A 56,278-nucleotide genomic window follows, 5' to 3' on the forward strand; every position below is an offset into this window, starting at 1 on the left:
CGCGCGGCCCGGACCTTGCCGGCCACCCGCGCCTCCGCCGGCGCGGCCTCGGCGGCCCGGCGGCGGCCGCGGCCCGCGACGGCCGCCACGTGCGGCCGGGGGGCGCTCTGCTCCCGCGTCTGCTCCCGCAGGTAGGCGCCGGTGTTGGTGCGCAGATAGCGCTCCGCGGCGTCCGCCGCCTCCCGTGCGCACCGCTTGCCCATCAGCACGCACAGGCTGTAGCCGGCGTCCTCGAACGTGGCTCGCACCCTGCGGTCCTCGGGAGACGCGAGCGTCGCGCGTTCCCACGCCCGGTAGCGCCGCAGATACCGGGCGACTTCGGTCTTGGCGGGTAGCAGCATGGCGCTGTTCACCTTTCGGAAGCGCTCGATGGGCACGTCTCCCCGACGGTCGGGGCGGAGACCGCGCACGCACAGGCACGGGTCCCGTTCACGGCGCTCGAGACTTTCACTCATGGTGCACGTTCAACGACTCACCGTCCTGTTGGGACTTCAACCAGCCTTTCGGCGCGTTCGCCCCGGTCGGCGCCCTTCGTGTTGCACGAATGGCGTAGCGGCCGCACTGTGGTTCTGACTCAGAGGCAACAAACGCTCACGCTTCGTGCTCGGGGATTCGCCCACCGGGGCGAGAACAGGGAGCGCGAGCCCCGCCGGTGAGGAGCCAACGACGATGAAGAGCGCAGTGCCCTGCTACTACCACCTCGACGTGGAAGTCAGCCCGGAGCGGGTCGGACAGGTCAGGCGCATCCTGGCCGCGCACCTTCGGCTCTGGGACCTGGAGGATCTCGTCGAGCCCGTGTGCGGCGGCGCCGAGATGCTGCTGAAGGCCATCGACGCACACGCGAGGGACAAGCACACGTCCATCGAGATGTGGTGGACCGGCCAGCACCTCATCACCGCGGTCGGGGAGAACAACCACGATCTGCGCCCCGACCAGGACCTGCGGGCCTGCCTGGCCCGCATCGCGGCGACGAGCGACGGCTGGGGGTGCTGCGCCGCCGAGACCGGCAGCAAGATCATCTGGTTCTCGCAGCGGGCCCGCGCCGGGGTGCGCGTCCCGCTCGTCCCGAAGGCCCCGGCCCCCACCCTCACCGAGGGCCTCAAGCCACCGCGCGAACTGCCGGTCGTCGCCCTCGCCCAGCCCGCCGGCGGCCCCGTGGCCGTCCTGGAGGGGGCTCGGTGACGAGGCGCCGCACGAGACGCGAAGGGGTGCCCGTGCCCGTGTGGAGCGGGTACCCCTACCCGCTGGGCGCCGCCTACGACGGGGAAGGCACCAACTTCGCGCTGTTCAGCGAGGTCGCCGACCGCGTCGAACTCGTCCTCGTGGACGACGCCGGCGCCCACCGCGCGGTGGCGCTCGCCGAGGCCGACGGCTTCGTGTGGCACGGCTACCTGCCCGGCGTCGGACCGGGCCAGCGCTACGGCTACCGGGTGCACGGCCCCTGGCACCCGGCCGCCGGCCACCGCTGCAACCCGAAGAAGCTGCTCCTGGACCCCTACGCGCGCGCCGTGGACGGACGGATGGACGACCATCCCTCGCTCTACGAGCGCGCCCCGCACGGCCCCGACCCCGCCGACAGCGCCGGGCACACGATGCTCGGCGTGGTCACCGACCCGTCCTTCGACTGGGGCGAGGACCGCCCGCCGCGCCGGGCCTACTCCGACAGCGTGATCTACGAGGCGCACGTGCGCGGCCTGACCCGCACCCACCCCGACGTCCCGCCCGAACTGCGCGGCACCTACGCCGGACTCGCCCACCCCGCGGTGATCGAGCACCTGACCAGGCTGGGGGTCACGGCCGTCGAGCTGATGCCGGTCCACCAGTTCGTGCACGACGGCGTGCTCCAGGGCCGGGGCCTGACCAACTACTGGGGCTACAACACCATCGGCTTCTTCGCCCCGCACAACGACTACGCCGCCCACGGCACCCGGGGCCGGCAGGTCGACGAGTTCAAGTCGATGGTCAAGGCGCTGCACGCGGCCGGCCTGGAAGTCATCCTCGACGTCGTCTACAACCACACCGCCGAGGGCAACGAGAAGGGGCCCACGCTCTCCTTCCGGGGCATCGACAACGCCTCGTACTACCGCCTGGTGGACGGCGACTGGTCGCACTACTACGACACCACCGGCACCGGCAACAGCCTGCTGATGCGCCACCCCTACGTGCTCCAGCTGATCATGGACTCGCTGCGCTACTGGGTCACCGAGATGCACGTCGACGGGTTCCGCTTCGACCTCGCGGCCACCCTGGCCCGGCAGTTCCACGAGGTCGACCGGCTCTCGGCGTTCTTCGACCTGATCCAGCAGGACCCGGTGATCAGCCGCGTCAAGCTGATCGCCGAACCCTGGGACGTGGGCGAGGGCGGCTACCAGGTGGGCAACTTCCCGCCCCTGTGGTCGGAGTGGAACGGCCTGTACCGCGACGCGGTACGGGACTTCTGGCGCGGCGAGGAGCACACCCTCGGCGACTTCGCGTCCCGGCTGACCGGCTCCGCCGACCTGTACGCCCACAACCGGCGACGGCCGCGCGCCAGCGTCAACTTCGTGACCGCGCACGACGGTTTCACGCTGCGCGACCTCGTCTCGTACAACGACAAGCACAACGAGGCCAACGGCGAGGGCAACCGGGACGGCGAGAGCGCCAACCGGTCCTGGAACTGCGGCGCCGAGGGCGACACCGAGGACCCCGCGATCCTCGAACTGCGCGCCCGCCAGCAGCGCAACCTCCTCGCCACACTGCTGCTCTCGCAGGGCATCCCGATGCTCTGCCACGGCGACGAGCTGGGCCGCACCCAGGGCGGCAACAACAACGCCTACTGCCAGGACGACGCCACCTCCTGGATCGACTGGCGGCTGACCGGGGAGCAGCGCCGGCTCGCCGATTTCACCCGGTACGTCATCGGCCTGCGCACCGCCCACCCCGTGCTGCGCCGCCGCCGCTTCTTCCGGGGCGAGACCGCGACCCGCGACGACCAGCCGCTGCCCGACCTGGTGTGGCTGCTGCCGGACGGCCACGAGATGGCCGAGGAGGACTGGCGGCGCTCCGACGCGCACTCCCTGATGGTCTTCCTCAACGGCGACGCGATCGCCGAACCCGATCCGCACGGCCGGCCGGTCGTGGACGACTCGTTCCTGCTGCTGCTCAACGGCTACTGGGAACCGGTCGGCTTCCGGCTGCCCGGCCCCGGCTACGGCGACCGCTGGACCGCCCTCATCGACACCGCCGAACCGCAGGGCCCCCCGGACGAGGCGGAGCACAAGCCGGGCGGCGAACTGCGCGTGGAGCCGCGCAGCCTGGTGCTGCTCACCCGCCCGCCGCGCACCGGGCGCACCGGCGGCGGCTGACCGGCCGCCGTACGTGCGCGAGGGCCGCCCCGCTCGTGGGGGTGGCCCTCACACCCGTACGGCGGGGGAGGAGGCGGTCAGGCCTCGCGGCGGGAGGTGACCGTGAACTGCGCCCCGTCGGCGTCGCGCAGCACGACCTCCTCGGGACCCTCGCGCAGCACGCTGCCGCCGTGGCTCTCGGCCGCCCGCGCGCAGGCGGCCACGTCGGCGACCCGGAAGTGGATCTGCCAGTGCGGCCGGATCGTCGGATCGGGGGCCGCCCCCAGCGCCCCCGACTCGATGCGCGCGACGATCTCGCCGTGGCTGCGCAGCACCACCTCGTCGCCCTCGTAGCGGACCTCGACACAGCCCGGCCGCTCCGAGGCCCAGTCCAGGACCTCGCCGTAGAAGATCGCGGCGTCGAAGGCGTCGCGGGTGTGCAGCCGGATGAAGGCCGGCGCCGCCTTGCGCCAGGTCTCCCAGTCGGTGAACAGGTCGCCCTCCCAGATGCCGAAGGTCGCGCCGTCGCGGTCGGCCAGCAGGGCGGCCCGCCCGGGCGGCAGCGAGATCGGGCCGACCGCCGCCGTGCCGCCGCGCTCCTGCGCCCGGGAGACCGCCGCGTCGGCGCTCGGCACGGCGAAGTACGGCGTCCAGGCCACCGCCATCTGCCACATGGAGGCCACCGCCGCGATCCCCGCCACCGGCGCGCCGTCCACCAGCGCGATGCGGAAGCGGTCGCCGAGCTTGGCCGAGCGCCACTCCCAGCCCAGCACCGCCCGGTAGAACTCCTCCGTGGCCTCCAGGTCGCGGCTGGTCAGACTGACCCAGCACGGCGCCCCGCACACCGTCTGGGTGGAGACGACGCCGGTCGAAGGGGTGGCGGAGGGTGTCGCGTCGTGGTTCATGGCACGTCCTGGTCTCGTCGGCCGGTGGCCACCGGTCTCACACCAGTGTCGGACCGGCGTCCCGGGGGCGCCTGCCGAGTACCCTGCGCGGGTCCCCGAAACGGCGCCCGACCTGGCCCGCGACCCGTCAGCCCGTCTCGGCGAGCAGCTCCTCGCGCAACTGGGCGAAGCAGCCGCTGAGCAGACGCGACACGTGCATCTGCGAGATGCCGAGCTGCTGCGCGATCCGGCTCTGCGTCATCCCCCGGAAGAACCGCAGGTAGAGGATCATGCGCTCCCGCTCGGGCAGTGCCTCGAGACAGGGCCGCACCGCCACCCGGTCCACCACGAGGTCGTAGCGCGGATCGGCCTCGCCGAGGCCGTCGCCGAGCGCGTAGCCGTCGGTTCCCGGGACCTCCGCCTCCAGCGACAGCGCGGCGAAGCAGTCCAGCGCCTCCATGCCGGTGCGCACGTCGTCCACGCTGAGCTGGGTGTACTCGGCGATCTCCGCGACGGTCGGCGGCCGGCCCGGCGTCGTCTGGGCCAGCTCCTTGGCCGCCCGCCGCACCCGGTTGCGCAGGTCCTGCACCCGGCGCGGCACGTGCAGGGTCCACATGTGGTCGCGGAAGTGCCGCTTGATCTCGCCGGTCACCGTCGGCACGGCGTACGCCTCGAACGCGTAGCCGCGGGCCGGATCGTAGTGGTCGACGGCCTTCACCAGGCCGAGCGCCGCCACCTGGTACAGATCCTCCAGGGCCTCGCCGCGCCCGCGGAACCTGACCGCGATCCGCTCGGCCATGGGCAGCCACACCTGGACCAGCTCGTCGCGCAGCGCCTTGCGCTCGGGTCCGTCGGGCAGCGCGGCGAGCCGTTCGAAGGCCGCGGCGGTGTCGGGCGCGTCGTCGTGCGGATGGGCCTTGGTTCTGCCGGTGGTACGCATACGCTGCGCCTCCCTCAGCAGGTGCTGGATGGGCGGACACCGCGGGGAGACGCGGGCAGGGGGCTCCCGGAGAGACACCGGGGTCCCGGCGCGCGCCGGCTCCCACGGACGTGCCTCCGGTCCGAAGCACTCGAATGCGGATTCACGGGTACGGCGATTTCAGAGCCATTCCGAAATGCGCCGGCCGTGCACGGCCGCATGAATCTCAATTGTCGACCCGCGCTCGGCGAATTGCCACCGCAGGGAACGCTGTGCATTTCAACGACGGAACAACGACGGAACAACGACGGAAAACGAGCGCGCACCGGCGCCCGCGGCGAGCGCGCGGTCTTGACCCTCCCATGGGAACATTACCTCTGCTACAGAGGTAATCTGGCGGCGTGGAACCAGAGAACCCGCGGGGCGAGGACGCCTACGCCGACGACCTGGCCGACGCGCTCGTCGGCGTCCAGCGGATGATCCGGCGCCGGCTGCGCGCCGGCCTGACCGTGGCGCGGCTGCGCGGCGCCGAGGTCGAGCTGCTGCGCCTGATCGAGGCCCGCCCGGGCATCGGCGTCTCGGACGCCGCCAAGGAACTGCACCTGGCCGGCAACTCCGTCTCCACGCTGGTCAACCAGCTGGTCCGGGACGGCCGGCTGGTCCGGGAAACCGACCCCGCCGACCGGCGGGCCGCCCGCCTGCTGCTCACCGAGGCCGCCCGGACGCGGCTGCGCGACTGGCGCGAGCGCCGCGCGGCCCTCGTCCGCGGCCAGGTGGAGCGGCTGGCGCCGGCCGACCGGGACGCCCTGCGCGCGGCGATCCCCGCCCTGCGCAGGCTGGCCGAGAACCTGCACGAGGAGGCCGACCGCCCATGACCGGGGACCCCGCCGACACCACGACCGCCACCGAAGCGGCCCACGACAGCACCGGCCCCACCGCCGCCCGGGACGGTTCCGCCGCCCAGCCGGGCGGCCCCGACGCCGTCGCCTGCGCGGGGCTCGTCTACGCCTTCGGCGGCACGAACGCCGTCGACGGCCTCGACCTGACCGTACGGCCGGGCGAGGTGTTCGGACTGCTCGGACCCAACGGCGCCGGGAAGACCACCGCCATCCGCTGCGTCACCACCCTGCTGCCGGTCCCGGCCGGCATGGTCCGCGTCTTCGGCCGCGACCCGGCCGACGACCGGATGGCCGTACGCCGCCTGCTCGGCTACGTCCCCCAGCAGCTGTCCGCCGACGCCGCCCTGACCGGCCGGGAGAACGTCACGCTCTTCGCCCGCGTCTTCGACGTCCCGCGCCGCGAACGCGCCGCCCGGGTCGCCCAGGCGCTGGCCGCCGTCGACCTCACCGAGGCCGCCGACCGGCTGGCGAAGACCTACTCCGGCGGCATGGTCCGCCGTCTCGAACTGGCCCAGGCCCTGGTCAGCGCGCCCCGGCTGCTGATCCTGGACGAGCCGACCATCGGCCTCGACCCGATCGCCCGCACCGGAGTGTGGGAGCACATCAACGCCGTACGCACCGCCACCGGCATGACCGTCCTGGTCACCACGCACTACATGGACGAGGCCGACCAGTACTGCGACCGGGTCGGCCTCATGCACCGCGGCCGCGTCCGCGCCCTCGGCACCCCGGCCGAGCTGCGCCACGGACTCGGCGAGCGGCGCCGCGCCGAGGGCGGCCCCGCCGACGGCGCGCCGCCCACGCTGGAGGACGTCTTCCGGGAGGTGGCCGGCAGCGGCCTCGACGACAGTTCAGGAGATTTCCGCGATGTCCGAAGCACCCGTCGCACCGCCCAGCGTGTCGGCTGACCCCGCCGCGGCCGACGGCATCGGCCTCCTGGTGCGGCCGCCGCGGCCGCGCGCCGGCTGGCGGCTGCTGCCCGCCCGGGTCGGCGCCATGTGCGTGGTCGAGCTGCAGAAACTGCGCCACGACCGCACCGAGCTGTACACCCGCGCGGTCCAGCCCGCGCTGTGGCTGCTGATCTTCGGCCAGACCTTCACCCGCATCCGGGCGATCCCGACCGGCGGCACCCCGTACATCGACTTCATGGCGCCCGGCATCATCGCCCAGTCCGCCATGTTCATCGCCATCTTCTACGGCATCCAGATCATCTGGGAGCGGGACGCGGGCGTGCTCAACAAGCTGCTGGTCACGCCGACCCCGCGCTCGGCCCTGGTGACCGGCAAGGCGTTCGCCGCCGGGGTGAAGTCGCTGATCCAGGCGGTGGTCGTCATCGTGATCGCCGCGCTGCTCGGCGTGGCGCTGACCTGGAACCCGCTGCGGCTGCTCGGCGTCGCCGCGGCCGTGATCCTCGGCTCGGCGTTCTTCTCCTGTCTGTCCATGACCATCGCCGGGATCGTGCTCAGCCGCGACCGGCTGATGGGCATCGGACAGGCGATCACCATGCCGCTGTTCTTCGGCTCCAACGCCCTGTACCCGGTCGCCGTGATGCCCGGCTGGCTCCAGGCGGTCAGCAAGGCGAACCCGCTCAGCTACCAGGTGGACGCCCTGCGCGGACTGCTGCTGGGCACTCCGGCGCACCTGGGCGCCGACTTCGCCGTCCTGGTGCTGGCCGCCGCGGCCGGCATCACCGCGGCCTCCGCCCTGCTGGGCCGGCTGGCCCGGTGAACCCCCGCGGCGGGCCCGCCGGTCCGACCGGTCGGACGGCCCGCCGCGCACCGCGCCCCGACGTGATGTACGGCACCCCCGCGGCGGCCGCCCCGGGGCCGCGATCGGGGATATCTCCAGCGCACGGCTTGATCGTTGATCAAAGCGGTGGAATTACCTGGCCACGGCGCATTCCGCGCATTTGACAGTCTCCTTCGCCCACAGATAGGAAGCAGCTCTGAAGTCGAGAGGTTGCATTGTGTACGAGCCGAACGTGGTCGGGGACTGGCACGAGTACGACGAGCACGCCGGTCTGCGTGTCCGCGTGCACGGTCTGGAGCAGGCCGAGCCGCCGCGCGGACGCGACGACGCGGCCGAGGGCCTGACGTACTTCCGCCTCCGGGTCACCGTCGAGAACCGCGGCTCGCGGCCCTTCGGCCTCCATCTGGAGGACGGCCAGCTCGACGTACGGATCGGCCCGGACGGGGAGAGCGCGTTCGTCGACTGGCGCAACTCGCAGTTCATCGAGGGCTACGACGTCCATCCGCTGCGCCGGGCCACGGCGGTGCTGTACGCGGCGGCCCCGGAGGCCGCCCTGAGCCAGGTCGACATCCAGGTCCAGCTGCGCGTCGAGGACGAGTGGACCGGGCGCAGGCTCTGGTCCGGCGGCATCGGCGTGCAGGAGGCGCCCGTCGGCGCGGGCTCGCCGTGCTGCGCCGCCCAGGGCACCCTGGCCCACCAGGTCAGCAACTTCCTGCGGGACCAGGCGGAACCGGGCGCCGCCGGCTGACCCCGCCGGCGCCGCCGGATCACCGCGCTCACGCCGGACGCCCGCCCCGCGGATCTCCGCCGGGCGGGCGTCCGGCGTCCCGCGGCCCGGCGCCGCTGTTCAGCGTGCGGCGACCGGCGCCCGGCGCGCGGTGCTCAGTGCGGGATGCCGTCGATGATGTCACGGGCGCCCTGGCGCAGCAGGGCCACGGCGACCGAGGTGCCGAGGGTGGCGGCGTCCAGACGGCCCGCCCACTCGTGCGCGTTCAGCCGGGTCTTGCCGTCGGGGGTGAACACGCACGCCCGCAGGGACAGCTCCCCGCTCCGGTCGACCCGCGCGTACCCGGCGATCGGGCTGTTGCAGTGCCCCTGGAGCACATGCAGGAACATGCGCTCGGCGGTCGCCGCCCGGTGGGTGTCGGCGTCGCCGAGGTCGCTCACCGTACCGATCAGCTCGCTGTCGCCCTCGCGGCACTGGAGGGCCAGGATGCCCGCGCCGATCGGCGGCATCATCGTCTCCGGGGACAGCACCTCGCTGATCACGTCGGCGCGGTCGATGCGGTCGAGGCCGGAGGCGGCCAGCAGCAGCGCGTCCGCCTCCCCGGCCGCCAGCTTCGCCAGCCGCCGGTTGGCGTTGCCGCGGAACGGCACGCAGGTCAGGTGCGGGTGCGTCGCGGCCAGCTGGGCGATCCGCCGCACCGCCGAGGTGCCGATCCGGGTGCCGGGCGGCAGCTCGTCGAGGGTGAGACCGCCCGGATGGACGAGCGCGTCGCGGATGTCGTCCCGCTTCAGGAACGCGGCGAACGTGGTGCCCGCGGGCAGCGGCCGGTCGGCGGGCACGTCCTTGAGGCAGTGCACCGCGAGGTCCGCCTCGCCGGCCAGCAGCGCGGCGTCCACCTCCTTGGTGAACGCCCCCTTGCCCTCCACCTTCGACAGCGCGCCGAGCCACTTGTCGCCGGTGGTCTTCACCGGCACCACCTCGGTGCGCACCCCGGGGTGCAGGGCGGCCAGCTCGGCGCGGACGCGCTCCACCTGGGCGAGCGCCATCGGTGAGTCGCGGGAGACGATACGGATCAGTTCCGGCACGGACATGCGGGACACGATAGACCGTCGGCCGGCTCCCCGGCGCCGCTCACCGTCCGGCGCCCCGCCCCCCTGACGCGCCCTCACCTCGCGGGGCCGTCCGGCAGATCCGCCGCCGACTCCTCCGGGGTGAGGTCCGGGCGCAGCCGCAGCCACGACGGCTGGCGCAGCAGACCCGCCCGGGTACGGACGCTGTAGCGCACCTCGCCGACCAGCCGGGGCAGCACCCAGTGCGCGCCGCGCACCGCCGGCGCCGGATCGAAGGGGCACACCCGCGTCGCCAGCCCCGCGAGGAGATCGGCCAGCTCGGTCCGCTCGGCCTCGCTCCAGCCGGTGCCCACGCTGCCGACGTAGCGCAGCCGGCCGCCGCCGCGCTGGCCCACCAGCACCGCGCCCGGCAGCCCGGTCAGCCGTCCCTTGCCGGGCAGCCAGCCGCCCACGACGACGTCCTCGCTGAGCATGTTGCGGATCTTGATCCAGGCCCGCGAGCGCACCCCCGGCTCGTACACCGAGTCCAGCCGCTTGCACACCAGCCCCTCCAGGCCGTGCTCGCGGGTGGCGGCCAGCGCCTGGGCGCCGTGCCCGACGACGGCCCGCGGCGTCGACCAGCGCGGTCCGTCGAGCGCCAGCGCCGCCAGCCGCTCGCGCCGCCGGGCGTAGGGCAGCGCGAGCAGCGGCTCGGCGCCGAGGTGCAGTACGTCGAACAGCACGAGGTGGACGGGGACCCGGGCCGCCCGGCGGGCCGCCAGGGCGGGGGAGTGCGCCAACCCCATGCGGTGCTGGAGCAGCTGGAAACTGGCCCGGCCCCGCTCGTCCAGGGCCAGGACCTCGCCGTCCAGCACGGCCGGCGTCGCGCCGAGGGCCGCGCCGAGCGGACCCAGTTCCGGATAGGCCGCGGTGATGTCCTCGCCGGAGCGGGCCCGCAGCACCAGGGAGCCGTCGCCGGGCAGGTAGGCCACCGCCCGCTGGCCGTCCTGCTTGGTCTCGTACGCCCAGCGCGCGTCCTGCGCGGCCGGCGGCAGGACGCCGGGCGTGGCGAGCATGGGAGCGATCATCGGCAGGGTCACGGCTGAGGTCTCGACGCCCGCCCCCGCCGCCAAGCCCGCGCCCGGCCGCTGTGCCCCGATTCGCCGCGAACTTCCCCCCGAATGCCCCCGGAACGGGCCTCCGGGCCGTACTTACCGTCCAGTAGGATCGCGCCGCAGTCCATTCGAGGAGGAACCGTGCCCCGGTCCGAACGCTCATCGCTGCTGCTCGCCGGCCTGCTGGCCACGGCGGGCGTCGCCCACTTCGTCTCCCCGCGCCAGTTCGACGCGATCGTCCCGCGCGTCCTGCCGGGCTCCCCGCGCACCTGGACCCGCGCCAGCGGCGTCGCCGAACTCGCGCTGGCGGCCGGCGTCGCGCTGCCCCGCACCCGCCGGGTGGCGGCCCGCGCCACGGCCGCCTTCTTCGTCGGCGTCCTCCCGGCCAACATCCAGATGGCCGTCGACTGGCGCGACCGCCCCGCACCCCAGAAGGCGGCGGCACTCGGCCGCCTGCCGCTCCAGGTCCCCCTGGTCCTGTGGGCCCGTAGCGTCGCCAAGGGCGCCCGCCGCCCGGCGTGACCCGGACGGGAGGCACCCGGCCGCCCCGGTCCGCCGTGTCGCGCTTGAGGGGCCGTGGTGCGCGCCCCATCCTGGGAACATGCAGCAGGTCTCCGTTGCGGCGATCGTCGACGCCCGCGGCGTCGTCACGGGCTGGAGCGAGGGCGCCCGGCGGCTGACCGGGTACGCGGCCGAGGAGACGGTCGGGCGTGCGGCGCGCGACCTGCTCGCGCAGGAGCCGCCGCCCGGCGCCGTGGCCGCACTCGTGGGGACCGCCGCTCTGCGCCACCGGGACGGGTCCACGGTGACGGCCGTGCTGCGCGCCTGTCCGGTGCTGGACGCAGCGGGCCGCCCGGACCGCTTCGTGGTGACCGCCGAACCCGACGGCCGGCCCGAACCCACCCTCGCCGGACAGGCCTTCCAGCAGGCGTCCATGCCGATGTCCGTCTTCGACACCCGGCAGCGCTACCTGCGCGTCAACGACGCGGCGTGCCGCCGGATGGGGGTGCCGGAGTCCGCCCTGCTCGGCCGCCCCTACCTGGAGACGGTGGCGTGCGCCGAGACCGACCGGAGCTTCGCCGAGCACCTGCGCCGGGTCGCCGAGACCGGCGAGCCGATCCGCCACGAGACCTTCGCCAGCGCTCCCGCCCTGCACCGCGAACACGCCTGGAGCGTGGAGATGTGGCCCGTGCGCGACGCCTCCGGGGAGCCGGCCGGCGTCGCCCTGGCCGCGCAGGACAGCAGCGAGCAGTACTGGTCCCGGCGCCGGCTCGCCCTGCTCAACGAGGCGGCGGCCGGCATCGGCACCACCCTGGACGTGGTGCGCACCGCCGAGGAACTGGTGGAACTGCTGGTGCCGCAGTTCGCCGACTTCGCCACCGTCGACGTCCTCGAATGGGTGCTCGGCGCGGACGAGCCGCCCGCCCGCTCCGTCGACGAGGTCGTGCTGCGCCGGGTCGCCCACGGCTCCCGCACCGAGGGCACCCCGGAGGCGGCGGTGCGCGTGGGCGAACGCGACGTACGGCCCCCGTCCTCGGCCGCCGCCCGGGCGATGCGGGAGGGCGCGGCCGTCCTCAGCCACGCCGGCGAGCCGGAGTTCACCGGCTGGCAGGCCGACCGCGACGCCCGCCGCCCCGCCGGACACGGCTACCGCAACCGCGCCCACTCGATGATCACGGTGCCGCTGCGGGCCCGCGGCACCACGCTCGGCGTCATGGTCGCCGTCCGCATCACCCAGCCCGACGCCTACGCCGCCGACGACGCGGTCTTCGCCGAGGAACTGGCCAGCCGGGCCGCCGTCTGCGTCGACAACGCCCGCCGCTTCGCCCGGGAACGCACCATCGCCCTCGCCCTCCAGCACAGCCTGCTGCCGCGCGGGCTGAGCGGCCAGGCCGCCGTCGAGGTTGTCCACCGCTACCTGCCCTGCGTCTCCCCGGCGGGCATCGGCGGCGACTGGTTCGACGTGATCCCCCTCTCCGGCAGCCGGGTCGCGCTGGTCGTCGGCGACGTCGTGGGCCACGGCATCCAGGCGCAGGCGACGATGGGCCGGCTGCGCACGGCCGTGCGCACCCTGGCCGACGTGGACCTGCCGCCGGACGAACTCCTCACCCACCTGGACGACCTGGTCACCCATCTGGCCGGCGACCACGGCGACGACGTGCCGGAACTCGGCGCCACCTGCCTGTACGCCGTCTACGACCCGGTGGCCCGCCGCCTCGCCCTGGCCGCCGCCGGCCACCCGCCCCCCGTCCTCGCCCTGCCCGGCCGCGCGGCCGAACCGGTGGCGCTGGCCCCGGGACCGCCGCTCGGCGTGGGCGGACTGCCCTTCGAGGCGATGGAACTGGACCTGCCCGAGGGCTCGCTCGTCGCCCTGTTCACCGACGGCCTGCTCGAACGCGACGCCGACCGGGCCGGCGCCGAGCTGCGCCGCACCCTGGCCGCGCCCGCCGACTCGCTGGCGGACCTGGCCGACGGCGCCCTGAAGGCCGTCCTGCCCGAGGAGCCGGACGACGACGTGGTGCTGCTGCTGGCCCGCACCCGCGCCCTGGGCGCCGACCAGGTCGCCACCTGGGACATCGCCCCGGACCCCGTGCACGTGGCCGCCGCCCGGCAGGCCGCAGCCGAGCAACTGGCCGCCTGGGGGCTGGAGGAGACCGCGTTCGTCACCGAACTGGTCGTCAGCGAGCTGGTCACCAACGCCATCCGCTACGGCGGACCCCCCATCCAGCTGCGGCTGATCCGCGACCGCACCCTCATCTGCGAGGTCTCCGACTCCAGTTCCACCTCACCGCACCTGCGCCGCGCCCACGCCTACGACGAGGGCGGCCGCGGACTGCTCCTGGTCGCCCAGCTCACCCAGCGCTGGGGCAGCAGACCGAGCGGCCGCGGCAAGACCATCTGGTGCGAGCAGCCGCTGCCGCCCGGGTGAGCGGCTACTCCTCGCCGCCCTCCGCCGCGACCTGGGCGAGGGTGCGTCCGGTGCGCACCGAGCGGGCCCGGTGCGGATCGGGGGTGCCGTGCGCGTCCGTACGGCCCGTGCCCTTGCGCACCAGCAGCCACGCCTCCTCCTCGCCGTCGCGGCCGTCGCGGAAGCGGGTGAGGGCGTACTCGCCGCGCAGCTTCTCGCCGTACAGGCGGAAGGTGGCGTGCCCGTGCTCCAGGGACTCGGCGAAGCCGACCGGACGCCCCCGGCGGTCGTGGCTCAGCGGCTCGTAGGTGCCCCGGTCCCAGACGATCACCGTGCCGCCGCCGTACTCGCCCTTCGGGATCACGCCCTCGAAGTGCTCGTACTCCAGCGGGTGGTCCTCGGTGGGCACCGCGAGCCGCTTGTCGTGCGGGTCGTCCGAGGGCCCCTTGGGGACCGACCAGGACTTCAGCACGTCGCCCACCTGGAGCCGGAAGTCGAAGTGCGTCCGGCGCGCGTCGTGGATCTGCACCACGAACCGCGGCGCCTCGTCGCCCGGGGCCCGCTGCCCCGACGGCTCCATGGTCCGTCCGAAGTCACGCTTGCCGCGGTACTCCCGCAGCCGGTCGTCCGCAGCCACGCCGGGCCTCCTCGTACTGATCGTGTGCACCGACGCCTCCGAGTACCCCCCGCTCCCCGGCCGACGCGCCCCCGGCCCGGGCGCGCGCCGCGCCGAGCGGCACCAGGCCCTGTCGACCCGGCGCCGAATCGCTGTCACGATCTTCTGGGCAGGACGCGACCGGACGGACGACCAGCGGAGCGCACATGACGACGGGCACGGGAGCACAGGCACACGAGCGGGCGGCCGGCGGCGGGCCGGCCGGCGCCGTCCAGGTCAGCCCGGTCGCCGGGCACATCGGGGCCGAGATCACCGGCGTCGACCTGGCCGGCGACCTGGACGACACGGTGGTCGCCGCGATCCGCGCGGCGGTGCTGCGCTGGAAGGTGGTGTTCTTCCGCGGACAGCGCCTCGACCACGAGGGGCACGTGGCCTTCGCCCGCCGCTTCGGCACGCCGGTGGTCCTGCCGCGGCGCGGCGGCGCCTCCCCGGCCGGCGTCCCGGAGGTGGAGACCACCGCCGACCGGCTGGAACTGGGCGGCCGGTTCGGGATGGACCACGACGAGTGGCTGCACCGCCGCCGGCACACCCTGCTGCGCGGCTGGCACTGCGACCACGGCGCCCGGGTCGACCCGCCGGCCGCGACCGTCCTGCGCGCCGAGCGCGTGCCGCCGTACGGCGGCGACACCACCTGGGCCAACCTGGCCGCCGCCTACGCCGGACTGTCCGCCCCGGTGCGCGCCTTCGTCGACGGGCTGCGCGCCGAGCACCGGCTCGGCGTCGGCTACCAGCCGCGGCCCGGCGACGACGCCTACGTCCGCCGCCTGCTGGAGCACCAGACCGCCACCGTGCACCCGCTGGTGCGCGTCCACCCCGAGACGGGGGAGCGGGTGCTGTTCGTCAACGGCTACTACGTCGAGCAGATCGAGGGCCTGTCCCGCCCGGAGAGCGCGGCCGTCCTGGACATGCTGCTGGAGCAGGCGGTGCGGCCCGAGTACACGGTCCGCTTCCGCTGGGAGCCGGGCAGCGTGGCCTTCTGGGACAACCGCGCCACCATCCACCTGGCCCCGTCCGACAGCGCCCGTCTGGACCACCCGCGGATCATGCACCGCGTGATGCTCGCCGGCGACGTGCCGGCCGGCGTGGACGGCAGGCCCTCCACCCCGGTCACGGGCAGCGCGCCGGGCCGGTGGTGAGCCTGAGCGGGACCGTGCGCCGGGGCGCCGGACCGGGCCGGACCGTGCGCCGGGCCGTCGGTGGGAACGGCCGGACGGGCGGGGCGGGTCAGAGCAGCGGGATGGTCACCTCGTCCTCGACCGGCGGGTCGATCTCCTGCGCCCGGTTGCCCGTCGCCGCGAAGCAGCGCAGCCGCACCGCCTCGGGGGTGACGTCCAGACGCAGGAAGGACTTGAAGAACGGCGGGCTGTAGGTGGCCGAGCCGGGGGAGAACAGCTGGGTGTAGATCTTGCGCACCGGCAGCCGGAAGCGCGCCCGGCGCTCCGGCCGCCGGCCCGCGCCCAGCAGGCTCGCCACCAGCCGCATCCGCCGGGTGACGCGGACCGGCCCGGCCGGGTGCCGCACCGGCGGGACGCCGAGCCGTTCGGCGACCACGGCCATCGCCTCGGCCTCGGTGAGGGCGAAGAACCGGGGCAGCCGCAGCCGGCGGCCGTAGAGCCGGCCGTAGAAGGCGAGGGAGTCGCCGCGCAGCGGGTAGCAACGGAATTCGCGCTCCGTCACGTTCGCCACCGACACCCGCGGGATGGTGTGCGTGGCGTGCATGAACGCGCCGCCGCCGCCGGAGACGACGTACTGGACGACACGCCCGTCCAGGTCCACCGGATAGCGCTGGTAGTTGTGGATGTCGCCGCCGATCGCGGCCACGTAGCGGTGGGCCGGGTCGCGCACGACGTCGTCGACGGTGCCGCCGCCCTCGATGGCGCAGGGATGGTGCTCGCCGTCCACGTACAGCGGCGAACCGGTGATCAGGATCTTCGGGCGGGGCCCGCGCGAGACCTCCCGCAGCCAGGCGCCCTGTTCGGCGTCGAGCGTGCCGAGCAGCCCGGTGTCGATGCCGACGATCCGTACCGGCCCGGCGTCGATCGCCCAGTAGGGGCCCGGCTGGACGGCCTGCTGCCCCGGCGCGGAGCGCAGCTTGCGCGCCTCGGTGAGGGCCTCCTCGTCGGCCGGACGCGGCCGGTGCCACAGCAGCGTCCGCCACCAGGCCCCGCTGAGCGCCCGGGGTGCGGGCTCCGGTTCCAGCGGCGGCGCGTCGTCGCAGAAGACGCGCATGAACCCGCCCAGGTCCTCGTACCAGTCGTGGTTGCCGGGGACGGCGTACACGGGGGCCGGGTAGTCCTGGTACGGGCGGAAGAACTTGGTGCCGTAGTCGTCCGTACGGCCCACCGGATAGATCACGTCGCTGGCTATCACGGCGAACGAGGTGTCCCGGCTCACCTTCAGGAAGCCCGGCACGACGGCGTACTGGGACTCGTCGCCCTCGCCGGTGTCACCGAGCACCATGAAGGAGAAACGATCCCCCTCCGCGCGGCGGACCACCTTGTCCGCCGGGGCGCCGGCCGCCGCACGCTGCGCCACCCAGCGCTCGCGGGTACGCCCGGTGGGGTCGCCGAACCAGGACGCCACGACGCCGTTGCGGGCGGCCCACAGCGTCCTGGGGTTCAGCCACGACAGCTTCTCGACCCGGCCGGGCAGCAGTCGCCGGTACTCGCCGCGTTCGGCGGCGTTCCAGCCGGCGCCTTCGACGGTATCGCGTGAGGAGTCAGACACGCCGTGCACCGTAACAACGGCGCCGCCGCACCCACACGGCGGGTCGACCCAACTACCGGCTCGGCCGCGGGAACTGAGCCGGTGACAGCCCTGCGCGGGACGTCAGCTCACTCGAACCGCGAGGTGTCGCCCGCGCCGTGCCGCACGATCTCGGCCTCCCCGCCGGAGAAGTCGATGACCGTGGTCGGCTCGGTGCCGCAGTCGCCCGAGTCGACCACCGCGTCCAGCTCGTGGTCGAGCCGGTCCTTGATCTCCCAGCCCTGCGTCATCGGCTCGTCCTCGTCGGGCAGCAGCAGCGTGCTGGACAGCAGCGGCTCGCCCAGCTCCGCCACCAGCGCCTGCGCCACGACGTGGTCCGGGATGCGCACCCCGACGGTCTTCTTCCTCGGATGCTGCAACATGCGCGGCACCTCCCGCGTGGCCGGGAGGATGAACGTGTAACTGCCGGGCGTGGACGCCTTGATGGCGCGGAACACGTCGTTGTCGATCCGCACGAACTGCCCCAGCTGCGCGAAGTCCTGGCACACCAGCGTGAAGTGGTGCCGGTCGTCCAGCCGGCGGATCGACCGGATCCGCTCGACCCCGTCCCGGCTGCCCAGCCGGCAGCCCAGGGCGTAGCAGGAGTCCGTCGGATACGCGATCAACGCCCCCTCGCGCAGACTGCCGACGACCTGCTGGAGGGCGCGCGGCTGGGGGTTGTCCGGGTGAACGTCGAAGTACTTCGCCATCCGCCGAGCTTATGCCGTCCTCCGGCGCGCCGCCGTACGGGCCGCGACGGGCGCCGGGGCCGCCCCCGAGGACGCGCGCCGAACCCGTTCCCACTTCGCCGGCTTACTCCGCGCATCCGGGGGAACCAGAGGTGTACAGCGTCCGGGAGCTGTCCCCCCGGCACCGGACGCGCGGCTTCGCCGGCCGCTCACCTCCCCCCGTGACCCGCCGGCGAAGCCGCCGATCCTCTTCCGCCGGTACGCCGCGCGCCGCACCGCCCCGTGCCCGCAGCCGCACCGCCGTGCGCGTCACTGATAACGTCCTCGACCGGAAACACCGAGGTCAGTGCGGTGCACAGGGAGAGAGGAGAGGGCCGACATGGCCGGCCGAGAGGATCGGGACGCCGTGGCACACGGCCCGCACAGCCTACCGGCGACCTGGGCCGAGGAACTTCTGGAGCAATTGCGGCCCGGCGGGCGGGACGTGCGCAAGGTCGTGGCCTGGCTCGCCGACGCCGCGCACGGCACGGCCTGCCTCCTGGACGGCGACGGCGCGCTCCTGGCCGGGGAGCCGGCGCTGCTGGCCGAGGACCCGGTCGCCGACCTCCTCGCCGGACGGCTCGCCTCCGCATCCCTCCAGGACCGCGGCCGGCACGTCCACGCGGTGAGCGTGGGACGCCCGCACGCGCCCCCGGCCGGCGTCCTGGCCGTCGCCCGCGCCACCCCCTTCGACCGGCAGGCCGCCGAACTGCTCGGCCGCACCGCCGCCGTGGTCGAACTGCTGCTGCGCGCCGACGAGAGCGCCGCCGCCGCACGACGGCTCGAACAGGCCGCCTCCGCGCTGCGCCTGGCCGTCCTGCAACTTCTGATGGTCGAGGACACCGTCTCCGCCCGCCGGGTCGCCGCGGGCCTGTGGCCGGGCCTGCTCGACACCGACACCGCCACCGTCTACGTCGTGGAGGTCCGTCCCGACGAACGCGAACGGCTGACCGCCGAGTGCCTGGACGCCGCCGGCCGGCGGGCCCTGGTCGTGCGCTGCCCGGCCGTCGACGGCCACGTCATCGTGGTCGCCCCCGCCGAGACCGTCGGCCGCAGCCTGCGCTCCCTGGTCGGCGGGCGCCCGCACACCTACCTCGGCGGCAGCACCCGGCACACCCTGGCCCGCACCGCCACCGCCTACGGGCAGGCCGTCAGCGCCCTCGCCCTGGCCCGGGTCCGCCCCGACGGCACCGCCGTGTACGCCGAGCGCACCCACCCCGAACGCCTGATGGACCCCGAGGCCCTGCGCGCCTGGTCCGGCCGGCTGCTGCGCCCGCTGGACGCCCTGCCCCACCACACCCGTGCCGAACTGGTCGCCACCACCCGGCTCGGCCTGGAGTTCACCGCGGTGAGCGCCGCCCGGATCCTCGGCGTGAGCCGCAATACCGTACGGGCCCGCATGGAACGGGCGGAACGGCTCCTCGGCGCCGACTTCTCCCAGCTGACCGTCCGGGCCGCCGTCCACCTGGCCCTGAACACCGAGGCGGCCCTCGGCCCCGCCCCGGCCGCCGCACCCGCCCCCGCGCCCCCCGCCCGCGCCGCGCGCCTGCCCGACCTGCTGGCCGGCCCCGCGCTGCGCACCTGGGCGCACGAGCTGCTCGGCCGGCTGGCCGCGGACACCCGGGACGTGCGCACCACGCTGCGCGCCTGGATCGCCGCGGGCGGCAACGCCGAACGCGCCGCCCACCTGCTCGGCGTGCACGCACAGACCGTGCGGGAGCACGTACGGGGCGTGGAACCCGTCCTGGAACGACGGCTCCTCACCGTCGGGAGCGATCTGTACGAGATCGTCCTCGCCCATCTGGCCGCGGGCGACCTCGACCCGCCCGCCCTGACGGACATGAATGAGGGCATTGCGGACCGACCTGTGCACGAGTGAGTCCTCCGGCTGCCCGAAAGGGCACCGGCGCGGTACCGACGGCTCCCCGGGCCACGTAGGTTCGACGGGCCGCGGAGCCACTGCGCGGGCCGCTCGCGGAGGCCGGACCGGAACGGGGGACCGGTCCGGCCTCCACCCGGCGCGCCTCCGCACGCCGCGTCGGCCCAGGGGGCCACCGGCGCCGTCCCTGTGAGGAACACCACCGGGTCCCCGACTCCCCGCCGCAGGCGGCCAGTTGGAGCAGCGGAGGCCGCCGTCGGCGGGCCTGTGCCCTCGCGCACACCGGGACTTCTGTGAGGATGGGCAGCCGCTGTGCCCGGCCATGTCTCACCGTCGAGCCGCCCCTGGCGGCACAGCACGGCACGTCGTCCGGCCCCTCACGCAAAGCGACCTCCCGTGGTTTCCTCCCCCCCTGCCTTCCCCGCCCCGCCCGCGACCGCGGGCCGCCGGGTGTTCCTCCCCTCGCCCCGCCGCCCCGATCGCCGGGCGGCCCGGGACGAGGACCGCGCCCCGTGGCGGGCGCTGCGCCACACCGGCATGCGCTGGTGGTCCGCGGCCAACCTGGTGTCCAACGCGGGCACCTGGATGCAGCTGACCGCCCAGAACCTGCTGGTGCTCCATCTCACCGGCTCCGCCGCGGCGACGGGTCTGTCCCTGTCGGTGCAGGCCGCCCCCGGACTGCTGTTCGGCGTCCTCGGCGGGTCCGTGGTCGACGCCTGGCCGCGCCGCCTGACCGCCACGGTGAGCCAGGCCCTGCTGGCCCTCGTCGGCTTCCTTACCGCGGCGCTGGTCCTCACCGACCAGCTGTCGGTGCCGGTCCTCATGGCGCTCGGCGCCGTCACCGGCCTGGTCGCCACCGTCGACGCGCCGGCCTGCGCCCTGCTCGGCAACGACCTCGTACCGCCCAGGGACCTGCCCTCGTCGATCGCGCTGGGCTCGGTGGTGAGCGGCGCCGGCCGGGTGGGCGGCACCGCCCTGGCCGGCGTGGTGGTCAGCTGGTGGGGGCCCGGAGCGGCGTACGTCGCCAACGGCGTCTCCTTCCTGGCCGTCGCCGCGGTGATCCCGTTCCTGCGCCCGCACCCCGCCGCCGGACCGCAGGGACCGGCCGCCCGCGCGCGGACGGCCCCGCGCGAGCGGCCCGCCCCGCGTACGGCGTCGCGCACGGCCGCCCCGGCGTCCGAACGGCGCGGCACCGGCGCACGGGACGGCCTCGCCTTCTTCCTGAGCCGCCCGCGGCTCGTCGCCCTGGCCGGCATCACCGCGATCAGCAGCGTCTTCGGCCGCAACTACGGCCTCACCCTGGCCGTCCTGGTCACCGGGCCGCTGGGCGGCGCCGCCGGGTCGTTCGGAACGGTCTCCACCGTCCTGGCCGTGGGCGGCGTGGCGGGCGCGGTGCTGGCCGGCCGGCTGCGCAGCCCGTCGGTTCGCCTGGTCGGCGCCCTGGCCGCCACCGGAGCCGTCCTGCAGATCGCCGCCGGTCTCTCCCCGACCCTGTGGGTCCTGCTGCTGCTCGTCGCGCCGATGGCGGTGGTGGAGTCCGTCTCCGACACCGCGGGCACGACCGTGCTCCAGACCGACCCGCCGTCGCACCTGCGCGGCCGCGTCCTCGGCGTGTGGCGCACGGCGAGTACCGGCTGGAGCCTGGTCGGACCGCCGCTGCTGGGACTGCTGATGCAGACCGCGGGCGCCCGGGGCGCCCTCGTGACCGGCGGCGTCCTGATCGCCGGCACCATCGGCGCGGCCGCCGTCCTGCGCACCCGCCGCACCGCCGCCCGGAACCCGGCCACACACCACCCCACCACCGTCGCCTACACCCCCCTTCCCGCCGCCCGCCCGGCTCCCGCCGCCCGTCCGGCTCCCGCCGCCCGTCCGGCCCCGGCCGCCCGCCCGACCCCCGCCGCCCGTCCGGCCTCGGCTGATCGTCCGGCCCCGGCCGCCCGTCCGTCCTCGGCGGGCCGCCCGGTCCCGGTCGCGCTCGCCGCCTGCGCGGCACCTGGTCACGGCGAGCTGTGCGCCGCGGGCTGCGCCTCGGTGGCCTGAGCCCGCACCCGGCGGGCCTCGCCGCCGCACCTGACCGCCCCTGGCGCGCCGCACGCCCGGCCGCCCCCTGTGAGCCCCGCCCGGCCAGTTCCCGGCGGGGCTTGCCCGTTCCGCCCGCGCCAGTCGTCTCCGGCGCGGCCCGCGCGTCCTGTGCCCGCCGTGCCGCGGGTCCGGCTGCCGTCTGGGAGCCCGCTCGGCTTGTCCGTGGCCGGGCTGCGCCCGTTCCGTCCGCGTGGGCCGTCTCCGGTGTGGGCTGCTCGGCCGTTCCCGGTGCGCCGTGTGCCCGACTGTCCGCTGTTCAGCCCGCATAGTGGGTCACCAGCGTGCCGCGCGCTGAGCGGCTCCGCTCAGCCGCTGGGTCCGTCCGGGCGGGCTCCGGTCGGGCCGTCTTCGGAGTGGGGCGGCCGGTCGTCTCCGGCGGGACGTCGCCCGGTCCGCCCCCGGTCAGGCACTGTCGGGCGGGCAGGGGGTCAGGACGAGCATCGTCACGTCGTCGCCGACGTTCCCGCAGTACGCCAGGAGATCGCTCAGGACCCGCTCGGCGAGCGCGGCCGGCGCGCGGTCCGCCAGCCGGGGCAGCCGCTCCAGCAGCGGATAGAACTCCCCGTCCGGACCCCGCGCCTCGGTGACGCCGTCGGAGGCCAGGAACAGCACGTCACCGGGGCGCAGCGGCACCATGTGCCCGTCCTGGTGCGGCACGCCCTCGGAGAGTCCGAGACCCAGCGGAGTCCACGGCGCGACCTCGATCTCCGTGGCCGTCCCGCCCCGCAGCAGGATCGGCGGCGGATGACCGCAGGCCACCACACGCACCGACCGGGCGTCCGCGGCGAACTCCAGCAGCGCGGCGGTCGCGAACAGCTCCGCGTGCCGCACCTCCGCCGAGTCCACCACCAGCCGCCGGTCCAGGGCGCCCGCGACCGCGGTCAGGTCCGGCCGGTCGAGCACCGCCTCCCGGAAGCTGCCCAGCAGCGCGGCGACCGTGGACACCGCGGCCAGCCCGTGCCCCTGCACGTCGCCCATCACCGCCCGCACACCCCACGGACCCTGCCGCACGTCGAAGAAGTCCCCGCCGACCAGCGTCCCGCGCTGCGCCGCCCGGTACAGGCCCGCGCAGCACACCGGCCCGACCCGCTCGGGCAGCGGCGGGACCACGGCCCGCTGCGCGGCTTCGGCGACCGTGCGCTCCAGGTCCAGCTGCGCGTCGCGGCGGCTGCGCACGAAGGACAGGAACACGCTCAGCAGCGCGACGAAGCCGACCGTCTCCAGGTCGGTGTTGCCGGGATGGTCAAGACCGAACAGCGGCACGCTCAGCAGCGCGACCACGGCGCCGCCGAGCAGGGCGGTCGCCAGCGGTCCGTACGACAGCACGGCCAGCGGCGGGATCGCGCCCAGCAGGAAGCCGATGTCGAGCCGGCTGGGGCTGGTCAGCGTGGCGACGCACACGGCGGCGACCAGCACGACCGGCAGGATCCGCACCCAGCGGGGCGGCGGGGCGCCCCGCAGCCAGCCCCGCCGGTGCGGATCGCGGCGCGACACCAGGACAGGCAGCTTCAGCACACCACCACGCTGCTACGACGGCACCCGTCCCGCACGCCGGGCGGGCGGCGACCGCGGAGGCGCGCCGCCCGGCCCCGGACTGCCGTACGCGAGAGGTTTGCCGCCGCTGGATGCGCGCATTCGATAAAGCACATACTTTCCATGGACAGTGGAGGAAAAGTGGGCATCATCGCCTGGATCCTGATCGGTCTGCTCGCCGGCGCCATCGCCAAGCTGCTCCTTCCGGGGAAGGACCCGGGCGGCATCATCGTCACGATGCTGATCGGCATCGCGGGCGGGCTTCTCGGCGGCTGGCTGGGCAAGGTCATATTCGGCGTCGACTCGATCGACGGCTTCTTCGAGCTGTCCACCTGGATCGCCGCGATCGTCGGCTCGCTGATCCTGCTCGTCATCTACCGTCTCATCACGGGCAACCGCAGCTCGCACCGCCACGCCTGAATGTCATGATCGCGTCACGATGACGCTGGTGCAGGACACCCCGTGGAGTGTGGCCGGGCCGAACTCATCGGCCCGGCCACACGCGCGTACGGGGGAGGGGACCGAAGCGGGGAGGGGCGCGTACGGGGGAGGGGAAGGGAGTGACGCCGAAGCCGCCGGACGCCCCCCGAGGGGGGGCGTCCGGCGGCTCAGGCGGCCCGCCGCCGCTCTTCCGGCGAGTTCTCCTGCGTCGCCCGCGGCGCGGCGTCCCGGCGACCGCCCGGGATCAGCCGCAGATGCCTGCGCTGTCCGGCGTGCCGGCCCCGCTCCTGACCGGGTTCGAACACACGCTCCTCGATGCGGTCCATCACCACGAGCAGCACGGAGACGAGCGGCAACAACAGAACAGCGACAAATACCACGACGCCCCCTTGTCCGACTCCTGAGGCGGGTGCTCGCCACCGCGCCGTTGATGGGTTCGGCGAAGTGAAGAATTCGTGACGATCGCCGACGCCGGACGGGAATTAGCCAACTGCCGCTGCTCATGGCCTGGTTCGGGCAAAAGCAGGGTCCATGAGAGGTAATCTCTGTCGGACCCGCCCGTCGTCGGCGCGGTGTTTGTCGGCGAACCTGGGGGACGGATGCCTGCGGAGAATCAGTTGTCCACGCACATCGACCAGAATGTGCCGACCGCGGCACGTATGTACGACCATTATCTGGGCGGCAAGGACAACTACGCCGCCGACCGCGCCGCGTGCGAGGAACTCGACAAGGTCGTCCCGAGCACGCGCCGCCTCGCCCTGAACAACCGCCGTTTCCTCCAGCGGGCCGTCCGTACCCTCACCCAGGAGTACGGCATACGGCAGTTCCTCGACCACGGCTCCGGCCTGCCCACCCAGGACAACGTCCACCAGGTCGCCCAGCGCGTCGACCCGGACACCCGCGTCGTCTACGTGGACAACGACCCCATGGTCCTCGTCCACGGCCGGGCCCTGCTCCAGCAGGACGACCGCACGGCGGTCGTGCACGCCGACATGCGCGACACCGAGGGGATCTTCCGGCACCCGGAGACCGAGCGGCTGATCGACTTCTCAGAGCCGGTGGCCGTGCTGTTCAACTCGGTGTTCCACTGCATTCCGGACGGTGACGCCGACGGACCGCGCGCGGTGGTCGACCGGGTCCGCGCCCGGCTCGTGCCCGGCAGCGTCCTGCTCATGTGCCAACTGGTCAGCGACGACGCCGAGGTGCGTGACTTCGTCACGGACTTCATGGACCGGGCCACCCAGGGCCACTGGGGCCGGGTCCGGGAGGAGAAGGACGTCGCCGAGTGGTTCGAGGGGCTGGAGATCCTCGAACCGGGCCTGGTGGAGGTGTCCACCTGGCGCCCCGACACGGAGGTCGCGCCCCGCCAGCTCACCACGGAGTGGGTGGAGTTCGGCGGCGTCGGAGTGATCCGGTGATCCGGCGGCGGCGGCCCGGGTCCTTCATCCGGCGGGGGCCGGATCAGGGCGCCGGGTAGCGCTCCTTCATCGTCCGGCACAGCAGCTCCAGCGAAGCGGCGGGAGTCAGCGCCTCGTCCGCCAGCCGGTCCAGGGCGATGCGGTACTCCTCCGTCTCGTCCCGGTCCTCCAGGAACTGGGCGCTCCTGATGTGCTCCAGATAGACGACGTCGGGCAGGTCGAAGCCGCCGAAGCGGAGATAGGTGACCGGTATGGCGGGCGCGGAGGCCTTCGTCGCGTCCAGCGGCACGATCTGCACCGTCACGTTGGACAGCCGGGCGGTCTCGATGAGGTGGGCGAGCTGCTCGCGCATGATCTCGCGGCTGCCCAGCACCCGCAGCAGCACCGACTCGTCGGTGACCGCCCACACTTGCGGTGCGTCGGTCCGCGTCAGCAACTCGGCCCGATGGGTGCGCAGTTCGACCCTGCGATCCACCTCGCCGGCGGTGGCCGTCGGCAGACCCCGCTGCACCACCGCCCGCGCGTAATCCGGGGTCTGGAGCAGGCCGGGGACGTACTGGATCTCGAAGGTGCGGATCGCGGCCGCCGCCTCCTGGAGTCCGACCAGCCGGTCGAACCACTCGGGCATCAGCCGCTTGTCGTAGCGCTGCCACCAGCCGGGCTCACCGGCCCGCCGCAGCAGTCTGAGCAGCACCGAGGCCTCGTAGTCCTTGGTGCCGTACAGCCGCAGCAGGGCCTGGACGTCGCCCTCGGCCGGGGGTCGGCGGCCCTTGCCCGCCTCTATGCGGGAGAGCTTGGCGGCGCTGAAACCGAGGGCCCGCGCCGCCTGCTCCTGCGACATCCCGGCATCCTCGCGGAATCCCGCCAGCTGGAGGCCGACCAGCGTCTTCAGCAGTGTCGGCGCCGGTTCGGACCGGTCCAGGTAGGGTTCGAGGCGGGAGACGCGATGCTGCTCGGCGGACATCCTGACTCCCCGGTGGACCGACAGACGTGCGACACAGACTATCGCACCGGTGTTCCGCACGGCAGTTCCGATGGCCGAAGTCGACCGGCTGCCTTGCGTGTTGGAGAGTCCTGGGCGGACGGCCGCCGCCGGCCTCACAGCAGGTGGTCGAACTCCCCGTCCTTGGCGCCCGCCACGAACGCGGCCACCTCCGCCGGGGTGTAGACCAGGGCGGGGCCGTCGGGGTCGCGGGAGTTGCGCATCGCGATGTCCCCGCCGGCCAGGGTCGCGACCTCCACGCAGTTGCCCTCGGCGTTGCTGTGCCTGCTCTTGATCCAGCGGGCGTCCAACGAACTGGCCCGCACTCCGTTGCGCACTGATGGCACCGCAGTCTCCTCGCTGTTCCGTACCGTCGTGTGGTTGCCGGGCTCGGAGGTCGAAGACCGGCCGTGCCCGACCGGAGTCTTCCCCTTCCCGCGCACTTTCACGAGAAATTTCGCGTGCAATTGCACGCGGACGCTGACAGGGTGAATAATAGCGGGGGCGTCAACCCTTGTGTGGGCGCCCCAGGTTGACGATGCATCAGGTCAGCGGCGAGATGCCGTGCTCTCACCGGTGAGCCCGATACGGGCGCCCCCGCACCGGACTCCCGCCGCCCGCCCCGCTGAACCGCCGCCCCCCATATGACCGCCGCGGAAAGGCCCGACACCATGCCCCCCGCACCGATGGAGCAGCCGAGCACGCAGCGCACCGACCGCGCCGACGCCTCGACCGGAGTGGCCGTCGGCGCGCCACTGGCCGCCCTGGGCCAGGTGCCGTGGAGCGACATCCGGGACTCCACCGGCTCGGCCGCCGCCATCCCGAAGCTGCTGCACCGGATGGCCCGCGGCGACGCCGCCACCGCCCGGGTCGCCCTGGACGAATTACGCAAGCGTGTCTGCCAGTACGGCTTCGTCGTCGAACAGGCGACCGCCGACACCGTCCCGTTCCTGTGGGAGCTGGCCCGGCTGCCGCACGTCACCTGCCGGCCGCAGATCATCCAGCTGCTCAAGAGCATCGCCGACGCCCGGCAGTGGGAGTCCGTCGCCGCGGTCTACCCCAAACTCCTCAACCACCACGAGAACCCGGCCGTGTGGGAGTGGCGGGCCCGGCAGGCGGTCCGGGCCCGGCGCGGCGACCTGGACACGCTGCTGACGGAACCGGACGGGGAGATCGCGCGGGCCACCACGGAACTGGCCGACGCGCTCGCCGAGTGACCCCGCCCCGGACGCGGCGGACGCCCTAGGTACGGCCGTGCGACGGACGCGCCCCGACCCGCCCCAGTCGCGACGGAGCCCAGCCGCCCCCACCCGGCGACAGGCCCCCCGCCACCGATCCCCGACGACCGCCCCCGGCCACCGCAGGCCCGGACCGGCCGCCACCCGCCCTGCCACCGCAGAGCCGGCCACCGTCGGCCTGGACCGTCCGCCACTCGGCCGGCCGCCGCCGGGCCGGGCGCCGTCGAACCGAATCGACCGCCACCCGCCCTGCCCCCGCCGAGCCGGCCGCCGTCGGACTGCGTCGACCGCCACCCGGCCGCCCACTGCCGGACCTGGCCCCGGCCCTCACCGGCCCCGGCCACCGCCGGCCCGGATCGACCGCCACCCGGCTGGCCCCCGTCGGACCCGGCCCCCGCAGGACCTGGCTGCCGTCGGAGCGGACCGGTCGCCACCCGGCCGACCACCGCCGAGCCGGGCGCCGCAGGACCGGACCGGGCGCCACCCGGCCGACCACCGCAGAGCTGGGCACCGCAGGACCGGATCGGGCGCCACCCGGCCGACCACCGCAGAGCTGGGCGCCGCAGGACCGGATCGGGCGCCACCCGGCCGACCACCGCAGAGCCGGGCGCCGCAGGACCGGATCGACCAGAGACGAATCGGCCGCCGCCGAACCGGACCGCCGGTCGTCCGCCCGCCGGGAACCGGCCATCGCCGCACCGCCCCGATTTGGCCGCGCGTGCGAAGAATTCACCGCCCGAACGCCCGGGCGGGCGGAAGCCGTCCGTCGCGGACGGCTCCTGACGCTGTGTTCTCCGGTGTCCGTGATGCGTGCCGTTAACCCAATCTTGGCCGAAGGCCCGAAAACCACCTATATTGCGGATACCTCCGCCGGGTCGCGCGGCGCCCTGTCGCCGCGCACGGGCTTGCCCGAGCACGCGCGGCCGAGAGTTCAGCGGAGGTTGCGGTGAGCGTCACCCAGCGAATCCAGTCCGGCGGGCGGCGTCGCCGCACGGCGGTCCGCGGCCCCGAGCCGCGCTCCATATAAGGCAGGGCGTACAGGGCGGGCCGCACCCCGGCGCCGTATCGACGCGGAACCACCGGAAACCGGCCGAATCCGGTCCATCACCTGCCGCGAGGCGGTCGACGTGCATGGCACGGCGTGCCTGGGGCATACGCAGAGAAAATCGAGAGAGGGGCGCTCCGTGCTGGTACCGGACCCGAAGGTCGTCAGGACACTGCTGACTCGGTACGCATCGCTGAAGATCGCGCAGGCCGAGAGGGAGCGGGTCGAGACGGCTCGGGAGCTGGAGGACGTCAGCTACACCCTGTGCGTCATGATGGGCGTCACCAGCGTCCACGACGCCATCGCCCGGGCCGACGCGCTGCTCGTCGCCGCCGGCCGCACGGCCGGGGCCGACGGGGAGAGCGGACTGTCGCTGGCCGTGTGAGACGGCGGCCCGGACGGACGGGGCGGCCCGGCGCCCTGGGTGGCACCGCGTGCCGAGGCGGCGGCCGGTCCCGGGCCGCGCTCGGGCCACGGAGGTCCCGCCCCGCCCGCCGCCCGGGTCACGGCGCCGCCAGGTGCCGGTCGTCCGCGCAGCCGGGCTCCCGCGGCGCGGGACGGGCCAGCCACGCGGCGATGGTGCGGGCCACGGGCAGCCCCGTCTCCACCTCGACGAAGCCGAACTGTCCCGACTGGTTGCACTCGAGGAACCACCAGGTCCCGTCGGCGTCCTCCGCGAAGTCGAAAGCGCCGTAAGCCAGTTCGGCCGTCCGCAGATAGGCGCGTACCCCGGCCGCCACCCGCGGCGGCACCTCGGTGGGCAGCCACGGCGTGGCGGCGGAGGCGAACCGCACGTCCACCTCGTCCGGGTCCGCGTCCGCCGGAGTCTCCTTGCGGGCGGCCAGCAGCGCCTCGCCCACGACGGTCAGCCGGATGTCGGCGCGCTTGGCGACCCGCCGCTGCAACAGCGTGGGGCCGTAGGCGACCGCCGCGAAGTCCGTGTCCGGCGCGACCCGGCTGGTGGGCACCGCGCGCGGCGGTTCCTGCGGATGCGCGCCGGAGACCGGCTTGACCACCAGGTCCGGAAACCGCGCCGCGAACTCCCGGGCCGCCTGCGGGAAGGTGGTGACGATCGTGGCGGGCACCGGCAGTCCGCAGCGCTGGGCCAGCCGCAGCTGCCACGGCTTGTGCCGGGCGCGCCGGGCCGCGTCCGGATGGTTCATCCAGCGCGCCGCCGAGCCGCGCAGCATGCCGTACAGGGCCTGCCCGGCCTCCTCGGTGAGCCAGGCCGAGGGCTGCGCCGCCCGGGCCGCCGGCGCCCCGGGCCGGCGCACCCAGACGGAGCGCAGCCCGCTGACGCTCACCAGCCGTCCCCCGGCGGACAGATGACCGCGGAAGGACCCGTGCACGTACTCGCCCGACAGGGCGACCCCCGCGGTCAGATCGGCCGGGTCGAGCCGGACCACCGGCACCGAGGCGGCGTTCAGGTGGACCACCACCATGTCCGCCGTCACGTCCTCCTCACCGGTGAGGATGAGAACGGTCATCGTCGGCCGTGTTCAGTCGTCGAAGTGAGTCTTGGAGCCCGCCGTGGAGGTCGTGGTGCCCAGCTCCCTGAGCAGAGCGGCGTCGGACGCGGCGATCCGGCCGTCCACGAGCACGTTCAACTGCAGTCCGGAGTCATAGACGTACGGGAGCACGGCCTCGCTGTCCACGGCAGGCCGGGCGTAGTTGAGCGCGAACGGTTGCATCGTCTCTCCCCTGTCGGTGCAGCCGCGATCAAGCGGTGGTCGTCCTTGCGGCGTCGCTTGGCCCGCTGACTTTGTTTCGGGTTCCCGAGACTTATACGAATCGAACGGGTGAATGGTTTCCTTACGGAGCGTAGTCATCGGCGCCCGGCTGCCTTCGGAAGCCGAAACGGCCCGGCCGGCGCTCCGGCGGGGCCGCCTCGCGGCCGACGGCGCCGTGCAGGGTGCGCAGCGCCAGCAGCAGGACACCGATGTCGTCCAGGTACACCGGATCGGGCAACACGTCGAACGGCAGGACCACGTACAGGACCGCCCCCCAGAACACCCAGCGCGGCCCGGTCGGCAGCCCGGCGCGGCGCAGCTCCCGCCGGGTCCGGACCAGCCGCACCAGCAGCACCAGGGCCACGGCGAGCACGACGGCCGCCGCCGCACCGGCCAGGAGGAGCACCTTCGAGGTGGAGTCCACGGGCCCGCTCCCCTTTCCGTCCGTGCGGCGTGCCGTCCCCCTGCTTCTTGCCGCGCTGCGGCCCCTCACTCCCGCGCCGCGTCCGGGTGGCGTAGCGCCGCCGCCGCCCTGGTAATGGTCAGGGTAAGTCGCGTGTCGCGCTTCGGGGGCGCAGGAGCGGCCGCATCCCTGCCCTGGAGCCCAGATGACCACCCGCTCTTCACCACCCCAGTCCGGCCGGTCCGTCGTCGCCCTCACTGAGGAGGCCCCTTGGGCCGGTCCGCCCGGTGAGCCGGCGGGCGACCAGGAGGGCGAGCACGCGGACGGCGATCCGGCCCCCGGCCCGGCGCATGCCGCCGCACCCGGCCGGCCCCCGGAGGACATCCTCCGGCTCGTCACCCTCCTGGAGGAGTCCCCGGCGGTCCGCGCGGCGGTCGGCCCCCGCAGCGCCGACGAACTCGCCGAAGCCGTCGCACGGCTCACCCGCGACCCCTCCCGGGAGCCGCACTCCCGGCAGCGGCCGTTCCCGCCGGGCGAGGAGCCGATGACAGGCCCGGCCGGGTACGCCGCCACGGACGCCCGCGCGGCCGGGGCCGCCGTGCCCGGCCGCGCGGACCGCACCGGCGCCACCGGTCCCGACGACCGCACCGCACCGCCGCACGAAGCGGAGGCGTTGCCCCTCCCGGGCGCCGGCGCGTTCGGCCGGGCGGCCGCGCGCCTCGCCTTCTGGCCCGGCTGGGTCGCCGCCGCCGCGCTCGTGGTGTGCGCCGCCGCTCACTTCCCGCTGCACCGGGAGGGCGCGCCGCCGCTCGTCTACGGGCTCGCCCTCGCGGCGTCCGCGCTGTGCGCGGCGCTGGCCGTCGCGCTGGTGCTGCGGGCCGGGGTGGTGGTGCTGGTCGCCGGCTCGGTCGTACCGGCGGTGCTGGCGGGGCTCGGCTACGTCGAGGGCCGGTTCGCGCCGCGCGAGCTGTCGCACGCTCTGTCGGTCACGGTGGCCCCGCCGGCCGGCGCGGGCCTCACCGCCGTGTGCGCCTCGCTGGCCTCGCTCGCCGCGCTCTCCCTGCTGCTGATGGTGCACATCGCCGAACGGCACCCCACCCCCCAGCCCGGCGACTGAGCCCGGCGCGCGAGGAAGGACCAGCGGTTCCTCCGGCCGGCCGGCGGTGCGACCGTCAGCCGGCCAGTGCGCCGATCACCTTGTCCGGCGTCAGCGGCAGCTCGCGGAAGCGGACCCCGGTGGCGTGGTGGACGGCGTTGCCGACGGCGGCCGCGGCGCCCACGATGCCGATCTCGCCGATCCCCTTGCTCCCCATCGGGTTGAGGTGGCCGTCCTCCTCGTCGATCCAGTGCGCCTCGATCGCCGGCACGTCCGCGTGCGCGGGCACGTGGTACGAGGCGAGGTCCGGCTCGGCGAAGTCGCCGAAGGCGGGGTCCATCGTGCTGCTCTCGGTGAGCGCCATGCCGAGCCCCATGATCATGCCGCCGACGAACTGGGAGCGCGCGGTGCGCGGGTTGAGGATCCGACCCGCGGCGAACACGCCCAGCATCCGGCGCACCCGCACCTCGCCGGTCACCGTGTCCACGCTCACCTCGGCGAAGTGCGCCCCGAACGCGTGGCGCGCGTACGAGCTCTCCGCGTCGGCCTGGCCGGCCGTGTCCGCGCGGGCGCTGAGCCCGGACCCGGGCGGCGGACCCGCGTGGTCGGCCAGGCGCGCCGCCAGCCGCACGCACGCCTCGTGCACGGCCCAGCCCCAGGACGCAGTCCCGGACGAGCCGCCGGCCAGCGACGCCGCAGGCAGGTCGCTGTCGCCCACCTCGGTGCGCACCCGCTCCAGCGGCACGCCGAGCGCGTCCGCCGCCACCTGGGCGAGCACGGTACGCGCCCCGGTGCCGATGTCGGTGGCGTTGATCCGCACCTCGAACGTGCCGTCCGGCAGCGCCCGCGCCTGGGCGGTGGACGGCTGCACCAGCACCGGGTAGGTGGCCGCGGCCACGCCCGTGCCGATGAGCAGCGGCCCCTGCGCGCGCGAGCGCGGCCGCGGGTCGCGCCGCGCCCAGTCGAAGCGCCGCGCGCCCTCACGCAGGCACTCCACGAGGTGGCGGCTGCTGAACGGCTTGCCGCTGTCCGGTTCCCGCTCCGGCTCGTTGGCGACGCGCAGCTCCACCGGGTCCATCCCGAGCGCCTCGGCCAGCTCGTCCATCGCCGACTCCAGCGCGTACATGCCGGGGCACTCGCCCGGCGCCCGCATCCAGGAGGGGGAGGGCACGTCGAGCCGCACCACGCGGTGGGCGGTGAGGCTGTCGGGCACGGCGTACATGACGCGGGCCGGGACCGCGGCCTGCTCCACGAACTCCTTGACGCGCGAGGTGCACGTGGCCACCTCGTGGGTCAGCGAGGCCAGGCGGCCGTCGGACCCGGCGGCCAGCCGGAGCCGGTGCAGGGTGGGCGCGCGGTGCCCGACCACGGCCGGCAGGTAGCGGCGGGGGAGGGCGACGGTGACGGGCCGGCCGGTCTCCCGGGCGGCCATCACGGCCAGCACCACGTCGGGGCGCGCGGTGCCCTTGGAGCCGAAGCCGCCGCCTACGTGCTCGGAGAAGACGGTGATGTGCTCGGCCGGCAGCTCGAACATCGCGGCGAGCGCGTCGCGCACATCGCTGCCGCCCTGGCTGGAGGTGTACACCGTCAGCCGGTCCGCGTTCCACCGCGCCGTACTGCTGTGCGGCTCCATGGGGTGGTTGTGCAGCGGCGGGACGCGGTAGGCGACGTCGACGCGGACGTCGGCGGCGTCGTAGGACTTCTCGGGGTGTCCGTGCTCGCGGCGGCCCGGGTGGCCGCCGTTGGCGGTCTCCGGCTCGTAGGCGTCCGGGTGGTCCGGCGTCAGCGTGACGTCGTACGGCTCCTCGGCGTACGCGACGCGGACGGCCGCGGCGCCGGCCCGCGCCGTCTCCAGGGAATCGGCCACCACCAGGGCGACGAACCAGCCACGGTGCGGCACGTCCGGGTTCTGGAGGACGGCGAGGATCGGGTCGTCGGGCTCGGCGATCCGCGGGGCGTTCTCGTGGGTGAGCACGGCGCACACGCCCGGCATCGCCAGGGCCGCCGTCGCGTCGATCGCCGTCACCCGGCCCCGGGCGATGGCGGCCGGCACTGGCCAGGCCTGCGCCCGGCCGGGCAGCGGGTGCTCGGCGGCGTAGCGGGCGCCGCCGGTGACCTTCAGGCGCCCCTCACGGCGCTCGGCGGGAGCGCCCAGCGCGGTTGCGGTGGCGGCCATGGAGTCCTCCTGTGATGTGACGGACCGGGTCCTGGACCCGGGGGGAGCGGGGGAGGGGCGCGCGGGCGTCAGGCGCCGTCGGCCGCCGCGAGCCGGGTCAGGACGTCCACGGCGAGCGCGCGGGCGAGCGGGACCTTGTAGCCGTTGTCCCGCAGCGGCCGGGCCGCGGCCAGCTCCCGGTCGACGGCCTGTTCGAACGCGGCGGCGGTGGCGGGGCCGCCGAGCAGCGCCTCCTCGGCCCGCGCCGCCCGCCAGGGCCGGTGGGCCAGCGCGCCGAAGGCGATGCCGGCGTGCTCGACCGTGCCGTCCGACACCCGCAGCACCACCGCCACCGAGGCGAGGGCGAAGGCGTACGACGCACGGTCGCGGGCCTTGCGGTAGGCGGAGGGGAGCCCCGCGGCCGCGCCCGGCAGCAGCACGCCGGTGATCAGCTCGCCGGGGCGGATCTCGGTGTCCTGCTGCGGGCGGTCCCCGGGCAGCCGGTGGAACGCGGCCGCCGGGACGCTGCGCGCGCCCTGTTCGCCGTGCAGTTCCACGCGCGCGTCCAGGGCGGCCAGCGCCACCGCCATGTCCGACGGGTGGGTGGCGATGCACTGGTCGGACCAGCCGAGGACCGCGTGGTCGCGGTGCACGCCCTCGCGGGCCCCGCAGCCGGTGCCGGGCTCCCGCTTGTTGCAGGGCTTGGACAGGTCCTGGAAGTACTGGCAGCGGGTGCGCTGGAGCAGGTTGCCGCCGGTCGTCGCCGCGTTGCGCAGCTGGCCGGAGGCGCCCGCGAGCAGCGCCTGCGAGAGCACCGGGTAGCGGTCGCGGACCAGCGGGTGCGCCGCGAGGTCGCTGTTGCGGACCAGGGCGCCCACCCGCAGCGAACCGTCCGGCAGCTCCTCCACCTCATCCAGCGGCAGCCGGTTGACGTCCACCAGGCAGGACGGCTCCTCCACGCCCAGCTTCATCAGGTCCACGAGGTTGGTGCCGCCGCCGAGGTAGCGGGCGCCGGGGTGCGCGGCGAACGCCTCGGCGGCCTCCTCGACGGTGGTGGCGCGGACGTAGCCCAGGGGGTTCACCGGATCACGTCCTCGACGGCCTCGACGATGCGCGGGTAGGCGCCGCACCGGCACAGGTTGCCGCTGAGCCGTTCGCGGATCTCGTCCGCGTCCAGCGGGACGGGCCGGCCGGAGGGCGCGGCGGGGTCGGTGACGTGCGAGGGGTGCCCGGCGGCGGCCTCGGCGAGCGCCGCGACGGCCGAGCAGATCTGGCCGGGTGTGCAGTAGCCGCACTGGAAGGCGTCCCGCTCCAGGAAGGCCTGCTGGAGCGGGTGCAGCTCCTCGCCGTCGCCCGCCAGGCCCTCCACGGTGGTCACCTCGCAGCCGTCCAGGGCGACCGCCAGCTGGAGGCAGCTGTTGACCCGGCGCCCGTCGACCAGGACCGTGCAGGCGCCGCACTGCCCGTGGTCGCAGCCCTTCTTCGCCCCGGTCAGGTCCAGGTCGTCGCGCAGGACGTCCAGCAGGACGCGCCGGTTGTCGAGGACGAGCGTATGGGGCTTGCCGTTGACGCGGAGCGTCGTCCCGGAACGGTGAGTATCGCTGTCCATGGCGTGGATGACCTTCCCCGACGTGCCGTGCCGTGCGTGTGCACACCGCGTATCCAGCCTGCGGCGGCTGACACGTGCCGACGTCACGGCACGCCGGAGTCCCGCCCGGTTCAGTCCTTGGGCGGGCGGGGGGCGGAGCCGTCCGGACCGGGAGCGGACGCCTTGTCCTGAGCGGCGGGCGGCGGGTCCTGCGGCGCGGGCGGCAGCGGCGGCGGGTCGGCCGGCGGAGCCTGCGGCACGGAACCGGGCCGCAGGGACATGGCCGTGCCCCGGAGCCGTCCGAATCCGCGCGCCAGCTGCTGGAACGGCGACCCGGCGCCGGCCCGGGCCGGCTTCCGGGCGGGCGGCGAGCCCTGGGCCCCGGCGGCCTCCCGGTAGCCGGCGAGGGCCTCGTTGGCCCGCTCGGCGGCCTCGCGGTACAGGTCGCGGGACTTGGTCATCGCGTCCAGCGCCTCGGCGTACATGGCGACCAGTTCCCGCGCGCGGGCCAGCTCCTCCTCCATGGTCATCAGGCGCCACTGCTCGCGCAGCGCGGTCAGCGCCGCCTCCGCGCCGTCCGGCAGGGGCAGCGCCAGCGCGGCGAACCGGGTGACCGCGCCGAGGACCTCCGCCGGTTCGGAGCCGTCCAGGAAGACGCTGCGCACGGAGAACTCCTCCGCGTCGTAGCCGGCGCCGGCCGCGGCGCCCGGCAGGACGACCGCGCCGCCGCGGGGCACCCGGGCGCCGAAGTCGTCCAGCACCCAGTTGACGGCCCGCAGGCGGTGCGGCGCCGCGCGGTGCTCCACCACCCGGTGCCGCAGGCCCTCGGGCAGCAGCCGCACCAGCGCCTGCCGGCCGCGCTCGTCGGGCGTCATGGCCTCGTGCACGACGAGGTGGACGCACCAGGTGTCCCGCACCGCGTGCCGCAGCACCCGCCGCAGCTCCTTGTCGTCCTCCGGCAGCGGATCGGCCTGCCCGAGCCGCGCTCCGGTGCCGGCCTCGTGGCCCCAGGCGGAGTCCGGCTCCTGCGGCCAGAACATCGCCGCGGGGGAGGGCCACCGGGGGGCCCAGGGCTGCTCCGCCTCGGCGATCAGCACCCACTCCTGGTCCAGGGCGGCGCCGCGCGGCGGCGACAGGGCCAGCCGGGCGCGTACGGTCACCTCGCCGGGCGCCAGCCAGCGGGCCTCGAACACGTGCTCGCCGCCGGGTCGGGTGCCGTCCGGTTCGAGATGGCTGTGCAGGACGCCCTCGGCCGTCAGCTGCTCCAGCCGACGCCGTACGGCGTCCGCCGCTGCCGGGCCGGTGTGGCGGCCACGGGCCGGCCACACCGTGGGCGGCGCCGCGGGACGGGGAGAGGAGGAGTTCGACATGGGCCAATCTGCGGGCGGGGACGGCGTACGACTGCCAGTATCACGGTAGCGGATCATGATCGGTCGCCCGGGGTCGCGCGCCCCGGTGTCCGCGCCGCGTCGCGTCCCGGGCGGCCCGGCCGCCGGGGGCCCGCCCCCGCCCGCCGGGCCGCGTCCGGGGTCAGCCGGACTGGGCGGTGGAGCCGCCGCTCTTGACCAGCTTGTCGGTCACGTCCGCGGTGTCGGCGGCGGCCGGCGGCGTCACCTCGACGTCTGTGCCGAAGTCGGAGAACTTCAGCACCGTGGTGCTCGTCACCCGGGTGTTCTCCTTGCCCGGCGTCCGCTGCGCCAGGGGCTTCAGGCTCATCCGCACGCTCTCCTGCCGCATCCGGCCCTGGTCGTCCAGCCACAGGTCCACCGGCAGCTTCGTGCTGCCGAGCTGGCGGCTCAGCTCCTGGGCCTGGGCGGTGTCGCCCTTGGCCAGCGCCGACACGGGCACGGTCACCCGGTAGTGGGTGGTGGCCGCGCCGTCCACCGTCTCCTCCCCGATCCGGGTGACGTCGCCGGGCCGCACGCTCTTGACGTAGCCGATCGGCTCGGCCGGGTCGGAGGCGTCGGTGCGGCCGGCGGAGCCGGAGCGGGCCAGGCGCTTCAGGTCGATCCGCATCCAGCTCTTGCCGCCGGGCAGCTCGGCCCGCCGGGAGCCGGACGGCTTCTGGTAGAGGACGCCGTCGACGACCCGCTGCTCGATCCGGTTGCCCTGCGAGGTCACGGTCATCGTGCTGGCGCCGTCCTTGAGGTCCACGACGCCGTTCCCGTGCGCCGTGACCTTCTGCCCCTCGGTGACGGCCTCGCTGGTGACGGTCATCCGCGCGCTGTCGGCGGCGACGGTCTTGCGGTAGGCGTCCTGGACGGCCCGCGCCTTCGGGGTCGCGCTCGACCCCGCGCCGGCGGCGCCGTCCTTGTCCGCCCCGCCGCCGGAGTCGTTGCCGCAGGCGCTCACCCCTAACACCAGGCCGAGCGTGGCGAGGGCGGTGGCGATCCTTGCTCGCGACACGGTGGTTCTCCTCCCGAGTGGGTTCGTCGGTGTCTGTTCGGTTCGTCCCTGCTTCCCCGTCCGGACCCGCTCACGCCCGCCCCGGCGAGAGCGGGTCCGGACACGGAACGAGCCGTGCCCCGGGAGGGGGCACGGCTCGTTCCGTACGGCGGTTGCGCCGGCCGTGCGGCCTCAGCCGCCCTCGTCCATGCGCCGCTGGTCCTGCTCGTCCCAGGCGCGGGTGTCGCGGGGCTCCACGTACGGCTCCTCGTCCGCCGGGTGCCCGCCGTCGATGACGCGCTGGCGCGCCATCTCCGCGTCGAACTCCAGACCCAGCAGGATGGCGAGGTTGGTCACCCACAGCCACACCAGGAAGATGATCACGCCGGCCAGCGCGCCGTACGTCTTGTTGTACGAGCTGAAGTTGGCGACGTAGAAGGCGAAGCCGGCCGAGGCCGCCAGCCAGATCACCAGGGCGACCACACTGCCGGGGGTGATCCAGCGGAAGCCGCGGATCTTGGCGTTCGGGGTGGCCCAGTACAGCAGCGCGATCATCATCGTGACCAGGACGACCAGGACCGGCCACTTCGCGATGGACCACGCGGTCACTCCCGCGTCGCCGAGGCCGAGCGCGGTGCCCGCCTGCCGGGCGAGGCCGCCGGTGAAGACCACGATCAGCGCGCTGGCCACGGCGAGCAGCATCAGGGCGACGGTCAGCGCCACCCGCAGCGGCAGCACCTTCCACACCGGACGGCCCTCGGGGACGTCGTAGACGGCGTTGGCCGAGCGGATGAACGCGGCGACGTAGCCGGACGCCGACCAGACCGCGCCGAGCACACCGACCACCGCCAGCACCGAGCCCAGGCCGGCGCTGCCCTGCAACTGGTGCACCGCGTTCACGATGATGTCCCGCGCCGGGCCCGGCGCGAGCTTCTGGAGGTTGTCCAGGACCCGCTGGGTGGCGGAGTGACCGGCGATGCCGAGCAGCGAGACCAGCACGAGCAGCGCGGGGAACAGGGCCAGCACGCCGTAGTACGTGAGGGCGGCGGCCCGGTCGGTCAGTTCGTCGTCCTTGAACTCCGCGACGACCCGCCGCATCACCGCGAGCCAGGAGCGGCCGCGCAGCTCCGTGGGCGAGTCGGGGGCGTCCCGCTCGGTCGCCGCGTCCGGCCCGAACTCCTCGGGCGACTTCTCCCGCGCGTCCGGCGCCTGGTGCGCGCCGCTCCCGCGCTCCTGCCCGTCGTCCTCGTCGCGCACGGTGTCCTCACCGTGCTTACGGGCGTCCTTGCCGGTGGAGTGGTCCCGGTGACCGGGAAGGTGCAGACGGTTCATGCACTCCGGGTGTCCGCCCAGCGCCCAAACACGCGTGACGGACACCGGCGTCTTCCACCGGAACGGCGCCCCGCGGGACCCGCGGCCCGGGGGCGGCGCGGGCCCCGGGAGGCTACGCGCCGCTGGCGCGCAGCATGCCCTCGCGTTCGACGATCTTCACCCGTTCGCGGCCCTGCGGTTCGCCCAGGGCCTTCTCCGCGGCGTCCAGGCGGTACCAGCCCTCCCAGGTGGTGTAGCGGACCGCGCGCTCGGCGAGGAACGCGTCGACCGCCTCCGGGTCGGGCGAGGACGGCGTGTGCAGGCGGCCGTTCGCGTGGTCGTCCAGCAGGTTGGCGACCGTCTCGTTGGCGTCGCCCTTGGTGTGGCCGATCAGGCCGATGGGGCCGCGCCGGATCCAGCCGGTGACGTACGTCGACGGAACGTGCTCGCCGGTCTCCCCGATGACCCGGCCGCCCTCGTCGGGAACCGTGCCCGACGCCTCGTCCCAGGGCAGCTTCGGCAGCCGGTCGGAGAGGTAGCCGACGGCGCGGTAGACCGCGGTGACGTCCCAGTCCTTGAAGGCGCCGGTGCCCTTGACGTTGCCGGTGCCGTCCAGCTCCGTGCGCTCGGTGCGCAGGCCGGTCACCCTGCCGTCCTCGCCGAGGATCTCGGCCGGGGACTCGAAGAAGTGCAGGAACAGCCTGTGCGGCCGGTCGCCGACGTCGCGGATCGCCCAGTTCTCCAGGGTCTTGGCCACCATGTCGGCCTGCTTGTTGCCGCGCCGGGTGGCGATCGAGCCCTCGTCGTAGTCGATGTCCTCGGGGTCGACGATGACCTCGATGGTGGGGGAGTGGTCCAGCTCCCGCAGCTCCATCGGGCTGAACTTCGCCTGCGCGGGACCGCGCCGGCCGAACACGTGGATCTCCAGGGCCTCGTTGGCCTTCAGGCCGTCGTACACGTTCGGCGGGATCTCGGTGGGCAGCAGTTCGTCGGCGGTCTTCGCCAGGACGCGGGCCACGTCGAGGGCGACGTTGCCGACGCCGAGCACGGCGACCTTGCGGGCCGTCAGCGGCCAGGTGCGCGGCACGTCCGGGTGCCCGTCGTACCAGGAGACGAAGTCGGCCGCGCCGTAGGAGCCGTCGAGGTCGACGCCGGGTATCGGCAGCGCCCGGTCGGCGGTGGCGCCGGTGGAGAAGATCACCGCGTCGTAGAACGCGCGCAGGTCGTCCAGACCGATGTCGCCCGGGTAGTCGACGTTGCCGAACAGCCGGATCTGCGGCTTGTCGAGCACCTGGTGGAGGGCGGTGACGATGCCCTTGATCCGGGGGTGGTCGGGAGCGACGCCGTAGCGGATCAGACCGAACGGCGCCGGCATCCTTTCGAAGAGGTCGATGGACACACCGGGTTCGGCGGCCACGCCGGATTTGAGCAGGGCGTCGGCGGCGTAGATGCCGGCGGGGCCGGCTCCGACGATGGCTACCCGCAGGGGGCGCGGCATGATCAGGTTCCCTTCGAGCGATGGGCGACTCGTCCGCAACCCTAAGCTAAGGCAAGCCTTAGTTGGTACCGGGGTCCCGTCTATGAGGTCATAAGGCGGGGTTATGGGTTCTCAAAGGGGTGGTGATGGCCGTGTGGAACGTCCTCGTCCGGGGCGCCGCGCGCGGCACGGCAGGACGGGACGGCCCGGGTCGGGCATGGTGGACGTGTGATCGGACTGGCCGCGTGCTTCGCCCTCCTCGGAGCCGCCAGCAACGCCGTCGGCACGGCCTGCCAGCGCAAGGCCGCCGCCACCGTACCCGCCGGCGGCGGACTGCGGCTGCTGTTCGCCCTCGCCCGGCACCCGGTCTGGCTGGCCGGCATCGCCGGTGTGGTGTGCTCCGCCATGTTCCAGGCGCTCGCGCTGGTCAACGGACCGATGGCGCTGGTGCAGCCGCTGTTCATCATGGAACTGCCGTTCGCCCTGTTCGTCGCCGGCCTGCTCATGCGCCGGGGGCTGCCGGCCGCCGGCTGGTGGGCCGTGGGCGGCATGGTGGGCGGCCTGGCCATGGTCCTGATCGCCGCCGATCCCTCCGGCTCCCACGACCAGGCGCCCATGGTGCGCTGGATCCCCGCGCTGGCCGTGGGCCTCGGGGTGATGGCCACGGCGGTCGCCCTGGCCCGCGCCTCGGGCTCGTCGCTGTTCCGGGCCGCCGTGCTGGCCGGGGCCGCGGCCACCGGCAACGCCCTGACCGCCGCCATGCTGAAGTCCGCCAGCGCCACCCTGGAGACCGACGGCCTCACCGCCTTCCTCACCACCTGGCAGACGTACGGGTTCGCCGTCCTCGGCATCGCCTCGCTGGTGCTGCTGGAGAACGCCCTCCAGGCCGGCTCGCTCGCCGCCTCCCAGCCGGCGCTGACCATCGGCGACGCGACGGTGAGCCTGCTGCTGGGCGTCCTGCTGTTCGGGGAGCACATCCGCACCGGCGTCTGGCTGCTCCCCGAACTGCTGGGCGCCGGCCTCATCCTGTGGGGCGTCCTGCGCCTGACCCGGGTCGTCCCGCACGCCCAGCAGACCCTCGCCGGCGAGGAGGCGCCCGCCCCCGCATCCGGCGTGTCGCCCCAACTCGCCCGGCCCGAGCGGTCGGACGGTCATACCGACGGCGGTGCGGGGTAACCGCCTGCGCATGACTACTGAGGTGGCTCCTTCCCCGTCGGGCGCGTCGGCAGCGGGCCGGCTGCGCCGCCTGCACGACGTGTACGCGGCCGGCACGGGCCTGTGGACCGTGTCACTGTTCGCCGCGGTCCTCGGCCACGACGCCGACGTACGGCAGGTCCTCGTCCTGCTCGCCCTGCTGGCGTCCTTCGGCGCCATGTGGCTGTGGTCGGCCTGGCGGCTGTGGACGGAGCACCCCGGCGGACGCTCGCCGCGCCGTTCGGCCTAACCCCGGCCGCCGGCCCGGACCGTGGGGTGTGAAGGTGGACGCATCGGCGTGAGACGGGGCAAGCAGGACACCGGGCGCTGCCGGGCCCTCCCGCGCCGCGCCGGACGCGAGCCCCGCGCCTCCCGCCGGCCGCGCCGCGACCGCGGGACGAGTCGAAGTCGAAGGAGTCCACGGCCATGACGGACGTATCCAGCAGGGGGGCCGCCCCGGGCGGCGATCGGAAGGTCCTCACCAACCGGCAGGGCCACCCTGTCCACGACAACCAGAACCAGCGCACCGTCGGCGCCCGCGGCCCGGCCACGCTGGAGAACTACCAGTTCCTGGAGAAGATCAGCCACTTCGACCGCGAACGCATCCCGGAGCGCGTGGTGCACGCCCGGGGCGTGACAGCGTACGGCTACTTCGAGGCGTACGGCACCTGGGGCGACGAGCCCATCGGCCGCTACACCCGGGCCAAGCTGTTCCAGGAGCGCGGCCGGCGCACCGACCTCGCGGTCCGCTTCTCCACCGTGATCGGCGGCCGGGACTCCTCCGAAGCCGCCCGCGACCCGCGCGGCTTCGCGGTGAAGTTCTACACCGAGGACGGCAACTGGGACCTGGTCGGCAACAACCTCGGCGTCTTCTTCATCCGGGACGCCATCAAGTTCCCCGACGTCATCCACGCCCTCAAGCCCGACCCGGTGACCTTCGAGCAGCAGCCCCGCCGGATCTTCGACTTCATGTCGCAGACCCCCGAGTCCATGCACATGCTGGTCAACCTGTTCAGCCCGCGCGGCATCCCCGCCGACTACCGGCACATGCAGGGCTTCGGCGTCAACACCTACAAGTGGGTGGACGAGGAGGGCCGCACCGTCCTGGTCAAGTACCACTGGATGCCCAAGCAGGGCGTGCGCAGCATGACCGAGGAGGACGCCGCCCACGTCCAGGCGGACTCCCTCGGCCACGCCACCAAGGACCTGTACGAGGCCATCGAGCGCGGCGAGTACCCCGAGTGGGAACTGCTCGTGCAGATGATGGACGACCACGACCACCCGGAGCTGGACTTCGACCCGCTGGACGACACCAAGACCTGGCCCGAGCAGGACTTCCCGCTCCGCCCGGTCGGCCGGATGGTGCTCGACCGGATGCCGGAGAACTACTTCGCCGAGAACGAGCAGATCTCCTTCGGCACCGGCGTGCTCGTCGACGGCCTCGACTTCTCCGACGACAAGATGCTCGTCGGCCGGACCTTCTCCTACAGCGACACCCAGCGCTACCGGGTCGGCCCCAACTACCTCCAGCTCCCGGTCAACCAGCCGAAGAGCGCCCCGGTGCGCACCAACCAGCGCGACGGGCAGATGACCTACCACATCGACGGCGGCGGGGCGAACCCGATCGTCAACTACGAGCCGTCGATCACCGGCGGCCTCCAGGAGGCCCCGCTCCCGCGCCACGACGAACAGGGCCCCGAGATCCGCGGCCGGCTGACCCGCAGGCGGATCGCGCGCGCCAACGACTACCTCCAGGCCGGCCAGCGCTACCAGCTGATGGAGGACTGGGAGCGCGACGACCTGGTGAAGAACTTCACCGGCCTGCTCTCCCAGTGCGACCGCCCGGTGCGCGAGCGGATGGTGTGGCACTTCCTGCTGGTCGACAACGACCTCGGGCTGCGGGTCGGCAAGGGGCTGGGCATCTCGCCCGAGGACGTGGCCCGGCTGGAGCCGCTGGCCGGGCAGGACCTCACGGACGAGGACCGCAAGCGCCTCGCCAACCTCGGCAAGAACCCGCCGCGCGACGTCGAGGGCCTCACGATGACCCACTGCGTCCCCGACGAGCGGCACGTCGTGACCCGCTGACCCCGCGCGGGCCGGGAGACGGCACGCGAAAGGGCCGGACGCCGCCCACCTCCCCAGGAACGGCGGCGTCCGGCCCTCGACTCGGGCCCGGGGCTCAGCGCGTGGTCAGCAGACCCTGGCGCAGCCGCGCCAGCAGGCGGTTGAGCAGACGCGAGACGTGCATCTGGGAGATGCCGAGACGCTCGCCGATCTGCGCCTGGGTCATCTCCTCCACGAACCGCATGTGGATGATCTGCCGGTCGCGCTCGTCCAGCTCGGCCAGCAGCGGGGCCAGGCTGTGGACGTCCTCGACCAGCTCCATCGCCATGTCCTCGGCGCCGATGAAGTCGGCCAGCACGCTCTCGCCGTCCTCGCTGCCGCTCACCGCGGCGTCCAGCGAGGCGGAGGTGTAGCCGTTGGAGGCCACCATCGCGTCGACGACCTCGCTCTCCGGGAGGTTCATCAGCTCGGCCAGCTCCTTGGTGCTGGGCTTGCGGCCCAGCCGGCTGCTCAGCTCCTCGGTCGCCTTGGCCAGCTCGACGCGCGCCTCCTGGAGCCGCCGCGGCACGTGCACGGCCCACGAGGTGTCCCGGAAGAAGCGCTTGATCTCGCCCACGATGTACGGCACGGCGAACGAGGTGAACTCCACCTCACGGGCCAGCTCGAACCGGTCGATCGCCTTGATCAGCCCGATCATGCCGACCTGGACGATGTCCTCCATCTCCTGCGGACCCCGGCTGCGGAAGCGGCCGGCCGCGTAGCGGACCAGGGACATGTTCATCTCGATCAGCGTGTTGCGGGCGTACTGGTACTCGTGCGTGCCCTCTTCAAGATTCGCCAGCCGGTCGAAGAACACCCGCGACAGTGCCCGCGCGTCGGTCGGCGCGACCTTGGAGGGGTCGGCCACCTCCGGCAGCTCCGTCCGAGCCCCAGTCGCCTTCACCTCTGTGATCACCGCCATCGTGCGGTCCTCCTCTGCCAGCCTGTACGTCGTGCCTGCCTGGTCCGCCCGTGATCGCGGGGTGGACTCCGCAGCGTCTACCCCCATCGGGAAACCTCACACCCATTATTTCCCGGCGATCCGAGAATCGGTCCGCCAGGTCTGTCCGGCGCGTGCCGGGGTAGGCGCACGACGACACATGAGCACCGTGCCGCGCCCCGGAATCCGGGGCGCGGCGCCGCAGGGACAGGGGGTTGGGATGAGACGTCTGGTCCATCGCCTCGGCGGCCGGTCGCCGCGCGAGCGGGCGGCACGGCAGGCCCGGCACGTACGGGCGCAACTGGGCGTCGCGGCCGACATCGCCATCACGGCCCGGCGCCGCGCCCTCGCCGATCAGCCGCCCGCCGCGGAGCCCGGCCGCGGACGGCGTCCCGCGCGCGGGCGGGTCACCGTCGACGACGTCCTGGAGTACGCCCGCCAGCACTTCGGGCTGGCGGCGGTGCCGCGCGAGAAGGCGGCCGCCGTGCTGCGCGCCCGCTACGAGCTGCGCGGCGGACGGCGCGACCTGGACACCGACGCCTACACGCTCTGACGCCCCCCGAGCGACGCCCCCGCGCGCCGGGCGGCGCCTCGCACCGGGCGGCGCCTACCCCCTCTGACCGGTGCCGTGTCCCGCCTCCGGCAGCCGCAGCCGTGCGCCCTGCCGGGCCAGCTCCTGCTGCACCAGGGCGTGCGGCACCTCGCGCGGAGCGCGCCCGAGCCGCCCGGCCAGCGCGGCGCAGACCCCCGCCGCCTGGCCGGTGGCCATCGCGATGGGCATCACCCGGTACGACGAGTGCGCCACGTGCGAGCCGGAGATGCAGCGCCCGGCGACCAGCAGCCGGTCCGTTCCCGCCGGCAGCAGACAGCGCAGCGGGATGTCGTAGAACCGGCCCCGCGGAACGCGCCGGATCACGGTGCCGGCGCCCTCCGGGTTGTGGATGTCGATGGGGTAGGCGCCGTGCGCGACGACGTCCGGGAAGGACCGGGCGTCCAGGATGTCGTAGCCGGTCAGCCGGTAGTCGCCCATGACCCGGCGGGTCTCGCGCACCCCGATCTGGGTGCCGCTCTGCACGGCGTACGCCGTCTCGAACCCGGGCACCCGCGAGCGCAGGAACCGGTCGATCTCGGCCAGCTGACGGCGCGCCGTCCACTCGGCCCGGCTCAGGTCCCACACGTCGATGCCGAGCGCGCCGGTGACGCGGGTGCTGTTGACGGCCACCTCGTGCGGATGCGGGGTGCCGAAGAACAGGACGTCCTCGCGCGGCAGCCGCAGCTCGCCCGCCTCCGTCGCCTCCCGGACCAGGTCCCACAGCCCGTGCACGCCGCGCCACTGGTCGGGGTGGTCGTGGACGTACCGGCTGAAGTGCTCCTGGGCGAAGTCGGCCATCCGGAACATCAGCGTCATCGGCTGGACCCGCCCGTCCTCCGAGCGCCCCACCTCGAACGGCGCCCCGCAGGCGGCGGCCACGTCGCCGTCGCCGGTGCCGTCCACGACGACGCCCGCGTCGATCACCACCGGGCCCGACTTCGTCTCGAAGACCACCCGCCAGCCGTCCTGAAGCGGCAGCGCGCTCGACGCGAAGGAGTGGAACAGCAGCCGCACCCCGGCCTCGTCCATCAGGTCCAGCAGGACCAGCTTGAACAGCTCCGGGTCGAACGGGACGGTGTAGCCCGTCCCCAGGGACGGCGGCACGCAGCCCCCGCACGCGGCGAGCCGGTCGAGCAGCCGCCACAGGAAGCCCGCCACCACCGGTTCGCCCTCGCCGTGGTCGGTGGGCAGCAACCGGTCCCGGGCGGCGTCGTCGCCGAACACCGCCTGCTTGTGCTCGTTGTGGAACGACATCAGGGGCATTACCAGCGCCACGGTGGCGTTGCCGCCGAGGAACGCGTACCGCTCCACCAGGGTCACCTCGGCGCCGGCCTCGGCCGCCGCCCACGCCGCGGCGGTCCCGGCCGGGCCGCCGCCCACCACCAGCACGTCGGTGCGTCCGGCGTGCTGGGCGGTACGCGGCGGGAGGGTCACGGTGCGGGGCCGCTCGGGCCGGGGCAGGACGGGCATCAGTCCTCCCGCCCGACGCCACCGCCGCGTTCCGCGCCCTCCGGGGCCTGCGCGAACCCGTGGGCGACCGGCACGACGGCGCCCGTGCCGCCCGGACCGCCCGGACCGCCGCCGGGCTCGGCGGGGGCGGCGGGGGCGGTGGCATCGGAGCCTTCGGGATCTTCGGAGCCTTCAGGGCTTGCGGCGAGCCCCGAAGTGCTCCGCGCCGGCCGGGCCGTGCCGTCCGCCGACCGGGCCGTGCCGTCCGCGGGACCGGCGGCAGCGTCGGCGGAGCCTGCCGCGCCCTCGCTGGAGCGCGCCGCGCCCTCGGCGAAGTCCACCGCGCCTTCGGTGGAACCGACCGTGTCTTCGGCGGAGCCTGCCGTGTCTTCGGCGGAGCCTGCCGCCTCCTCGGTGGGACCGGCGGTGTCGTGGACGCGGCCGGGCGCCTTCCCGGCCGGCTCGGCCGCCGCACCGGCAGACCTTGCCGCCTCCCCGGTGAGGCCGCCGGCGTCGCCGGGCGGCACAGGGGCGGCGCCGTCCGCGCGGCGGTCCATGTCGTCCAGCAGCGCCCCGCACCGCGCACAGGTCTCCGCGGCCAGCTCGCGCAGCTCGCGCACCCGCGTGCCGAGGTCCACCCGGCGCTGCGGGAACTCGTCCCACAGCCGGTCGACCTCCGCCAGCAGCAGCCCGACCTGCTCGCGGGCCACGCCGACCAGCGCCGGCGCGCCCAGCCGGCGGGCGAAGTCGAACACCTTCCCGGCGTACGGCAGCGGCAGCACCGGCAGCCCGGAGAGCGCCGCGAAGATCAGGAAGTGCAGCCGCATGCCCACCACCAGGTCCAGGTGGCTCATCAGACCCAGCACCTGCCCGGGCGTATAGGCGCTGTGCAGGATCCGGCCCCGGTCCGGCGCGCTCATCCGGGACAGCACCGCGTGGGCGTGCCGCACATCGTGGCGTTCCATCGGCATGAACACCACATGCGCGTCCAGCCGTCGTACTAGGAAGTCGGCCACGTCGGCGAGGAGCGCGTGGTAGTCGCCCTCGTCCAGCTTCTCCGCCGCCCGCCCCGGCTCGCGCACCGACATCCCCACCAGCCGGGCGTGCGCCGGCACGCCCTCCTGACGCATCATCTCCGCGGTGAACGGCTCGGGCGGCAGCAGCAGCGCCGGGTCCGCGGTGACCACGAGGTCCCGCTCGACGCCCACCTCCTCCAGGACGAGCCGCGACTCCTGGTCGCGCACCACCACCTCGTCCATGTCGGCCAGTACCGTGCGCACCGCCTCCCGGTCGTCGCTCTCGCGCAGCGGGCCCGCGCCGACCGCGTAGGCGAAGGTGCGCACCCCGTGCGTCTGCGCCGTGCGCACCAGCTTCAGATAGCGCCGCGCCTCGCCGTCGTAGAGGATGCCGCCGCCGCCGAGCACCAGCAGGTCGAGCCCGGCCAGCACGTCGGTGACCTGCCGGTACGGCACGCCCTCCCAGGGCACCACCTCGTCGGCCATGGGCTGGTGCGCGCGGGTGTGCTCGGCGTCCCGGCTGAAGACGATCAGCCGGGCCCCGGGCCGGTGGCCGCGCAGACAGCCCAGGACGCACTGGAGGATGGCTTCGTCGCCGATGTTGTAGCCGCCGTAGGAGCCGAGCAGGCCGATGCGCGGGGCCCCCGGGCCGGGCGGCCGGTGCTGTGAGGTGGTCATCCGGAACTCCGGTTGCGTGCGGGCGGAGGTGACTGCGCGGACAGTCCCGGGCGGGTGCGCGGGCCGAGTTGCCTTCACCTGACGAGGAAAACACCTCGGCGGCGGTCCGGCAGCCGCTGCCTGTCCGGTCGGGGGCCGCCCGCCCGGCGACGGGCGACCCCCGACCAGGTCAGCGGAGTGTGGCGCGGTCGGCGTGCGGGAGCAGCCGGGCGTGCTGCCCGCGGGGGCAGTGGACCAGCCGCTCGGCCAGCCCCAGCCGGCGCGCCTCGGTCAGGAAGTCGCCGAGCGGGGAGCGGAAGACGCGGTAGTCGTCGTAGTGCACGGGCAGCACCCGCCCGGGGTCGAGACGGCGGGCGAGTTCGGCGCCCTCGGCCCCGTCCATGGTGACCACGAAGCCGCCCGGCAGCCGGGTGCCGCCCAGGTGCAGCACGGCCACGTCGGCGGCGGGGAAGCGGCGGCCGATCTCGTCCAGGCCGTCGTACAGCAGGGTGTCGCCCGACAGGTACAGCCGCTGGCGCACCGGTCCGCCGGTCGGGCCGAACTCCAGCATGGCGCCCATCACCGGCGGCAGCATCCGCCGCGGCACCGGTCGCAGCGCGTGCCGGCCGGGCAGCGCCGTCACCCGCACCTGCGAGCCGCCGCGCCGGAAGACGCCGCTCTCCCAGGTGCGCAGCCCGCCCGCCCGGCGAAACCCCTGCCGGGCGCTCAGCCGCCGGGCGGCGTGCGGGGTGGTGGCGATCGGCACCGAACGGTCCAGGCCCCGCCGGGCCCGCCGGTCCCAGTGGTCGCCGTGCAGATGGGACAGGACCACCGCGTCCAGGCGGGGCAGTTCGCCCACGTCGAGGGCCGGTTCGGTGACGCGCCGGCTCACCAGCCCGTACCCGAGGTGCGCCGCCTCGCCGCGGTGCAGGAAGTTGGGGTCGGTGAGCAGGGTGAGGTCGCCGTAGCGCAGCAGGACCGTCGCGGTGCCGATGAAGTGCAGGTCGAGGGCGTCGTCGAAGGCGGCCATGGGGCTCCTTGCCCGACGGGCGGGGCCCGTCTCGGGTGTGCGTGCCGCGGGGCCGGAGGCGTACGCCGTCCGGACCCGTGCGGAGTACCCGTCCCGGCCCGCACGCATACGCCGCACGCCGTCCCGGCCCGCGCGCTTACGCCACATGCGGTCCCGGCCCGCGCGCTTACGTCGCACCGCGTCCCGGCCCGTCCGGGCCGGCTCCGGCAGCCGCCGTCACCCGCTGTCACCCGCCGTGGCTACGGCGGGCCGGCCTGCCCCGGCCGCAGGGCCACCTCGGCGATGACCAGTTTGCCGTCGGGCCCGGCGACGGTGTCCAGCGCGCGGCTGCACGCCCGCACCAGGAACAGCCCGTGCCCGCCCACCCGCGTGCCGTCGCGCTCGTTGACCAGCGGCACCGACGGGGAGGTGTCCCAGACGGTGATGCCGAGCCGCGCCCGGTCCGCGGACAGCTCCAGCAGCAGGCCGCACGGCCCCGGCGCGTGCCGCAGCGCGTTGCCGACCAGCTCGCTCACCACCAGTTGGGCGTCCTGTTCGGCCCGGCTGGTGACCGAGGCGTGGGCGGTGCGCGCCGCCAGGGCGAGGAACGCGTGCACGGCCCGCCGCGCGTCGGCGGTACGGGCGGCCCCGGCCACCCACGCGGCGCCGTAGCGCAACGCGGCGGCGGGCCGCATCCGCTCGGCGGCGGGCCGGCTGCGCGTGCGCTCGTCCGGCGCCTTGTTACCCGGAGGGGTGATCATAGGAGTACCGTTTTGTGCCGCTCGTCGTGGTTCGTGCTCTCTGACCTCGCTACGGCTACCCGGTGTTCGCCGTCCGAAGCCGACCGGACGGGCGAGGCGCCGGGCGGCCGCCCGAAGTGGCCGCGGCCGCCGGGAGCGACGATCGTGTGGGGGAGACGTTCGTGTGGTCGAGGCGTTCCGCCCGGCCCCTCGGGGGAACGCGCCACTTCGGCGCACAGCCGAGACGGCCGGTGCGTGCTCGGGCCGCGACCGGGAGGAGCGTGCGTGAACAGCGAAGCGCGGCCGGACGGCCCCGGCGGCCGGCCGGAGGCCGCCCCCGACCCCAGGCGCTGGAAGGCCCTGTGGGTCACCCTGGCGACGGGGTTCATGAGCCTGCTCGACGTGACGATCGTGGCCGTGGCCCTGCCGTCGATGCAGCGCGACCTCGGCGCCTCGGCGGCCGCCGTGCAGTGGGTGGTGTCCGGATACGCCCTGGCGTTCGCCCTGGTCCTGGTCCCGGCCGGGCGGCTGGGCGACGCGATGGGCCGGCGCCGGATCTTCCTGTGCGCGCTGGCCGGCTTCGTGATCTGCAGCGCCGCGGCCGGCGCCGCGCCCACGATCGGGTGGCTGGTGGCCGCCCGGCTCGCGCAGGGCGCCTGCGCCGGGTGCCTGGCGCCGCAGAACTCCGCGCTGATCCAGCAGATGTTCCGCGGCGCGGAACGCGGCCGGGCCTTCGGCCTCTTCGGCGGCACGGTGGGCGTCTCCAGCGCCGTGGGACCCGTCACCGGCGGACTCATCCTGGCCCTCGCCCACGGCACCCAGGGCTGGCGCTGGATCTTCTACGTCAACGTGCCCGTCGGGGCGCTGGCGCTGCTGCTCGGGCTGCGGCTGCTGCCCCGGGTGGCCCCCGGCCGCCGCGAACGGCTCGACCTGCCGGGCGTGACCCTGCTGGGCGTGGGGGTGCTCGCCCTGATGCTGCCGCTGGTGTTCGCCGAGAGCGGCGGACTGAGCCGGCTGTGGTGGCTGTTCCCGGTGGGCGTGGCGCTGCTGGCCGCCTTCGCATGCTGGGAGGCGCGGGTCGCCGCCCGCGACGGCCAGCCGCTGCTGGACCCGCGACTGCTCACCAGCACCCGCGGCTACGCCGCCGGCACGGCGCTCGGCACGCTCTACTTCGTGGGCTTCAGCGGGGTGTGGCTGGTGTTCGCGCTGTTCTTCCAGAACGGCCTCGGCTACGAGCCGTTGCGCTCCGGCCTCGCGGTGACGCCGTTCGCGATCGGCTCGGCCGCCGGCGCGGTGGTGTCCGGACGGCTGGTGGAGCGCATGGGACGGCTGCTCACCCTGTGCGGGCTCATCGGGGTGATCGCGGGCCTCGGCGCCGCCGCCTGGATCATGTGGTCCGCGCCCACCGGCGTCATGACCTGGCTCGCCGCGCCCGCCCTGTTCGTCGGCGGGCTGGGCAGCGGCTGCGTGATCTCCCCGAACGTCACGATGACCCTGCGCGACGTGCCGGTGCGGATGGCCGGGGCGGCCGGCGGCGCCCTGCAGACCGGGCAGCGCCTGGGCGGCGCGATCGGCACGGCGGCCCTGCCGGGCCTGTTCTACACCGTGCTCGCCGCCTCCGGCCGCGACTACCGCGAGGCGGTGGCGCTGTCGGTGGGCGCGGCCCTGGTGGCGATACTGGCGGCCCTCGCGGTCGCGGTCGCCGACTGGCGCCACGACCACGTCCACGGGCCCCCGGACCGGCCCGACCGCTCCGACGACCGCTCCCAGGACCGCCCCGCGCCCGCCCACCGCCCGGAGCGCGAGCACCGGGCGGCCGAAGGAGGCGCGACCCGGCTCCACGGGGGATGACCCGACCGGATCCGGACGGCGGGGCGGCCCCGACGCCACGGCGGGCGCTCCGGCGCGGTGTCGGGGCTACTCGTCGTTGTCGCGCCACCGGCCCCCGGCGGGCGCAGTGTCGAACCGGGTGGCCGCGACGGCGTTCCCGCCGAGGTCGTTGTCGAAGACCCGGCAGTTGCTCCAGTCCCCGTCCGGCGTGACGCGCAGGCCGTGCGTCTGCGTCCCGACGGCCTGGTCGTCACCGATCCGGTTGCCGTCCAGCCACGTCCCGGACACCGCGGCGTCCACGGTCAGCCCGGCCCGCGCCTGCACGGTGCCGGGCAGCCGGTACCGGGCGCCCGGCTCGGGCACGCCGTCCGGCCAGGCGGTGTCCGCGCCGGGCCGCAGCGGCGCCAGGATCAGCTCGGTCGCGGTGTTGCCGGTGACCACGGCCGTCCACGCCCCCACGGTCACCTCCTTGCCGCGGTGCGCGTCCGGCGGCCAGCCGGCCCCCTCGTCGCTCAGGGACAGCGCCGTGCAGCGCACCCCGGCGCCGCCGCCCTCGGCCGCGCCCGCGCTGCGGCGGCCGTTGTCGCGGATCCGGTTGTCCACGATCGCGGCCTCCCGCATCGCCGCGTCCACGCGTACGCCGTCCAGGGCGTTGTCCCGGATGTCGTTGGCCTCCAGGACGATGTCCACCGCCGGCTCGTCGGCGCCGCCGGCCAGGTTGTGCTGCCAGTAGCCGTAGCGCCCGTTGCCGCTGATCCGGTTGCCGCGCAGGGCGTACGGGCCCGGCGTGTTGCCCAGCCCGACCCCGTCGCGGACGTTGCCGTCGATCACGCAGCCGGTCACGATGCCGCCCCGGCCGCCGACCTTCGAGGTGCCCTGCGAGGACACGTCGAACCCGGCCTCATGGTTGCCGATCATGGTCGAGGAGGTGACCAGCAGGCCGTCCGCGCCCCAGTCGGAGATGCCGAACCGGTTGCCCTCGGCGTGGCAGGCGGTGATGCGGATGCCGCAGGTCAGCGGCCAGTCCTTGTTCTGGAGCTCCAGGAAGATCCCGTTGGTGCCGTTGCCGACGGCGGTGCAGGCGGTGACGGTGAGGCGCTCGACGCGGCCCCAGCCGCCGATGCCGATGCCGATCCCCGCGCCGCCCATCTGCTCGCCGCTGTCCTGCCGCCCGCACCGCTCGACCAGCAGGCCCTCCACGACGGTGTCCTGGAGGAAGTCGCAGCCGAACCCGGTGGCCGCCGTGTCGTGGATGTACAGGTCGCTGAACCGGCCGCGCAGCACGTACTGGAGCCCGAGCCCCTTGGCCAGCACGTCGTACTCCTCGGTCCGCACACCCGAGCCGTCGATCTCGAAGTGGGCGAAGGTGACGTCCGCGACGTGGCGGTCCCGCCCGGCCCCGTGCTGGGCGGCGGTGAACCAGGCCAGCGGCACCGGCGTCGTCCGCGCGCCGGGATTGGCCAGCACGAAGCAGGTGGCGCCGCGGCCGGCGCCGATCAGGGAGACGCCGCTGCGCCACAGGGTGGGCCGGTCCCGCATCAGATAGCGCCCGGCGGGCACGCGCAGCACCCGCGGCATGCCGTCGGCGGCGCAGGCCGCGCCCAGCTCGTCCACCAGGCGCTGGAACGCCGGCTGGTCGTTGGTCACCCCGTCACCGGCCAGGCCGTGCTCGCGGGCGTCGACGGTCAGGGTCTCGAGCATGGCGGGCTCTCCTCTCCGGCTGGTGCGCGCCGAGTACCCCGTGCCGCCGAACGGGCGACAGCGGCCGGCTCGCGGGTTTGCCGGCCGCCGCCGCGGACACCCGAGGCCGTGAAACACCGACGTCGATTGCGGCTTGGAGTGAGCGACAGTGGCTGGTGACGAAAAGGGCAAGGCCAAGAAGGAACAGATGAAGGGCAAGGCCAAGGAGACGATCGGCCGCACCGTGGGCAACGAGCGCATGACGGCCGAGGGCCAGGCCGAGAAGTCCAAGGGCGACGCCCGGCAGGCCAAGGAGAAGGCGAAGGACACCTTGAAGCCGTGAGGCTGCCGCCTCGGACACGGTCCGGGCGGACGCCCGGGCGCTGCGCGAGGACGCCCTGAGGGAGCCTCGCACGACGTCTCTCAGCGGGGTCCCCGTCCGTCGGACGGGGACCCCGTCGGCCTGTCACCGGGCGGTTCCGCCCCGGGCCCGGACGGCGTCCGCCCGGCGGAGGTCCGCGCTGTCCGCGCTGTCCGCGCTGTCTGTGCTGTCTGTGCTGTCTGTGCTGTCGTCGTCGGCGGTGCCTGCGCGGAGGGCGCGGCCTCGGACGGCCCGCCCTCGCCGGACGATGTGCGGGCGCCGGCCGGCGCGTCGGGCAGCCGCCGGTGGTCACCGCGCAGCGCGGAGGCGAAGGCCGCGACCAGCGCCATGGCGGCGGCGACGCCGAAGACGACGGTCAGCCCGTGGTGGAAGGGACCGGACACCAGTTGCGGGAAGAAGGTGTGGCCGGTCAGGGTCCGCCGCTGTCCGGCCGACAGGTGATCGAGCGTGCCGCCCGCGGCGAGCAGGTGCTCGATCGGATTGTTCCCGAGGAACGTGGCGAACAGCGTGCTCACCGGCGGCAGCGAGGCGGCCTGCCCGGCCGCGCCGGCCGGGACCCCGTGCGCCCGCAGCCCGTCGCCGAGCGCGGCGGGCAGCGAGGCGGCCAGCCCCGAGATCATCAGGGAGAAGAAGACCCCGATGGACAGGGCGGTACCGGAGTTCTGGAAGGTGGAGCGCATGCCCGAGGCCACGCCCCGGTACTCCGCCGGCACGCTGCCCATGATCGAGGAGGTGTTGGGCGCGGAGAACATGCCCTGCCCGAACCCGCTCATCAGCAGCAGTCCCGCGAACGGCCCGTAGCGGAAGTCGACCGGCAGCACGAGCAGACCGGCGAAGGAGGCCGCGACCAGCAGCAGACCCGTCGTCGAGAACAGCCGGGAGCCGAACCGGTCCGAGAGGTACCCGCAGACGGGGCCTGCGAGCAGGAACCCCGTGGTCAGCGGGAGCATGAAGATCCCGGCCCACAGCGGGGTGTCCTCGAAGGCGTAGCCGTGCAGCGGCAGCCAGATGCCCTGGAGCCAGATGATCAGCATGAACTGGAGCCCGCCGCGGGCGACCGCGGTCAGCAGCGCGGCCAGGTTGCCCGCGGCGAACGCCCGCACCCGGAACAGCCCGAGGTGGAACATCGGTTCGGCGACCCGGCTCTCGACCCAGCAGAACAGGGCCAGCAGCAGGACGCCGCCGGACAGCCCGGCGAGCACCCAGGGGCTGCCCCAGCCGGTCGCGCTCGTGCCGTAGGGCTGGATGCCGTAGGTGAGGGCGGCGAGCAGGATGCCGGCGCCGGTCGCGAAGGTGGCGTTGCCCAGCCAGTCGACGCGTCCGCGCCGCCCGGTGGAGGTCTCGCGCAGGCTCAGGTACGACCAGACGGTGCCGGTCACGCTGATGGGCACGCTCAGCCAGAACACCGCGCGCCAGTCGACCGCGGCGAGCAGGCCGCCCGCCAGCAGGCCGAGGAACTGGCCGGCCAGGGCGGTGATCTGGTTGACGCCCAGGGCCATCCCGCGCTGCCGGGCGGGAAAGGCGTCGGTGAGGATCGCGGCGGAGTTCGCGGTGAGCATGGAGCCGCCGAACGCCTGCACCATCCGCCACAGGATCAGCCAGAGCGCGCCGGCCCCGGCCCGGAACGGATCGAGGGAGAGGGCGACGGAGGCGCAGGCGAAGACCAGGAAGCCCAGGTTGTAGATGCGTACCCGGCCGAACATGTCGCCCAGGCGGCCGAGCACCACCACCAGGACGGCGGAGACCAGCAGATAGCCCAGGATCATCCACAGCAGATAGCCGATGTTGCCCGGGGCGAGCGGGTCGAGGCCGATGCCGCGGAAGATCGCCGGCAGCGAGATGATCACGATGGAGGCGTCCATCGTCGCGATGAGGACCCCGAGCGTGGTGTTGGACAGGGCCACCCACTTGTACCCGGGACCCGGCGCCCGCGCCGAGCGCGCCGTCACGGCTTCATCGACGTCCACGTCATAACGATAGGTTTATCAGTCTGGACTGTAGAACCAAGGGCCGGCAATAGTTGTGGGTCCCACGCACTACGGCCCGCCGGGCACCTGGCGGTACGGCCCGCCGGGCACCTGGCGGTGCGTCGGCGGGCGGCAGTCGGCGGGCGGCAGCGGCGTCAGGGCGTGCGGAACGTCAGCTCGGCCTGGCGCAGCCGCAGATCGGCGATGGTGCGCAACTGCCTGCGGGCCCGGTCG

General features: G+C 74.6%; 51 protein-coding genes and 1 pseudogene (1 of these 52 cut by a window edge). 22 read left to right on the forward strand and 30 right to left on the reverse strand.

Going from position 1 to position 56,278, the window contains the following annotated elements; translation table 11 throughout:
- Window positions 1-341 (reverse strand): DUF5133 domain-containing protein (locus ABEB07_RS29770; RefSeq protein ID WP_345671181.1); only part of this gene is annotated, 341 nt, incomplete at its 3' end.
- A gap of 328 nt (window positions 342-669) precedes the next feature.
- On the opposite strand from ABEB07_RS29770, the gene ABEB07_RS29775 reads away from it, so the two are divergent.
- Both ABEB07_RS29775 and glgX read left to right on the forward strand, forming a co-directional pair.
- Window positions 670-1,182: a pep a2 gene (locus tag ABEB07_RS29775; protein ID WP_164589481.1), complete on the forward strand. Its 513-nt coding sequence runs from the start codon at window positions 670-672 to the stop codon at window positions 1,180-1,182.
- Complete coding sequence (gene glgX, locus ABEB07_RS29780; protein ID WP_176147871.1) at window positions 1,179-3,344, forward strand: glycogen debranching protein GlgX; 2,166 nt, start codon at window positions 1,179-1,181, stop codon at window positions 3,342-3,344. The genes ABEB07_RS29775 and glgX overlap by 4 nt, the downstream gene beginning before the upstream one ends.
- Before the next feature lie 77 nt (window positions 3,345-3,421).
- Here glgX and ABEB07_RS29785 read toward each other — a convergent pair whose 3' ends face one another.
- Both ABEB07_RS29785 and ABEB07_RS29790 read right to left on the reverse strand, forming a co-directional pair.
- Window positions 3,422-4,228: a VOC family protein gene (locus ABEB07_RS29785; RefSeq protein WP_176147870.1), complete on the reverse strand. Its 807-nt coding sequence runs from the start codon at window positions 4,226-4,228 to the stop codon at window positions 3,422-3,424.
- 127 nt (window positions 4,229-4,355) lie between these two features.
- Window positions 4,356-5,147: an RNA polymerase sigma factor SigF gene (locus tag ABEB07_RS29790; protein WP_164589513.1), complete on the reverse strand. Its 792-nt coding sequence runs from the start codon at window positions 5,145-5,147 to the stop codon at window positions 4,356-4,358.
- A 455-nt stretch (window positions 5,148-5,602) separates the two neighbouring features.
- On the opposite strand from ABEB07_RS29790, the gene ABEB07_RS29795 reads away from it, so the two are divergent.
- From ABEB07_RS29795 to ABEB07_RS29810, 4 genes are all read left to right on the forward strand, one after another.
- Entirely contained in the window at window positions 5,603-6,001 is a 399-nt protein-coding gene (locus tag ABEB07_RS29795; protein ID WP_345671218.1) for a MarR family winged helix-turn-helix transcriptional regulator, read from the forward strand.
- On the forward strand, window positions 5,998-6,933 hold the full coding sequence (locus ABEB07_RS29800) for an ABC transporter ATP-binding protein (RefSeq protein WP_345671184.1): 936 nt from the start codon (window positions 5,998-6,000) through the stop codon (window positions 6,931-6,933). The genes ABEB07_RS29795 and ABEB07_RS29800 overlap by 4 nt, the downstream gene beginning before the upstream one ends.
- A complete protein-coding gene (locus ABEB07_RS29805; RefSeq protein ID WP_345671185.1) occupies window positions 6,893-7,753 on the forward strand; it encodes an ABC transporter permease in 861 nt (286 codons plus the stop codon). Before ABEB07_RS29800 ends, ABEB07_RS29805 begins: the two co-directional genes overlap by 41 nt.
- A gap of 238 nt (window positions 7,754-7,991) precedes the next feature.
- Window positions 7,992-8,522, forward strand: a complete 531-nt coding sequence (locus ABEB07_RS29810) for a hypothetical protein (protein ID WP_164581777.1) — start codon at window positions 7,992-7,994, stop codon at window positions 8,520-8,522.
- A 134-nt stretch (window positions 8,523-8,656) separates the two neighbouring features.
- Here the strand turns inward: ABEB07_RS29810 and hemC are convergent, their stop codons facing one another.
- Window positions 8,657-9,592 (reverse strand): hydroxymethylbilane synthase, encoded by a 936-nt coding sequence (gene hemC / locus ABEB07_RS29815; protein WP_164588689.1) that lies wholly within the window; start codon window positions 9,590-9,592, stop codon window positions 8,657-8,659.
- A 74-nt stretch (window positions 9,593-9,666) separates the two neighbouring features.
- Complete coding sequence (locus ABEB07_RS29820) at window positions 9,667-10,650, reverse strand: ATP-dependent DNA ligase (RefSeq protein ID WP_345671186.1); 984 nt, start codon at window positions 10,648-10,650, stop codon at window positions 9,667-9,669.
- Window positions 10,651-10,806: 156 nt separating this feature from the next.
- Between ABEB07_RS29820 and ABEB07_RS29825 the strand changes: the two genes are divergently transcribed.
- Together ABEB07_RS29825 and ABEB07_RS29830 are read left to right on the forward strand one after the other, a co-directional pair.
- A complete protein-coding gene (locus ABEB07_RS29825) occupies window positions 10,807-11,187 on the forward strand; it encodes a DoxX family protein (RefSeq protein WP_176147866.1) in 381 nt (126 codons plus the stop codon).
- A gap of 79 nt (window positions 11,188-11,266) precedes the next feature.
- A complete protein-coding gene (locus ABEB07_RS29830) occupies window positions 11,267-13,594 on the forward strand; it encodes a SpoIIE family protein phosphatase (protein WP_345671188.1) in 2,328 nt (775 codons plus the stop codon).
- 4 nt (window positions 13,595-13,598) lie between these two features.
- On the opposite strand, the gene ABEB07_RS29835 is transcribed toward ABEB07_RS29830, so the two are convergent.
- Window positions 13,599-14,210, reverse strand: coding sequence for a DNA polymerase ligase N-terminal domain-containing protein (locus ABEB07_RS29835; RefSeq protein WP_345671189.1), 612 nt, complete (start codon window positions 14,208-14,210; stop codon window positions 13,599-13,601).
- Window positions 14,211-14,395: 185 nt separating this feature from the next.
- Between ABEB07_RS29835 and ABEB07_RS29840 the strand changes: the two genes are divergently transcribed.
- Window positions 14,396-15,385, forward strand: a complete 990-nt coding sequence (locus tag ABEB07_RS29840; protein WP_345671190.1) for a TauD/TfdA dioxygenase family protein — start codon at window positions 14,396-14,398, stop codon at window positions 15,383-15,385.
- 88 nt (window positions 15,386-15,473) lie between these two features.
- Here the strand turns inward: ABEB07_RS29840 and ABEB07_RS29845 are convergent, their stop codons facing one another.
- Both ABEB07_RS29845 and ABEB07_RS29850 read right to left on the reverse strand, forming a co-directional pair.
- Window positions 15,474-16,976 (reverse strand): metallophosphoesterase family protein, encoded by a 1,503-nt coding sequence (locus ABEB07_RS29845; RefSeq protein ID WP_345671191.1) that lies wholly within the window; start codon window positions 16,974-16,976, stop codon window positions 15,474-15,476.
- A 107-nt stretch (window positions 16,977-17,083) separates the two neighbouring features.
- The gene (locus ABEB07_RS29850) at window positions 17,084-17,704 is read right to left on the reverse strand and encodes an L-threonylcarbamoyladenylate synthase (protein WP_176147861.1); all 621 of its coding nucleotides are present in this window, start codon (window positions 17,702-17,704) and stop codon (window positions 17,084-17,086) included.
- Window positions 17,705-18,062: 358 nt separating this feature from the next.
- Between ABEB07_RS29850 and ABEB07_RS29855 the strand changes: the two genes are divergently transcribed.
- Entirely contained in the window at window positions 18,063-19,601 is a 1,539-nt protein-coding gene (locus ABEB07_RS29855; RefSeq protein WP_345671192.1) for a helix-turn-helix domain-containing protein, read from the forward strand.
- A 537-nt stretch (window positions 19,602-20,138) separates the two neighbouring features.
- Window positions 20,139-21,641 (forward strand): MFS transporter, encoded by a 1,503-nt coding sequence (locus tag ABEB07_RS29860; protein ID WP_425589096.1) that lies wholly within the window; start codon window positions 20,139-20,141, stop codon window positions 21,639-21,641.
- A gap of 444 nt (window positions 21,642-22,085) precedes the next feature.
- On the opposite strand, the gene ABEB07_RS29865 is transcribed toward ABEB07_RS29860, so the two are convergent.
- Window positions 22,086-23,198 (reverse strand): PP2C family protein-serine/threonine phosphatase, encoded by a 1,113-nt coding sequence (locus ABEB07_RS29865; RefSeq protein ID WP_345671193.1) that lies wholly within the window; start codon window positions 23,196-23,198, stop codon window positions 22,086-22,088.
- Window positions 23,199-23,357: 159 nt separating this feature from the next.
- On the opposite strand from ABEB07_RS29865, the gene ABEB07_RS29870 reads away from it, so the two are divergent.
- Window positions 23,358-23,636 (forward strand): GlsB/YeaQ/YmgE family stress response membrane protein, encoded by a 279-nt coding sequence (locus tag ABEB07_RS29870; protein ID WP_164587266.1) that lies wholly within the window; start codon window positions 23,358-23,360, stop codon window positions 23,634-23,636.
- Window positions 23,637-23,824: 188 nt separating this feature from the next.
- Here the strand turns inward: ABEB07_RS29870 and ABEB07_RS29875 are convergent, their stop codons facing one another.
- Window positions 23,825-24,037: a hypothetical protein gene (locus ABEB07_RS29875; RefSeq protein WP_176147858.1), complete on the reverse strand. Its 213-nt coding sequence runs from the start codon at window positions 24,035-24,037 to the stop codon at window positions 23,825-23,827.
- A gap of 219 nt (window positions 24,038-24,256) precedes the next feature.
- On the opposite strand from ABEB07_RS29875, the gene ABEB07_RS29880 reads away from it, so the two are divergent.
- Window positions 24,257-25,075, forward strand: a complete 819-nt coding sequence (locus ABEB07_RS29880) for an SAM-dependent methyltransferase (protein WP_345671194.1) — start codon at window positions 24,257-24,259, stop codon at window positions 25,073-25,075.
- A gap of 43 nt (window positions 25,076-25,118) precedes the next feature.
- Here ABEB07_RS29880 and ABEB07_RS29885 read toward each other — a convergent pair whose 3' ends face one another.
- Both ABEB07_RS29885 and ABEB07_RS29890 read right to left on the reverse strand, forming a co-directional pair.
- Window positions 25,119-26,039: a helix-turn-helix domain-containing protein gene (locus ABEB07_RS29885; RefSeq protein WP_345671196.1), complete on the reverse strand. Its 921-nt coding sequence runs from the start codon at window positions 26,037-26,039 to the stop codon at window positions 25,119-25,121.
- A gap of 134 nt (window positions 26,040-26,173) precedes the next feature.
- Window positions 26,174-26,404 (reverse strand): DUF397 domain-containing protein, encoded by a 231-nt coding sequence (locus tag ABEB07_RS29890; RefSeq protein ID WP_164587264.1) that lies wholly within the window; start codon window positions 26,402-26,404, stop codon window positions 26,174-26,176.
- A gap of 324 nt (window positions 26,405-26,728) precedes the next feature.
- Here ABEB07_RS29890 and ABEB07_RS29895 point away from each other — a divergent pair, with 324 nt between their 5' ends.
- Window positions 26,729-27,274 carry a hypothetical protein gene (locus ABEB07_RS29895; protein WP_345671197.1) on the forward strand — a complete coding sequence of 182 codons (546 nt, stop codon included), beginning with the start codon at window positions 26,729-26,731 and terminating at the stop codon, window positions 27,272-27,274.
- Window positions 27,275-28,479: 1,205 nt separating this feature from the next.
- Window positions 28,480-28,725 carry a DUF5133 domain-containing protein gene (locus ABEB07_RS29900; RefSeq protein ID WP_164589929.1) on the forward strand — a complete coding sequence of 82 codons (246 nt, stop codon included), beginning with the start codon at window positions 28,480-28,482 and terminating at the stop codon, window positions 28,723-28,725.
- A 118-nt stretch (window positions 28,726-28,843) separates the two neighbouring features.
- On the opposite strand, the gene tgmB is transcribed toward ABEB07_RS29900, so the two are convergent.
- The 3 genes from tgmB to ABEB07_RS29915 all read right to left on the reverse strand — a co-directional run bounded on the left by tgmB (window position 28,844) and on the right by ABEB07_RS29915 (window position 30,494).
- Window positions 28,844-29,827 (reverse strand): ATP-grasp ribosomal peptide maturase, encoded by a 984-nt coding sequence (tgmB, locus tag ABEB07_RS29905; protein WP_345671198.1) that lies wholly within the window; start codon window positions 29,825-29,827, stop codon window positions 28,844-28,846.
- 12 nt (window positions 29,828-29,839) lie between these two features.
- Complete coding sequence (tgmA, locus tag ABEB07_RS29910; protein ID WP_176147853.1) at window positions 29,840-30,031, reverse strand: putative ATP-grasp-modified RiPP; 192 nt, start codon at window positions 30,029-30,031, stop codon at window positions 29,840-29,842.
- A gap of 121 nt (window positions 30,032-30,152) precedes the next feature.
- Window positions 30,153-30,494, reverse strand: coding sequence for a YkvA family protein (locus tag ABEB07_RS29915; protein WP_176147852.1), 342 nt, complete (start codon window positions 30,492-30,494; stop codon window positions 30,153-30,155).
- A 184-nt stretch (window positions 30,495-30,678) separates the two neighbouring features.
- Here ABEB07_RS29915 and ABEB07_RS29920 point away from each other — a divergent pair, with 184 nt between their 5' ends.
- Window positions 30,679-31,590 carry a hypothetical protein gene (locus ABEB07_RS29920; protein ID WP_345671199.1) on the forward strand — a complete coding sequence of 304 codons (912 nt, stop codon included), beginning with the start codon at window positions 30,679-30,681 and terminating at the stop codon, window positions 31,588-31,590.
- Window positions 31,591-31,645: 55 nt separating this feature from the next.
- Here ABEB07_RS29920 and ABEB07_RS29925 read toward each other — a convergent pair whose 3' ends face one another.
- The 7 genes from ABEB07_RS29925 to ABEB07_RS29955 all read right to left on the reverse strand — a co-directional run bounded on the left by ABEB07_RS29925 (window position 31,646) and on the right by ABEB07_RS29955 (window position 40,506).
- Window positions 31,646-33,745, reverse strand: coding sequence for a xanthine dehydrogenase family protein molybdopterin-binding subunit (locus ABEB07_RS29925; RefSeq protein ID WP_345671200.1), 2,100 nt, complete (start codon window positions 33,743-33,745; stop codon window positions 31,646-31,648).
- A 68-nt stretch (window positions 33,746-33,813) separates the two neighbouring features.
- Window positions 33,814-34,806, reverse strand: coding sequence for an FAD binding domain-containing protein (locus tag ABEB07_RS29930; RefSeq protein WP_176147850.1), 993 nt, complete (start codon window positions 34,804-34,806; stop codon window positions 33,814-33,816).
- Complete coding sequence (locus ABEB07_RS29935; protein ID WP_164589493.1) at window positions 34,803-35,333, reverse strand: 2Fe-2S iron-sulfur cluster-binding protein; 531 nt, start codon at window positions 35,331-35,333, stop codon at window positions 34,803-34,805. Before ABEB07_RS29935 ends, ABEB07_RS29930 begins: the two co-directional genes overlap by 4 nt.
- Before the next feature lie 110 nt (window positions 35,334-35,443).
- A complete protein-coding gene (locus ABEB07_RS29940) occupies window positions 35,444-36,682 on the reverse strand; it encodes a hypothetical protein (protein ID WP_345671202.1) in 1,239 nt (412 codons plus the stop codon).
- Between the two features lie 160 nt (window positions 36,683-36,842).
- Window positions 36,843-37,718, reverse strand: coding sequence for a LolA-like protein (locus tag ABEB07_RS29945; RefSeq protein WP_345671203.1), 876 nt, complete (start codon window positions 37,716-37,718; stop codon window positions 36,843-36,845).
- A 171-nt stretch (window positions 37,719-37,889) separates the two neighbouring features.
- Complete coding sequence (locus ABEB07_RS29950; RefSeq protein WP_345671204.1) at window positions 37,890-39,029, reverse strand: YihY/virulence factor BrkB family protein; 1,140 nt, start codon at window positions 39,027-39,029, stop codon at window positions 37,890-37,892.
- Between the two features lie 112 nt (window positions 39,030-39,141).
- Complete coding sequence (locus ABEB07_RS29955; RefSeq protein ID WP_345671205.1) at window positions 39,142-40,506, reverse strand: FAD-dependent oxidoreductase; 1,365 nt, start codon at window positions 40,504-40,506, stop codon at window positions 39,142-39,144.
- Between the two features lie 207 nt (window positions 40,507-40,713).
- Here ABEB07_RS29955 and ABEB07_RS29960 point away from each other — a divergent pair, with 207 nt between their 5' ends.
- From ABEB07_RS29960 to ABEB07_RS29970, 3 genes are all read left to right on the forward strand, one after another.
- Window positions 40,714-41,661: a DMT family transporter gene (locus tag ABEB07_RS29960; protein WP_345671206.1), complete on the forward strand. Its 948-nt coding sequence runs from the start codon at window positions 40,714-40,716 to the stop codon at window positions 41,659-41,661.
- A 10-nt stretch (window positions 41,662-41,671) separates the two neighbouring features.
- A complete protein-coding gene (locus tag ABEB07_RS29965) occupies window positions 41,672-41,929 on the forward strand; it encodes a hypothetical protein (protein ID WP_176147844.1) in 258 nt (85 codons plus the stop codon).
- 176 nt (window positions 41,930-42,105) lie between these two features.
- Window positions 42,106-43,764: a catalase gene (locus ABEB07_RS29970; protein WP_345671207.1), complete on the forward strand. Its 1,659-nt coding sequence runs from the start codon at window positions 42,106-42,108 to the stop codon at window positions 43,762-43,764.
- Window positions 43,765-43,858: 94 nt separating this feature from the next.
- Here the strand turns inward: ABEB07_RS29970 and ABEB07_RS29975 are convergent, their stop codons facing one another.
- The gene (locus ABEB07_RS29975) at window positions 43,859-44,704 is read right to left on the reverse strand and encodes an RNA polymerase sigma factor SigF (protein ID WP_164587548.1); all 846 of its coding nucleotides are present in this window, start codon (window positions 44,702-44,704) and stop codon (window positions 43,859-43,861) included.
- A 238-nt stretch (window positions 44,705-44,942) separates the two neighbouring features.
- Between ABEB07_RS29975 and ABEB07_RS29980 the strand changes: the two genes are divergently transcribed.
- Complete coding sequence (locus ABEB07_RS29980; RefSeq protein ID WP_176147841.1) at window positions 44,943-45,275, forward strand: hypothetical protein; 333 nt, start codon at window positions 44,943-44,945, stop codon at window positions 45,273-45,275.
- A gap of 54 nt (window positions 45,276-45,329) precedes the next feature.
- Here the strand turns inward: ABEB07_RS29980 and ABEB07_RS29985 are convergent, their stop codons facing one another.
- The 4 genes and pseudogenes from ABEB07_RS29985 to ABEB07_RS30000 all read right to left on the reverse strand — a co-directional run bounded on the left by ABEB07_RS29985 (window position 45,330) and on the right by ABEB07_RS30000 (window position 50,206).
- Window positions 45,330-46,784: an FAD-dependent oxidoreductase gene (locus ABEB07_RS29985; protein WP_345671209.1), complete on the reverse strand. Its 1,455-nt coding sequence runs from the start codon at window positions 46,782-46,784 to the stop codon at window positions 45,330-45,332.
- Between the two features lie 535 nt (window positions 46,785-47,319).
- A pseudogene (locus ABEB07_RS29990) lies at window positions 47,320-48,457 on the reverse strand (polysaccharide pyruvyl transferase family protein); the annotation flags it as partial.
- A gap of 169 nt (window positions 48,458-48,626) precedes the next feature.
- Window positions 48,627-49,466: an MBL fold metallo-hydrolase gene (locus ABEB07_RS29995; protein WP_176147839.1), complete on the reverse strand. Its 840-nt coding sequence runs from the start codon at window positions 49,464-49,466 to the stop codon at window positions 48,627-48,629.
- Window positions 49,467-49,705: 239 nt separating this feature from the next.
- Window positions 49,706-50,206 (reverse strand): ATP-binding protein, encoded by a 501-nt coding sequence (locus ABEB07_RS30000; protein WP_345671211.1) that lies wholly within the window; start codon window positions 50,204-50,206, stop codon window positions 49,706-49,708.
- 264 nt (window positions 50,207-50,470) lie between these two features.
- On the opposite strand from ABEB07_RS30000, the gene ABEB07_RS30005 reads away from it, so the two are divergent.
- Complete coding sequence (locus ABEB07_RS30005) at window positions 50,471-52,036, forward strand: MFS transporter (protein WP_345671212.1); 1,566 nt, start codon at window positions 50,471-50,473, stop codon at window positions 52,034-52,036.
- 66 nt (window positions 52,037-52,102) lie between these two features.
- Here ABEB07_RS30005 and ABEB07_RS30010 read toward each other — a convergent pair whose 3' ends face one another.
- A complete protein-coding gene (locus ABEB07_RS30010; RefSeq protein ID WP_345671213.1) occupies window positions 52,103-53,716 on the reverse strand; it encodes a right-handed parallel beta-helix repeat-containing protein in 1,614 nt (537 codons plus the stop codon).
- Window positions 53,717-53,864: 148 nt separating this feature from the next.
- Between ABEB07_RS30010 and ABEB07_RS30015 the strand changes: the two genes are divergently transcribed.
- The gene (locus ABEB07_RS30015) at window positions 53,865-54,038 is read left to right on the forward strand and encodes a CsbD family protein (RefSeq protein ID WP_345671214.1); all 174 of its coding nucleotides are present in this window, start codon (window positions 53,865-53,867) and stop codon (window positions 54,036-54,038) included.
- An 80-nt stretch (window positions 54,039-54,118) separates the two neighbouring features.
- Here the strand turns inward: ABEB07_RS30015 and ABEB07_RS30020 are convergent, their stop codons facing one another.
- Window positions 54,119-55,939 (reverse strand): MFS transporter, encoded by a 1,821-nt coding sequence (locus ABEB07_RS30020; RefSeq protein ID WP_425589097.1) that lies wholly within the window; start codon window positions 55,937-55,939, stop codon window positions 54,119-54,121.
- Between the two features lie 260 nt (window positions 55,940-56,199).
- Window positions 56,200-56,278: the 3' portion of a hypothetical protein gene (locus tag ABEB07_RS30025; RefSeq protein WP_176147835.1), read on the reverse strand. Its footprint extends 458 nt past the window's final position; only the last 79 of its 537 coding nucleotides appear in the window; its start codon lies beyond the right edge, outside the window; the stop codon is at window positions 56,200-56,202.

It is taken from the genome of Streptomyces similanensis (assembly GCF_039543625.1).
Taxonomy (GTDB): Bacteria; Actinomycetota; Actinomycetes; order Streptomycetales; family Streptomycetaceae; genus Streptomyces; species Streptomyces similanensis.

Bases quoted from the DNA above. Each gene is read 5' to 3' on its own strand.
- ABEB07_RS29775 (WP_164589481.1), top strand. From the start codon at position 670: ATGAAGAGCGCAGTGCCCTGCTACTACCACCTCGACGTGGAAGTCAGC.
- ABEB07_RS29785 (WP_176147870.1), bottom strand. From the start codon at position 4,228: ATGAACCACGACGCGACACCCTCCGCCACCCCTTCGACCGGCGTCGTC.
- ABEB07_RS29790 (WP_164589513.1), bottom strand. From the start codon at position 5,147: ATGCGTACCACCGGCAGAACCAAGGCCCATCCGCACGACGACGCGCCC.
- ABEB07_RS29795 (WP_345671218.1), top strand. From the start codon at position 5,603: ATGATCCGGCGCCGGCTGCGCGCCGGCCTGACCGTGGCGCGGCTGCGC.
- ABEB07_RS29800 (WP_345671184.1), top strand. From the start codon at position 5,998: ATGACCGGGGACCCCGCCGACACCACGACCGCCACCGAAGCGGCCCAC.
- ABEB07_RS29805 (WP_345671185.1), top strand. From the start codon at position 6,893: ATGTCCGAAGCACCCGTCGCACCGCCCAGCGTGTCGGCTGACCCCGCC.
- hemC (WP_164588689.1), bottom strand. From the start codon at position 9,592: ATGTCCGTGCCGGAACTGATCCGTATCGTCTCCCGCGACTCACCGATG.
- ABEB07_RS29830 (WP_345671188.1), top strand. From the start codon at position 11,267: ATGCAGCAGGTCTCCGTTGCGGCGATCGTCGACGCCCGCGGCGTCGTC.
- ABEB07_RS29840 (WP_345671190.1), top strand. From the start codon at position 14,396: ATGACGACGGGCACGGGAGCACAGGCACACGAGCGGGCGGCCGGCGGC.
- ABEB07_RS29850 (WP_176147861.1), bottom strand. From the start codon at position 17,704: ATGGCGAAGTACTTCGACGTTCACCCGGACAACCCCCAGCCGCGCGCC.
- ABEB07_RS29855 (WP_345671192.1), top strand. From the start codon at position 18,063: ATGGCCGGCCGAGAGGATCGGGACGCCGTGGCACACGGCCCGCACAGC.
- ABEB07_RS29860 (WP_425589096.1), top strand. From the start codon at position 20,139: ATGCGCTGGTGGTCCGCGGCCAACCTGGTGTCCAACGCGGGCACCTGG.
- ABEB07_RS29880 (WP_345671194.1), top strand. From the start codon at position 24,257: ATGCCTGCGGAGAATCAGTTGTCCACGCACATCGACCAGAATGTGCCG.
- ABEB07_RS29885 (WP_345671196.1), bottom strand. From the start codon at position 26,039: ATGTCCGCCGAGCAGCATCGCGTCTCCCGCCTCGAACCCTACCTGGAC.
- ABEB07_RS29895 (WP_345671197.1), top strand. From the start codon at position 26,729: ATGCCCCCCGCACCGATGGAGCAGCCGAGCACGCAGCGCACCGACCGC.
- tgmB (WP_345671198.1), bottom strand. From the start codon at position 29,827: ATGACCGTTCTCATCCTCACCGGTGAGGAGGACGTGACGGCGGACATG.
- tgmA (WP_176147853.1), bottom strand. From the start codon at position 30,031: ATGCAACCGTTCGCGCTCAACTACGCCCGGCCTGCCGTGGACAGCGAG.
- ABEB07_RS29920 (WP_345671199.1), top strand. From the start codon at position 30,679: ATGACCACCCGCTCTTCACCACCCCAGTCCGGCCGGTCCGTCGTCGCC.
- ABEB07_RS29925 (WP_345671200.1), bottom strand. From the start codon at position 33,745: ATGGCCGCCACCGCAACCGCGCTGGGCGCTCCCGCCGAGCGCCGTGAG.
- ABEB07_RS29935 (WP_164589493.1), bottom strand. From the start codon at position 35,333: ATGGACAGCGATACTCACCGTTCCGGGACGACGCTCCGCGTCAACGGC.
- ABEB07_RS29940 (WP_345671202.1), bottom strand. From the start codon at position 36,682: ATGTCGAACTCCTCCTCTCCCCGTCCCGCGGCGCCGCCCACGGTGTGG.
- ABEB07_RS29950 (WP_345671204.1), bottom strand. From the start codon at position 39,029: ATGAACCGTCTGCACCTTCCCGGTCACCGGGACCACTCCACCGGCAAG.
- ABEB07_RS29955 (WP_345671205.1), bottom strand. From the start codon at position 40,506: ATGCCGCGCCCCCTGCGGGTAGCCATCGTCGGAGCCGGCCCCGCCGGC.
- ABEB07_RS29965 (WP_176147844.1), top strand. From the start codon at position 41,672: ATGACTACTGAGGTGGCTCCTTCCCCGTCGGGCGCGTCGGCAGCGGGC.
- ABEB07_RS29970 (WP_345671207.1), top strand. From the start codon at position 42,106: ATGACGGACGTATCCAGCAGGGGGGCCGCCCCGGGCGGCGATCGGAAG.
- ABEB07_RS29975 (WP_164587548.1), bottom strand. From the start codon at position 44,704: ATGGCGGTGATCACAGAGGTGAAGGCGACTGGGGCTCGGACGGAGCTG.
- ABEB07_RS29980 (WP_176147841.1), top strand. From the start codon at position 44,943: ATGAGACGTCTGGTCCATCGCCTCGGCGGCCGGTCGCCGCGCGAGCGG.
- ABEB07_RS29985 (WP_345671209.1), bottom strand. From the start codon at position 46,784: ATGCCCGTCCTGCCCCGGCCCGAGCGGCCCCGCACCGTGACCCTCCCG.
- ABEB07_RS29995 (WP_176147839.1), bottom strand. From the start codon at position 49,466: ATGGCCGCCTTCGACGACGCCCTCGACCTGCACTTCATCGGCACCGCG.
- ABEB07_RS30000 (WP_345671211.1), bottom strand. From the start codon at position 50,206: ATGATCACCCCTCCGGGTAACAAGGCGCCGGACGAGCGCACGCGCAGC.
- ABEB07_RS30010 (WP_345671213.1), bottom strand. From the start codon at position 53,716: ATGCTCGAGACCCTGACCGTCGACGCCCGCGAGCACGGCCTGGCCGGT.
- ABEB07_RS30020 (WP_425589097.1), bottom strand. From the start codon at position 55,939: ATGGACGCCTCCATCGTGATCATCTCGCTGCCGGCGATCTTCCGCGGC.